This is a genomic window from Roseibium sp. SCP14, assembly GCF_040329475.1.
Taxonomy (GTDB): domain Bacteria; phylum Pseudomonadota; class Alphaproteobacteria; order Rhizobiales; family Stappiaceae; genus Roseibium.
Map to the genome: position 1 here is coordinate 172084 of NZ_JBDZYH010000005.1, position 57671 is coordinate 229754.

Below are 57671 nucleotides of genomic sequence, written 5' to 3' on the forward strand. Positions count from 1 at the left end.
TGAAAACGGGCGAAGCTGGGTGTGCCAGCAGGTCAGGTCGAAGGCAGCATCGATGCTTGCCAACGCACCAAAGCCTTCTCGCCAGGCAGAGTTGGACAACAAATCTTCCTCAAGAATGTCCGGACGCGGAGACGATTTCTGCCACCAGATCTCCTGCCGCACACCGCGAAAGACCGGGTGTCGTGCATGCCGTTCAAGAACGTTCGGAAGGTCAGGCTGGCAAAGATCTGCGTAAGCGACAAAACCCTCGATACGCTCGCCGTTCTGATGTTCGTCGGCAATGGTCTGTATCCAAGCGGTCTCTTCGACCGGATCTTTTGAGTGGTCCATCTCAGCCTGGACGGCCACGAATGTAATATCGGTTCCACCGGTCTCCGTTATCGCATCGTCCAGAAGGTAGGTATCGGGAAGATCTGGAAACGAACCGCGTTTATGCCATGGATAATCAAGCTGTGCGGTATCCCAAAGGTGAATATGAGCGTCGATCCGTTGCATGTTCAATGCCCCATTGCGTCCTGTGTTGGAGAGTAACACAACCAAGGCGTGACGAAGGAGGACTGTCCGGCAGACCTGCCCCAATTTCCCAGGATACCGGCTTCTTCATCTGAAAACCTACGAAGTGCGGTACAGTTCGGGCATTGGTTGCCGAATAGAATCCTGCTCTATTCTCCCCGTGATCCGCTTCAGACTGGCGATCGTGTTTTCAAGCAAAATGGACGAAGCATGTCATACTTGGTCTCCTTTTCCGGTCTTCCCGGCGTCGGAAAGACAACAATTGCCCGCGCTTTGGCGCGCGAAAGACAAGCCGTCTACATTCGCGTGGATTCCATTGAAACCGCCATAAAGGAAAGTGCGTTGCGCCCTGCAACGGTCGAGGACGCGGGCTATCAGGCAGCATTTGCGGTCGCCAGGGACAATCTTGCAATTGGCCTCAACGTGATTGCCGACACCGTGAACCCGGTCGAGATTTCAAGGCGCGCCTGGGCCGAGATCGCGACAACCTGCAACGCTCTTCTTCTTGATGTGGAAGTTGTGTGTTCCGATCCTGTCGAACACAGAAGACGGGTGGAAAACCGGATCAGCGACATAGAAGGCCTTCACCAGCCATCCTGGCAGGACGTGCAGGATCGTCATTACGAAACATGGTCGGAACCCAGATTTGTGCTGGACACCGCCTTGCTGACCCCTGAGGAATGCCTCTCAAGAATTGCCGTTGCTCTTGGAGGAGATAATTCCGCAAGGGGGTGACATGGAATTTCTGATTGGCCAACTGAACCAAAACTTCTCGGTCAGATCCTCATGCGCGGCACGTCGTTCGGGTCGAGGCGGAGTTCTATCAGCAAGGGTTTGTCGCGCGTTTCGATTGCCTTGATTGCCTCTTCAAGGTCATCCGCTGAGTTCACGGCAATCCCCGCACCACCAAGCGAGGTTGCGACGGCAGCGAAGGAGGGCCAGTCGAACATGGAAAGGCCCGGATCCATACGCCGGTCGAGGAACTGGATGTGCTCGGCGCCATAGGCGGAATCATTGCAGACAATGACGATGAGGTCCTGCTTCATGCGCACCGCCGTGTTGAACTCGTTGATGCCACCCATCATGAAGCCGCCATCGCCGGTGAACAGCACCACCGGACGATCCGGCGCGGCGAAAGCTGCCCCTAGCGCTTCCTGCAGGCCGAGGCCGATCGAGCCGAAATTCGCGGTCACGAGAAAACTCTTCGGGTCGGGCGCGGAGATCCGGCACCAGACTTCAGTCATGAAGCGGCCGCCATCGGTCGCCAGTATGCGGTCCTTTGGCAGGACCTGTTCCAGGCGATCCAGCGCATAGACGTAGTTGACGAAACCGTCCCTGGCATCCCCGGCCTTGCCGGGAGGATGATAGGTGAGCGCTTCCATGTCCAGTTCGGCAGTGAACCCACTTGCCGGGATTTCAGCTTCATCCAGCCAGTAGACGATGTTGTCGGCCGTCAGGCCGGCGTCGGCAACCAGCGCCGCATCGGCGTGAAAGTTCTTGCTGACCTCCGTCACCGTATTGTTGACCTGCACCACGCGTTTTCCCTTCATCAGGGCGCGCCTGTCGGTGGTGAAGTGGTGCAGGCTCGTGCCGAAGCAGATGACGCAATCGCTTTTTGCAATCACGTCATAGGCAGCCGGCGTGCTGAGGGTTCCGAAGATATCCATGTTGTAGGCGTGGCCGTTGAACAGCCCCTTGGCCTTGAGCGTTGTCGCCAGGGGCGCTTCCAGCCTGTCGGCCAGCCGGATGAGTTTGTCCCGCGCATCCGTGGCGCCGCCGCCGGCCAGAACAATCGGACGACGCGCGGAAGCAATCATGCCGACCGCAGCATCAAGATCATCGCCTTCCGGAACATAGGCTGGTGCCCCGAATGCGGGAAACACGACCTTTTCATGATCAACTTCCTGCCACATGAAGTCGGCGGGCATGTTCAGAACGACAGGTCTTTTTTCTACCCGGGCGCGGTAAAAGGCATGGGCGACATCATGGGCGGCGGTCTCGGGTGCGCGCAGCTGCTCAAACCCGGCGCCGGTCACTTTGACCAGTTCGCGCTGATCGATGCTCTGAAGGTTCTGCGGGTTCATGACCGGTGTGTCGCCGGCGAGCAGCACCATGGGGATGTGGCCACGCACCCCCTCGGTCAGCGCCGTTACGCAATTTGTCAGCGCCGGTCCGTGCGTGACCGTGGCAACACCCAGCTTGCCTGAGACATGGGAGTAGGCAAGCGCCATCAGTACCGCACTGCCTTCAAAGGAAACCGGCACAAAGGTCGCTCCGCAGGCGCGGACATAGTGATCGACCATGAAGAGATTCGCATCGCCCATCAGGCCGAACATGGTGCCGATGCCCTGGTCCTGGATTGCCTGGGCAATTGACTGGTAGGCGTAGGTCTTCTTGTCCATCCCGGGTCTTCAGACCTCCCTGCTGTTTTTCGTGCCGACCGGTTTCGTGGCTGCTCTTAAATGACTGACTTTGCGCAGCCGTCTATCATCGATGCGACAATAGTTACATTTGTAACCTTCGCAAGCTTAATTCCACTCGAACGATTTTATCAGGGAGATGTCTGTGCGCCACGCACGAACTCGTTCGCGTGTGGTCAGTGGTGTGTCAACCGCGCAGGCGGTGATGCAGGATGATCGGTACGGCCAGGCCCTCTTCGCCCGACAAGTGGCGGGCAAGGAATTTCAGGTCGACAGACGCAATCGCCGCGGCAATCATATTGGGCAAATTCGTCCACACGCCCGAAGCATTGCGACAGAGCTGCTTGGACCTGCGAGAGGGAGCAATGTCATGTTCAGATTTTCAACCGTCTTGTTGCTGGTTCTTCTCGCATCCAGCGTCCAGGCCGCTGACACCTGGAAAGCAGAAAGACTGAAATCGAATGCGGACGTTTATCCCGGCGAAGAACTTCTTTCGACAAACGGCATTGAAACGCTCACCTATTTCAAGGCAGGCACGTCCACCAAGCCCATGATGATATTCGTGCCTGGAGGATTTCATCTTGCGCGCGTCTCCTATGGTTATCCAGGTGGAAACGACCAGGACTTTCTCGCATACTGGCTCGGACAACTGGGATATTCGTTTCTCGGCGCCTCCTATCCGACCGGAAACAAAGTCTATTCAAAGACTTATCCCGGCTTCACGATCCGTGACTGGGGCCGGCAGGTCGCCGCCAGCGCGAAATACTATATCGAACGGGAAGGGCTTTCGAACGACATCATCGTTCTCGGCTGGAGTGCCGGCGGCCAAATCGCTCAGTCCGTCAATGAAGCCGCCCAGGCCGAGGGTCTGAATGTCGAGCTGTTTGTCTCGCTCGCTTCGACCCCGCCGGTCCCGCTGCTGCTTGCGGCGCCGGGAGAAATCAAGGAGCAGTCCGACGGTCTGTCGACCGCGCCGCAACTTTATGAACTCTTCAAGCAATATGTGTGGGCACAGGACGAGATGAACGGCCATGCCATCATACCGTGGAATGTGTTCGAGACCGACATTCTCGGGCCCATCCCGGTGGCCCTGAATGCGATCATGATGGCCTCCAGGTATGAAGACGGCAAATACGTCAAGGACCTGGACTGGTCCATTGCGGATACGGGCGCCCTGAAATTCTCGGACTTTCCGCTTGTCGTGACCATTTCCGGCAACAAGATCCTCGACACCGTTCACGCGGCAACAGACCGGGGGAACTGGGGCATCTATCAGATCCAGCATCTGTTCCGGAACATTGTGGAACCGGCGTTTGACGGAACGGAAGAGATCGACCCGCAGGAATGGCAGGGGCTCATGGATGAAATGTCCTACGCGACCTCAGGTGCCCTCAACGCCCGCGTTCCGGGCAATCACTTCTTCTGGTACGGGCAATTCGGCGCGCGCGAGACGGCGCACCAGATCGATGTGCTCAGATTCCGGGCCGACAACCTGCGCACAAACATGAAAGCGATTATCGACCGGATCAAGAGAAAGTAACGGCCCTCAGGTTTCGTCCTGGGCAGAGTGCGCCTCGCTCAACGCGAGGAAGGACAGAGCCAGGCCCGCGAAAAGCAACAGACCGCAAACGACGAACACTGCGGGAATGCTGAGGCCCGCAGTAATCAGAGCGCTCGAGACGGCAACGCCGATCGTGGAGCCGAGGAGCCTGATGGTCACGATGGTTCCGCTCAACTGACCCTGCTCGGTTTCCGGCGCCGCGTTGACCGCGATACGCCGGGAAGGACCGGCGATGCAAACCATCGCAACGCCCCAGACCAGCAGAGGCGCCGCAAAAAACAAATAGGATTTATAGGGCATCAGGAGCCCGAGGAGGACGGTTGCCAGTGCGGCAAGAAACAGACCGGTCATCACCACGGGACGCGAACCCAGTTTGTCCGCCAGTCTGCCGATTGGCGCGGAGATGAAGGGAAAGGGAATAACGGCGAGCAGCGCAGCCATTCCTGCTTGTGCGGCGGTGTACCCCATCTCGCTTTGCAGAAAGATCGGAAAGAAAACCGCCAATACGATCATCGCGTATTGGCAGATCATGAAAATCAGACAGGCGCTCAGGAACTCCGGAATCCGGAACAGCATGACGTCGATCAGCGGCTGCTTGCGGCGCCGTTCGAACCGGTCCAGGCCATAGAGGCCGATGACACCAATACCGGCGCTCAGCAGAATGACCGCGCTTGCCCAGCCGAGCGAGGCGCCCTGCATGAGCGCGAATACGAGGCCAGTCAACCCGATCAGCAGCAGGACGACACCGATCCCGTCAATTCCCTGCCCGGGTGGACGTTCGGGGGGATCTCGCCAGACGATAAAGGCTATGAAGCCGACAAGTGTCACGATCGGAATGTTGAGCCAGAAGACCCAATTCCACGACAGATAATGGGTTACGACACCTCCAAGCAAAGGGCCGACCGCAAGAAAAATGGTCGCCATGGCGGCATAGATGCCGATGCCCAACCCACGTTTCTCCTTGGGGTAGGCCATGTTGGCGCCAGCCTGGGACAAGGCAAAGATGAACGCCGCGCCGCCGCCCTGAAGCGCCCGCATTGCAATGAGAAATGCGCCGTCTTCAGCGAAACCGGCCAGAAGCGAGGAGACTGCGAAAACCGTACCGCTGACGACAAGAACGGGTTTCAGACCGAAGAGGTCGACACATTTGCCGCCCAACGCCGCCAGGCAGGTGAGCGTCAGGAAGTAGGCATTCACAATCCAATGGGTTGTTCCGGCGGAAAGACCGAGAGACGACCGGATCGACGGCAGGGCAACGCCCAAGATCGTTTCGTCAAGGAGAACGAGACCGGACAGCACGCCCATGGAGCAAATGACCCAGAGCCGTCGACTTTCTTCCGTCAGTTTCAGCATTGTACCTCCCAGGCCCACGAAAACAGAGCCTTGCCGGATCTTGCTCGCTCATTCCAAAGGGGCTGTTCATGCGCGGTGACGCATCTGTTCCCCATCCACGCCGCCCAGAGTCCGGTTGCGTTCGTCGCGCCCGCAGACATCAAACCCGTGAGAATCGGCCACAGGTTCTTTCGATTTCCTCAGGCAGCGGAGACGACCTGAGCGTCGAAAACTCCCAAAAAATCACGCCGTTACACAATTCGCCTGCCTTCAATGCAAGGGTAGCGCGAAAATCCCGACCATAGTAATGCACAAACAAAGAAGCTGTTTCCGTGTCGGGATTTTCCTTAAGCCGCTTGAACTCATATTAGGAATAGCTGTTGGTTGCCGCTTCGCAACCTGATCTCTTCCGGGAACCATCAGCTACGGATGCGCCGAGAAACATCCAACGCATCGGGGAAAAAGCACATCATACCTAACTTCGCTTTCCGGTCGCCCCAGCGATTGAAAGACGGCTATTGTCCTCATCCCGGCACACGGAGCACAGGCCGTCTGCATCCGCGTCGTTCCCATTGAAGTCGGTATCATTGAAATCACTGTCGCCTCAACCGCCTGGCATCCTTCCACGCGAAAAGGCAATGCGGCTGCTGCCAGGTAATGATCTTCATTGGGCGAAAAGACCGTGCCACGCACGAACTCGTTCGCGCGTGGCCGGTTGAGAGTTAGCCGCGCAGGCGGTGATGCAGGATGATCGGAACGGCAAGCTCTTCCTCATCGGACAGGTGCCGATCAAGGAAGGTTTCGATCGACTGCGCGAGGCCATGCAGCTTGCCGGCCTCCCTACGCGCCTGCGCTTCGTCCAGCTGGACCAGCTTGATGGCGCGGTTGGCGGTGCCGGTAAAATTGTCCAATACGACATCGAGCTCCTGGTGATCCTTTTCCAGTATCTCCAGGCCGACATCGAAACGCGGATCGGCAGCCGACAATTCCGGGAAGTAGCTGTGATCTTCCCAATGGTGATGCCCGTGCAGGTTCGCCACCAGCGCATTACCGTAATAGGAGAGCCGCGCGGCAAAATCGTCCGGAGCTCTGGACTTGTCCAGGTAGCGCTCGGTTTCCGAACGCACCAGGTCGCCTAGCCGACGGAACATCTGATGCGCACCGAGCCAATGCCGTGTCTTTTCCCTGAAGCCGGGATGCGCTTCCCAGCTGTCGCGCGGATAGCTTTCCAAAAGGACGCGCATATCCGTGGGCATGTCTTCGGTGCGGAGGTCGAATTTGGTTGTCATCGCCTTCTCCTTTCCGCAGCTATGTCGTGAGCCGATCAACGCGATACCAGCTATGCGCCTGCATTGCCGTTATGCGTCAGACGGTTAGCAAGACCGGACTCGATCACTCAACGCCTGACGCAGGAAGTGTGCCGAGCGATCTGGAGCGCACTTCCTTGAAAGTTACAGCTGGGCAACTGCAACGAGGCGGCAGCGATCACTGTTGAGACTATTTTCTGTCTCTTGCAGCGCGCGCCCTGTTCAGGCTGGTAGAGCCCTTGATCATGCGCCAGCACGGGCACGATTGATCCGCACGCGAAAACGCCGCCAGCCTGATGAGGCCGGCGGCGTTCTTGTCAGTTTCCCAGTTCCTTGAGCCTGATGCGCTTAAGGACGGATTTCCTCAAGTTGAAGCTCCTGCGGATAAGGATCGGCGTCCTCAAGTGGCAATTTGCGCGGATAAGGGTCGCCCTGCTTGTAGGAACCGGCAGCGGTGAACAGGACGTCCGAAGACGAGTTCAACCCGGTTTCCGCAGAATCCTGCAGCACGCCGACAATGAACCCGATGCCGACCACCTGCATGGCTGTCGCGTTGTCGATACCGAAAAGGCTGGCGGCCATCGGGATCAGCAGCAGCGAGCCGCCCGCCACGCCTGATGCCCCGGTGGCAGCAATTGCGGAGATGATGCTCAGGAACAGAGCCGAGAAGAAGTCGACCTCGATCCCCATGGTGTTTACCGCTGCCAGGGTCATGACAGTGATGGTGATAGCCGCGCCGGCCATGTTGATCGTCGCCCCGATCGGGATGGTCACCGAATAGGTTTCCTCGTCCAGGTTCATGCGTCTGCAGAGTTCCATGTTGACGGGGATGTTAGCGGCGGAGCTGCGCATGAAGAACGCGGTGATCCCGGACTCCCTGAGGCAGGTGAACACCAGTGGATACGGATTTTGTCTGATGCGCAGGAAGACGATCAGCGGGTTGACCACGAGAGCCATGACAACCATGCAGCCGATGAGCAGCGCCAGCAGGTTCGCATAGCCGACAAGCGCGCCAAACCCGGTTTCGGCGATGGTTGAGGCGACAATTCCGAAGATGCCGATGGGTGCCAGACGGATGATCACTCCGACGATTTTCGTGATTGCCTTGTCGAGGTCCGACATGAAGGCCTTGGTGGTGTCGTTTGAATGACGAAGGACCAGGCCAAACCCGATCGCCCAGGCAAGAATGCCGATGTAATTCGCCTGGGCGATGGCGTTCACGGGATTGTCCACCATCTTCAGCAGAATGTTCCTCATGACTTCGCCGAGACCACCGGGTGCGTTCATGACTTCAGGGGTTCCCGTCAATTGAAGCGTAACCGGAAACATGAAGCTTGCCGCGACCGCAAGAAGCGCGGCCGAGAACGTGGCGAGGACGTAAAGTGATACAACCGGGCCCATACGAGCCTGACTGCCCTTCTTGTGGTTGGTGATGGCAGCGCACACCAGGATCAACACAAGTATGGGGGCCACTGCTTTCAAGGCGTCCACAAAGAAATCGCCAAGCAAACCCGCCGCTTGACCCGCTTCGGGCCAAACAGCGGCGAGAAGAACGCCGAAAACCAAGCCGACGATGATCTGAGTTACCAGGCTACCTGGTAGGAAGGACTTCATCGCAATCATCCAATCTGATTGTGTTACGTTGCTGGAAACGCGACCGCCTGACCCGGCATGGGACAGGCAGCGCGGCACTCTGTTGGGACTTCAGGCTGATCGCGATCTGCCTGCAATCCGAACACAGAATCCTCAAGAAGAAACGCAACACGGCACTTCTCAGGCGTATTGCACGCGAAGTAGTGATTTCGACTTTGTCGACGAAACGAAGATGATTGTTCGCTGTTGCCGCCCATTCAATTTCAAGACTTGTCGCCTTCCCGAGACCAGGTACATGGGAAGGCAAAATGAACAACGGGTTTCCGTAAGGTTACGTTTTGGCAACCGAACCCTTTTTCAAGACAGACAGGCGTCAGTTCCCCAAGAAAACGTGAAGACGAGCCGGTTCGGTGGGAACCGCTTGCCGCCTGCCCTTGTCATCTGCAGCGCGCTCGGTTTGCAGCCGGGATTTTCTTTATGGGACTGCAGACGTAAGAGAAAAAAGCCTTGAGTTGCAACCAGTGGCTCAACGCGGGTTCATTAGGGGGTGGATGTGTTCGGGCTGTTTTCGCGAAAGAAAAACGTGGTCGATGAGGAGCAGGCAGGCTGGATTGTCGAGCAATCGGCCTGGCTGGACAAGCATATCGGCTTTCCGAACAATCCCGTGCCGCTGATCACGCCGACCGAACATTTTTTCTCTCTGCCGCCTGCAACCGGACACGAGCGTGCGCTGCATATCTTCAACGAAGTCAAACAGCTCATGGGTCTGCAGGCCTGGCCATGTGACCTCGAGGCCCAGGACGAGGACATCGACCCGCGCGTCAACGACATGATGATCGTTCAGAACGCGCCGCAGGCGCCACTTGGCACCTTCGGTGTCGGTGCGCCCGAGCAGCAGCGGATCATCATCACCTACAGCCCGAACAGCCTGGAGAATCCCCACTCCCTGATCGCGACCTTCGCCCACGAACTCAGCCACTATCTGCTGGCCTGCTGCGACCAGCCGCGGCTCTATGACGAAGACCAGGAGGAACCGTTGACCGATCTTCTTGCCATCAAATGCGGCTTCGGCCTTTTCCTCGCCAATTCCAGCTTCACGTTCAGCCAGTATTCGGACGGCATCGCCCAAGGCTGGCGGACATCGGCTCAAGGATATCTGACCGAACGGGAAATCCTGTTCGCCCTGATGCTGTTCATGCGCCAGAACGGGCATGAGTTGGACGCAGCCAAGCCTTTTCTGAAGGCACATCTTTATGGAGTGCTGAAGAAGGCCTGGGGGAGTGGGTGAGTTTGAGGCGGGGTCATCGGGCGGCTGGAATTGGGCCGATAGCCGACTGTCAGAATTCAACGGCAAAGTCATCGAAGCGGACATTCAACTTGACGAGACAGCCGAACGCCTTAGCGGCCCAACTTCAACAGACCCGAAAGGCCGCATGTAGCCCGGACCAGAAACAGGGTGAGGTCCCCACCCCGTCTCGAAAGCCAAGCAGTGAATTGCACAGTCTCAAGGGGCTAAGACACTGCTTAACCCCATCCAAGACTGTAGAAGCCAAAATCACTCAGGGACTGACGGGTATTTCATACCGGCGACTTCCTGCATCAGCCGGATCACCTGGGTGCTATATCCCGCTTCGTTGTCATACCAGACGTAAAGGACGAGGCGGTTGCCATCGACGATCGTGGCCTGGCTGTCGACCACACCGGCATGGGTGGAGCCGACCAGATCGGATGAGACCAATTCGGTCGACGCCGTGTAGTCGATCTGGTCCTGCATCGGGGATTGTACGGAAACTCCCCGCAGGTAGTCGTTCATTTCCGCGTCCGTCGTCTCGCGCTGAAGATTCAGATTCAGGATCGCCATGGAGACATTGGGAACCGGCACCCGAACTGCGTTGCCCGTCAACTTGCCCTTCATTTCAGGCAGGCACTTTGCCACGGCACTTGCCGCGCCTGTGCTCGTCAACACCATGTTCAAGGGTGCGGCGCGACCTCGGCGGTCGCCCTTGTGGTAGTTGTCGATCAGGTTCTGGTCGTTGGTAAAGGCGTGGATGGTTTCCACGTGGCCGTTCTCGATCCCGAACTCGTCGTTGATCACCTTGAGCACGGGCGTGATCGCGTTGGTGGTGCACGAGGCAGCGCTCAGAATGTCGTCGTTCTCGGTAATGTCACCATGGTTCACACCATAGACGACATTCTTGATGTTGCCTTTTCCCGGCGCGGTCAGAATGACCTTCGACGCGCCCGGACATTTCAGATGTTGACCAAGCCCCTCCTCGTCGCGCCAAATCCCTGTATTATCGACCACCAACGCATTTTGAATGCCGTATTTGGTGTAATCCACCTCGGCGGGCGAGTTGGCGTAAATCACCTGAATGTAATTGCCGTTGGCGATAATGGCGTTCTGTTCTTCGTCAACCGTGATCGATCCTCTGAACGCGCCGTGGACGGAGTCCCGTCGCAGCAGGCTGGAGCGCTTCTTGAGATCGCCATCCTTGCCGCCGCGCACGACGATCGCGCGCAGGCGCATTTTGTTCCCGGCGCCGACACGTTCTATCAGCATGCGGGCGAGGAGACGCCCAATGCGCCCGAACCCGTAGAGAACGACGTCTTGCGGTTCCTGCAGAATGGAGGTTTTGCCGGTGTTGATGCTGGCAAGCTGCTTCTCCAGGAAGCTCGAAACATCACCACCCTCTTCCATGTAGCGGTGGCACAGTTTGCCGAGATCGACGCGGGAGGCAGCGAGATCCATCTCGAGCATCGCCTTGACGATTTCGAGACTTTTGGAGACTTCCAGCTCCTGCCCGGTAATCTGCAAGGCATAACGGTGTGCCTTGATGATCTCGATTGCGGAGTTGTTCAGCAGGCGCCGTCCGAAAATCCGGATGTTGATGCCGTAATCCCGGTAGAGATGGCCAACCAGCGGGATCATCTGCTCAGCGGCGGACTGTTGTTCCTTCCAGTTATCGAAGTGATTATCCATAGCCGCCATATCCAACAACTCCCTTATGGTATTTTCAGCGCGATGATTGGCAGGTTTTGGGGTCCTGGCCCCAGCCTGCGCCCGGTGTTTAGCTCTTGTGCAAACGCAATGTCCATAAGCAGTTTGAAGATTAATCGATTGAAATTGGGCGACGTTGCTGGCTGCACCTTTATGTCTCTTTACGTCACATCAAGAGCCTTGCAGAAACTCAGTATTTAACGCAGAGAGACTTGGCCTGATCGGAAGAATGGAGGACCGGTTCCGGCTGATCGCGGACATCATCGGCTGTGGCTGTTGAGGTCCGCAATCGGCCCGGAGCAAATAGCCGTTCAAGTCGCAATACCCGACCGTTTTCCGTCCAACTTGTGAATTGAGTGCATCTGCGATGAGTGGCGGCTTCGAGCCCAAGTTGTGCATTCAACCAGTTCCAGACCGATGTTACAATATTGGTATGAAACCGAAGACGATCCCCGAATTTCACAGCGCTCTCTCACCAGGAGATCGAGCAATTTGTGACGCGCTGCGCATTGTGATCGATAATGGCTTACCAGGTGCTGAAAGCAAGGTATGGCATGGCCATCCGGTCTGGTTCTTGGATGGAAATCCCTTCGTAGGGTACAGCAAGCTAAAGGATTGTATCCGCCTGATGTTTTGGAGTGGTGCAGACTTTGATGAACCGGATCTAAAGCCAGGAACGGGCAAATTCAAAGATGCATCAATCCGCTATGCCGACGTCAAGGAAGTAAATGAAAGAGACCTGAGGCGGTGGCTGACAAAAGGGCTGAACATTCAGTGGGACTATAAGAGAATTTACAAACGCAAGGGACTGCTAGAACGGTTGGTCTGAATAGACTTGACCTATCGAGTCTGAGTGCACTTCATCCACCAAGCCGCCTTGGAAACGCATTGCGGCAATGGCCTGAACTGAGCCTTAAACTACTTGTTCTCGGCGTGCAGCGATTGGCCGCTCCGAAAGTAGGTGATTGGACTACGAGCTGTCTGGATTGCCTGGCATCTCAGCGGCAGGCTGGTCAGTTCAAGGATCCCCCCAACACGGAGTGTTTTTCGCTCATCTTTTGAAACCGGTTAGTTGGTGCTGGTTTTGTGCTAGCGGGTTTCGGCCGACTGGAAAATCGAATGCCTAGCCAAATATGTATATTAATTACTGCAAGCGCTTACGACCGGCTTTTTCAACAATATCGGCCAGGACCGCAGGCCTTGAGATTTGCGGACTAGGTCGCGCTCAGGGTTTTGTCGGCGTAAAAATCACCGCCTGAATTTTCCAGATTTGCTTTTTCCGGACAAGCACAATGATCTGGTTGAAATGAACGTCCTGATCTTCGGATTGCGAATTGCCGGTAAGAATAATCTGGTTACATACAATTGCCATGTCACCAGAACCCGCAAATTCCCAATTTTCGAAACGGTATCCGGGGGTAGGTTCAAAGGCCGCTGCGAATTTTGCAAGCTCATTGTGACCGACGATGCGTTGGGCTCCGGGTGGCATCAAGACCGCATCCTCTGCCCATCTCTCCAGCCATGCGTCGTGTTTTAGAGAAACAAGCTCGTCCGTCCAGCCAATGATCGTTTGCCGGATTTCGTCGTGGTCTGTTGCGGAAAGGTCGTCGATTCCAAGCATTTCGGGCAACCTCCAAAATTGAGACTTGATCACAATGTACACGCGATGTCATTGATCGCCCAAACAAGTTTCAGTTCTGACGACCAGTGCCAGCGCTCGAAACTTCAGACGGACATTCAAAAAAGTGAAGCAAAGTCTGTTTTGTCCACCTTGCCGATCTTGGAAATCCAAAACCGCAGCATCAGATTTCAGGGCGCGTGAAAGACCGTGTAAGTCCGAAATGGCGCGCGAAGCTGACAAACGGCTCATGCCAAGACCAGACCGACAAGACCGGGACCGCGAACCGACGGAAAGCTTTCGGGACAGTTTTTCTCAAAGCGGACGTTCACACGTTGTGACAAAGGTCGGCTTTGAGCTCCATACCTGCCTGTTTGCTGCAAGATGAAGAATGCCAAGTCTTCACTTAGAGCCTGAGCTTAGTAACGCACCAGTTATCGCGAAGAGCGCTCCAACGACAGTCGCCGTGGTGACGTTGCCCAGTCCAAAGGCGGCCAGCAATCCCATTGCGATGAGAGGCGTGAGAAATGCCAGGCTTGAGATTGTTGCCGCCGAGCCGGTGCGCGTCGCATTGTCCCACAACACATTTGCAATCGTAAAAGGCCCGATCCCCATAAGAACAATCGCAAACCATTCTGTTGTTGCCGGCCAGTAGACGGGTTCAAGCATGAAATGCGCGCCCAAAGCACCAACTCCTGAAAGTCCAAGGGATGGCCCGACGACATTCGTTTCGGCTTTCGCAAGGGAGCGACCGACAGAATAGGCTGCAAATGTCAAAGCCCCGCAGGCACCAAGCACCACGCCAGCAATGTCCAAGTTTCCGCCCATCAAGGGAGACAGGGCAATCGCGACACCGACAAACCCGCAAGCAATTCCAAGCGTCTGAAACAAAGAAGGTGAGCGCCGGTGCAGCAGGGATGCCAGCAGCACAAGGAATACCGGCCACAGATAATGGACAACATTGGCTTCTGCTGCTCCGATCCGCGCTATGGCCGCGAGATAAAAGGCGTTGTTGCCCATCAATCCAACAGCGACGAATATCAGCGTCTTGAACGGCACCGATACAAATGCACGAGACTTACCTTGCCGGACAGTCAGCAAAAAAGAGAGCAGAAAGCCGATCAGTGCTGACGCGCCCAACACCAGGAGCGGCGGTGCGGGACGCACCATCGTTGCAAGTGCTGGCCAACTCGCCCACAACACGACGGCTCCAGCGACAAGAGCATATGTCTTTGCAGTTGAACCGCCAGAAGCACTTGAACGCCTTCCTGCTTCAAACCGGTCAAACAACCGAAGGTGAAGGAGACGGGCGTGTTGAGGAAACTTTGCAATAATCATTGCTATCTAACCTGAACAGGTCACCTCGGATGAAGAACTCGCCCCGAGCAAGGGGCAAGCTCATTATCTTGAGAGAATATCGAATAGATTGTTGAGTTCCGCACGCAGGTCTTCTGCATCTTCCAGACCCACATTGATGCGCAGAATTGTCCGCTGATGTTCCGGTTTTCCGAACTTTCTGTTGTTCTTGACGGACATCGGCGCAATCAGACTGCGCGTTCCGCCCCAGCTTGCTCCGATCGCTATGACCTTGAGCTGGTTCAGCCCTTCATCAAGATTGGCTTCCTGACGCTCGCTCAGAACGACACTGAAAACCCCGCTTGCACCTGAAAAATCGCGTTTCCAAAGCGCATGCTGAGGAAAGTCCGGGAGCGCAGGATGCAGCACCAATCCAACATCCTTGCGAGATGCCAGTTCTTCGGCGAGGCTCTGTGCGACGTTCCCCACATGTGCAAGTCGCACAGCCATTGTCGCGATCCCTCGCAAGGCAAGCGCAACTTCATCGGGGCCGACACCTATGCCCAGCATTCGCATTGTCGCACGCAGCTTCTCACGCAGGCCCAGGTCGTTGACGCAAACAGACCCAAGCAGCAGATCGGAATGTCCGCCCACATATTTTGACAGGGCCTGCATCGAAAAATCGATACCCAGGTCCAAAGGTTTCAATTGCAAGGGGGTTGCCCAGGTGTTGTCGGCCCCGGTCAGAATACCATGCTTCTTTCCAAGCGCGGCAATCGCCCGCAAGTCCTGGAGTTCCATGGTCGTTGACCCGGGCGTTTCCGTCCAGATCAGTTTCACCGAAGGATCAAGCAGGTCCTCGACCCCTTCGCCATCAGGCCGGTAGATTTTATGATGGATGCCCCGCGGCTGCAGGTAGTTGACGCAGAAATCAACGACGGGTGGGTACACGTTGTCCGGGATCAAAACCGTATCTCCGGGGAGCAGAACGCTGAGAAAAACGATCGTTGCCCCAGCCTGGCCAGAAGGCACGATAACGGACCGCAAACCGTTTTCCAGTTTTGTAATCTGCGCTTCCAGCGTTCTCGTCGTAGGCGTTCCGTGCAAACCGTAGAAGTAGCTGTCGAGATCCCGCTCACCGCGCGTTGCGTAGGCCTGCGCATCATCAAATACAATTGTCGATGCGCGATGGGTCGGGACCGCCAGACTTGAAAATTCCGATTGGTCAATAATGGGATAGATCGTGCAGTTTGTAGCGTCGCGCATTTGCTTTCCTCTGAAATTTTGCCGACTACAGCAAAATTCCCTCTGGCAAACAATTAATAGTTGAGCATAATTCTATGTGAAAAACTTATATGTTGCGGGCGTAGATCATGAAGTTCAGGCAGCTTGAAGCCTTTCACAATATGATGATTTCAGGATCGACGGTTCGCGCCGCTGAACTCATGCAGATTACGCAGCCTGCCGTCAGCAGAAGCATCGCTGAACTGGAAGCTTCTCTGGGCTTTACTCTTTTTGACCGTGTACGCGGACGCATGGTTCCCACCACAGAAGGTCAGCTGTTTTTCCGCGAGGTTTCAGAAAGCTTCAAGGGCATGGACCGACTGAGATCAGCAGCTGCCGCGATCCGGGATTTCGGCTCGGGGCACCTGAAAGTCGCTTCGCTTTCTGCTCTGGGTGCGGAGGTCGTGCCGAAGGCAATCCAAGACTTCAGGACAAGGAACCCACGCGTCAGGATTACGCTTCAGATCCTGCCTTCGGCACAAGTGCGCAATCAGGTCGTGGATGGAAGTTTCGATATTGGCTTGGCAGCCGACGAAATAGACCGCTCCGGGGTAGACACGACTCATTTTGGAGGATTTTCCGGCGTTATCGCAATGGCGCCCGACCATCCGCTGGCAGAACGAGACACGCTCGGTCCGGAAGACCTCATCGGGCAGCCGATGGTCGGCCTGGCTCCGGAAGATCGGGCGCGCCACAGATTTGATGCCATTCTGAACGAGGCAGGCGTGTCGCCCGAGTATGTCGTGGAGACACCTTCATCAACGACGACTTGCGCATTGGCCCTTTCTGGCGATGCGATAGGTCTTGTCAATCCGCTTGTCGTTGACGGTTTTGTTGCAAGGGGGTTGGAAATACGCCCATTTGCGCCCGCTGTGAACTTTCGCTCATTCCTCTTGTTCCGACCGGATACGCAAAGGTCCAAGCTGGTCAAGGATTTCACCAAAAGTCTGTTCAAGCTCAGGAATTCAATGGTTTGACGGTCGGCGCACGAACATGCAATCCGGCGCGACTGATTGGGAAAATCGACTGTATATGACCTGCTAAAGGCTATTTCTTAAGTTCGCCAACGACTTCAAAATCAGCATTTCTGCGATTTGCTCTGATCGAAAAAACGTCAGCTTTCGGGATCGTGTTGCGAAACAGCGAACGTTCAATTGGCGGGCGCGAAGCGGGCAATGCTGGATAAACTTCCAAAACAACTCAGGACCGCAGTTCTCGCCGAATTCAGTTCCATGTGACGAAGTTAGGATGCAGTGTCGTTTCCCGTGACCCGCTCGAACCAAGGACTGACAACAATGTCTCAAGCACGCCTGCAAAATCGTGTCTTGCCCACGGGAGATATTGTTGCTGCACCCTTTCGCGGAACCCTCACCGGCAATCGTGGGATCTTAAGCTTTGATGGGCATGGTCGCCTCAGTACCAGCCGCTGGAAACACAAGCACTGGATTGTCTGCACTCTGGTCCATCCACGTGGCCGTTATCACGGACCTCAGCCTGCAAGAGGTTGGACACCGCTGTTTTTCCTTGACGAGGCGGTCGCGCTTGCGGCCGGACACAGACCATGTGCCTATTGTCGGCCGGACGCCTACCGCGCCTGGGTCAATGCCTGGACCAGAGCGTACGGGGAAAAAACCGGGCACAAAGAGATGGATGCGGCTTTGCATGCCGCCCGCGTCACGCGCAATCGCACGCAGATCCGTCATCGGGCGTTGCTGCGCGATCTGCCTGACCATGCATTCGTCCTTCACCAGGATCAGGCGCACCTGGTTCTGGGCCGATCACTCCACCCGTTCAAAAACGGAATTTATGGAGCCGGGATCCCGCGAAATCCCCTGGATGATGATCCGGTTACGGTTTTGACCCCTCACCCGACCCTGCGCGTATTGGATGCGGGCTACAAAGTTCGAACTTGCCTTGAGTAGAGCATCTGATCCAAGGCCAATTCTCTAACCCGCTCCGATCATTATGCGCTCTTCACCATTGCTCCCTGTGCTGCGATGAACCGGGTGGCAAAATTACAGGCATTTTCGCGGGTCTGAAGGGGTTCATCGAAGCCGAAAGACAGGCAAGCACCGGCATTGACCGGACGGAGAGCAGACCTCGATCACGAAAATGACTGCAGCCCGCTCACCGTCAGATCTTAATGTTTCAAAAAAAACGCTTTAGCTTGATTTGTCCTGATCCAGCCGAAATCCGAGCTTGACGCCGACCTGGTAATGACCGACCGAACCGTCCTTGTTTACGTGACCGCGGATTTCCGTCACTTCGAACCAGTCGAGATTGCGGATGCTCTTGTTGGCTGCGCTGATTGCGTTTCGGATCGCCTGGTCGATCGAGTCGGGCGAAGAGCCGTAAATTTCGGTAACCGGATAGATGTGGTCCATTATTCTCTCCCTTGCGCGTCCAAGCTTCATTCCCGTCTTCTGGTCAGGCCAGCGGGACAAACGCGCGATTGCCCCGTTACGGAACTCGACGATTGCGCTTTCTGCTTGTTGCAGCTGCACTTATTGATGGTGACACATGGAAGAGAGGTTGTCAGTCTTGACTGCAGTTATCTTGCCGGGGAACAGATACAGCAGCCGGAAGGGCTTAGACCTTCGACAGGTAACGGCGGCCGGCAAGCCCTTCCGTCAGTTCACCGAAGGGTTGGACCAGGAAGATGCCTTGAACGGCGTGACGAGAGCCCGTTTGACATGGTCAAGACGATCTTGTCCATAGAACGGATCTCCATCAACGATGTAGGTGGGTGAACCGAACACTTCGCGATCACGTGCCCAATCGGTGTTTTCTTGCAGTTTGTTCTGGATCTCTTTCGATGCCGCGCTCTCCAGTAACAAATTGGCATCGTGTCCAAGTTCTGTCGCGATTTCCATCAGCGTTGAACTGTCAGAGAGATCGGCATCGTTGCACCAATGTGCCTCAAGCAGACCATGCGCCATGGCATCAGCAAGCGCACCGGTTTCGCCGAGCGCGATGATCATGCCGGAGGCAAGACTGTAGTCCGCATCATGATGTATCGGGCGTTGGCGCATGATGGGAACAGAGCGAAACTCGGACCATCTTTCGATCTCCCGCCCGAAAAAATAGTCGACATGTTTCTGGGTACGCATTCGAAACGGAAGACCGCCCTGTGCTTCGATGACCGGTGACAGGAGAACCGGTTTGTGAACCAGTGTTGCACTGTGATCCGCACAGATTTGCATCAATTCTCTGGAACCCAGATACGCAAAAGCGGAGTGAGCGGAATAGACGTATTCGATGACAGGCATACAGTTTCTTCAAATGCGTTGATGGTTCGTCAGACGACGGGAAAGAGACAGCCACTTTGATTGCCGCTGCAAATTTTGCAAGCTCAAGACAAACGGGATGTGTCTCAATCGTTGGGAAAGGCATCACTCTATCGTAATCGTCAGTTGCCCCTTTCCGTTTGTTCCCGGTTCACCGTCATAGAAGACCTCAATGCGGTGATCGCCGGTTTCATAGAGTTGCCCGCGATAGTCATTTCCCGCCTGGGAGCTTTCATAAAGGATGCCGCCATCCGGAACGTAGATCATGTAAAAGAGGAAGGGGCTCTCTGTATCCAGCCTGACATTCAGGAACTGGCCATCCCTGGCATTGAGCAGGTAGTTCATTGCCTCGCCGGACTTCAGGCTGAACTCTGCGATTGCTCCCGAAGTGCCAGGTGCAAAGTTGAGGCGCTCCGTTACTTCTGTCGACGGCCCGGCGACAGGTCTCCCGGCGGAGGTATCGGTCTCCTGCGGTCTGTCACCATTCTCAACGCCGGCGTCGACCGGGCTGAGTTCACCGACCGTGCCATCGGAATAGCCAATGCACCGCCAGACCTTGCCACCCCGGTCCTTCAGCATGACCAGCGTACCGGCTTCGGAAAACTCTGAGCTCAAGACAGTACCGGCCTTTGCGTTTGGGCCACCTTCGGCCCTCAGTCGGTCGATACAGGCATCAACGGCTTCCTGAACGGCGGCATTGCCTGGCGTGCTCATCATCAGGCAACTGGCGACGAGCGCGGCTGCGCTGGTCCTGGTTTTCACGGTGCACTTCCTCCCCTTTTCCTGCCAGCAAAGACAGAGGCTGAAACCGAATATGGACACATCTTGCAATCGGCACGTCTGGATTGAAAGACTTTTGACACCCGCCTTGGGGATCAAGACCTCAAAAGCTGCTTCGACCAAGGTCTAACGACCATGATCGCCCTGCTTGACGCACATCAACGCCGTTTGCCCATCCACCTCCTAACGTCCTGTTGCAACACGTCAAAAACGCGAGGAGTGACGAGATGGCAGTCACCGATTGGGAAGCATTCATAGCCCAGACCGATGGGCGGATGGCAGAAGTCCGCAAGGGCGCACCGGACGCGGCGAAAGGATTTGGCATGCTGGCGGCCGGCGCCATGAAGGCCGGCGCCATCGATGCCAAGACAAAGGAACTGATCGCGCTTGCCATCGGCATCACAGCTCGCTGCGACGGCTGCCTCGCCTATCACGCCCGCGCTGCTGCCAAGCTGGGCGCGACCCGTCAGGAAATACTCGAAGTAGTCGGTGTCGCCATGTATATGGGCGGCGGCCCCTCCATGATCTACGGTGCCGAAGCGCTCGCCGCATTCGACGGATTGTCGGAAGGCGCCTAGCAGATTTTCGTGAAGTAGCGCTGCCGTTCGGGTAAGCTTCGTCAGCCATTCCATGCTCTTGGAGGTTGTCGGCATGATCAAGCTTGTCATGTGCCTTACCCGGCGCGCGGATCTTTCCCGGGAACAGTTTCTCGACTATTGGCAAAATAGCCACGGCCCGTTTTTCATGAAAAACGCGTCGACCATGCGTGCCAAACGGTATCTGCAGGACCAGACACTTACCTCACCGATAAACGACGCATTCCGGCAGTCCCGCAAGATGATGGCCGAGTTCGACGGCATCGCGGAAGTGTGGTTCGAGTCCGAAGACGACCTGATGGACGCAATGAGTACGGCAGAAGGTCAGGAGTTGGCAGAAGCGCTGCTGAAAGACGAAGGCAATTTCGTCGATCATGAAAAGTCCTGTGCTTTTCTGGTGCGCGAGCAAGCGTTCTAAGAATCTCAGCCTGTCTTTGAAAGTGGCATTCTCATCAACTGACGGAACCTGCCTGATCCGCAGACACGGCTTCAAGCGACCCGCTCGGTGAGCGCGCTCATACCTGACCTGGTGTTTTCAGGGTCAGGTCAGCTTTGCCGGTAGCCCATGGCGTCGCCTATCGGAAAAATCCACGAGACTGCAAAAATCCCCAGTCAGTTTTTCCCATTGTCCTGCGCGCAAATTTTCTCCACTCGTAGTGGCTGATTGTTTCTCAGGCAACTTCTTGACGTTTCACATCTTTTCGGAAGTCGACCTGTCGCCGTGGGTCTCGCCTCATCCGACAAGTCACAAATTCGCTCCCGGTTTTGCTGCGACCCTGTCAAATCCGCTCCGCCTCCTGTCCGTACTGAACCGCGTTGGGGGACGTCATCGGAGGGTAACTCATGCCTGCGAATACAATTCTGGACATAGCACTCAGTAATCCGGACCTGGACGGAGACGAAAACGGCGATTTCAATATTCTCGGAGCAGCTCTTTCGCTCTTTCCCGACCTTGTCGACGCGGCGGGCAATGCCGAAGCGGATCTGACCGTTTTTGCACCAACCGATCAGGCGTTCCTGAACTTGGCAAATGCACTTAATCCGGCTGTGGGAGACAATGAAGAGCTTGCCATCACAACTCTGGTGGGCGTGTCTGCGCTTCTGTCACCGGCCAGCGACCCGACAGCGTTTCTCAAAACGGTTTTGACTTATCATATCGTCGGTGAATCCCTTACCGGCGAAGAAGTCGTTGCTGCCAACAAGATCGAAACTCTCTCAGGCGATACGATCAAGCCAAACGGCCTGACCTTGCGCGACAAGGATCCCGATTTCGCTGACCCGAATGTCACCAATCCGGAAGCTGCGGCAAACGGCATCGAGGCCGACAACGGCATCATCCACGTTCTCGACAACGTGCTCCTGCCGTATGACATCACGATTTCCGATGGTGGGCTGGTGTTTGCCGGCCGTGGCCAGGACATTGTGGTCGGCTCCGATTCCTTCGACTTCATTTTCCTGGGTCGGGGCGATGACATCGCCAATGGTCTTGGCGGTCATGACGTCATCCATGGCGGTCGCGGCAACGACCTGATCAAGGGCGGCGAAGGCTGGGATCTCCTGAAAGGCGGCAGGGGTCACGATATCCTTGAGGGCGACGGCGGCAATGATGCCCTGCATGGCGGCCGCGGCAAGGATGTTCTCGATGGCGGAGAGGACAACGACTACCTGAACGGCGGCAGGGGTGCCGACATGCTGGAAGGTGCGGAAGGCAACGATTATCTCGTTGGTGGGCGCGGACGCGACTGCTTCATCTTCAATCCCTTCCGTGAAGGCGAAGGTAACGATGTGGTCGCCGACTTCAATCCGAACCGGGACAAGCTGGTTCTCGATCTCAGGGATGGCGATCCTGAGCTGCTTGCAATCATCGCGATGGAAGGTGAGGAAGGCCTTCAGTTTACCGACTTCCTCACCTTCGACACCGATCCGGAAACCGATGGTGTGCAAGCTGCGGTCACTCTTGGTGCCTCCGACGATGGCGACCTGCTGATCACCCATCCGACCGGCACCATTGAACTCAACGGAATTCCGTCCGATGTCGATCCGGCTGCCCTCCTGCCTGCAATCGAGCTGCTTACCAGTGAGGGGTTGTTTACCGCCTGAGCCTCTTGCTTCTGACAAGACACCGGCTTGTGTTTGCCCGAGCCGGGCCGGTGTCCTTGCCCGTCGTTTCCTGAATTCTTCCTTGAGCAGCCTTCCCTTTTCAAACCGGCGCGATCGACCGCGCGGGTATGACGCATCCCGATCAATCGTGTCCACGTTCAAAGGACGTTACCATCCAGAATCGGCAAGTGTTTCAACCTTGCCGGATCGGCATGGCGCGACGGGAGATCCAATCATGAGCCGGATATCAGGCAGGCAGACCGATCCACTCAGATTTGCCGCAGGGTTCGCGATCGTTTTCGGAATCCTGACTATCCTGTCCGGAGGAATTGCACTTTTTTCCAATCAGGGCACCCGCGAATTGTTCGGCAATGTCGTGCAATTTGTACTCTGGTTCAATTTCCTCTCAGGATTTGCCTATGTCGTTACCGGTTGGGGCCTCTGGAAAAAAAGGGCCTGGGCCGTTCAGGCATCGGTGCTGATTTTCGCACTCATCCTTGGCGTCTTCACATATTTCGGACTGCATATTCTGAATGGTGCGGCATTCGAGGCGCGTACTGTCGCGGCAATGACATTCAGGGCAGCTTGCTGGTTGATCATCAGCCTGACCGCAATCAGGTCGATCCCGAAGAGACGCTAGAACGCCGGTTGAAAACAAAGAGCATTGTCAAGGCTCAGACACGAAGGCAAACGCGTTCGAAACGGATGTCTGCCGTTCAACGCCTTAATATCACCCGAATAGACTGTCCTTCATTCATTCAATTGTGATTGGCGTTTCCGGCAATTTCAAAGTGAAACTCGGCGTCGCCAGATTTCGACAGGAGGAATGAATGTTCAAGACCGCTTTCAAGATGCTTCTCGCCACTTTCGCTGTTTCCTCCTTGCTCGGCGTTGCACATGCCGCAGACAACCAGCTGGTCAAGGTCTCGAGCCCGCACTCGGTCGGCCAGACGGTCGACAACCTGGTGGCGGCCGTTGAAAACGCAGGAGCCAAGGTCTTTGCCCGTATCGATCATGCCAAGGGCGGAAAGAGCGTCGATATGGACATTCCGGCCAACGAAGTCGTCATCTTCGGCAATCCGCAACTGGGCACCCCGGTCATTCGGGACGCTCCGACAGCCGGTCTAGACCTGCCCATCCGGGTCGCGGTGATTGAAACCGGTGATGGAACGGTAATCGTCTACCGGGCGCCTGCGGCACTCGCGGCCGAACACGGCCTGCCGGCAGACCATCCGAGCATCACCAAGATGACCGGCGCCCTGAACAAACTGACGGCGAAGGCTGCGCAATAAGTTCAAGAAGGCAGAGGCAATCCAGAGGTCGGCGGCGCTGCCGGGTGTCGCACTTTGCTACGGCAGATCGTGCGGCAGACGCCACCTTCCCTTTGACTTACTCGTTCAAGACGGACTCAAAGCCCTCAAAGTTCGGGTGACCGGCATACATCGCCTTGTTGCCACCGGCATTTTTGTGCGCCTGCCGGAAATGTTCCGATTTGGTCCAGTTCACGAAGTCATCCTGACTGTTCCAAACGGTATGCGTTGCGTAGAGCGTCGTGCCGGTTTCCTCGTCAAACGAACCTTTCAGAAGATTGAACGTCTGAAATCCCGGGACCTTGTCCAGCTTGGAGTCACGCTCGCGCCAGACAGTTTCGAACGCGTCCTCATGTCCTTTGAGGATCTTGAACCGGTTCATCGCAATGAACATTATTTCCTCCATCTGCGTGCAGAAACGGAACAGCAACGCAGCCGTAATCAGATTTCATTCAACCTTTGAGCACAGCCCTCGAGGCTTTTCGATCAAAGACAATACGTGGAAAGAAGCGTAGCCCGCCAACTCCCGGGTCGCCATGCGACACGTTTCACATTTAAGTGGAATAGATTACTCAACTTGTAAAGATTGCGTTTGCTCCGCACCTGTCCGTACTGTCGGAGAAGACTTGGTGACGGAATTCGGCCGCAACCGGCCTGAAGACCGGGCAACCGTATCGTGTCTGCCTTTGTGAGTGCCGCTTTTCATGCATTATAGTGTCTTGCAGCCCATGAGCGGCTTGCAACGGCGCGTATTTCAATCTGGAAAGGACACTGAATTGGCTGAGAAAATTTCCACCAAACAGGCATTTCTGGAAAAGATAGCAGGCAGGAAGCACGTGAATGGCAGTGCCTGGGTCATCGTTTCCGCCGACGGAACAGTTGAGGGTGTCGGTCCCAAGGGCGGCCCCATTTCAGGAGATTGGTCCTGGGAGGGTGACTATTATTGCCGCACCATCGTTTTCGACGGTGAACCGATGCTGAAGGACTACCAGGCCGTAACACTCGACGGAAACACAGTCACCTACACCCGTGACAAGGGAACCGGCGTGTCGATGAGCTGGACGTTGAGCTGACGCTATTTCTTCACGATTGTGGTGCCGCGCATAACCAGCTCCACACCGCACACCTGGACCTGCTGTGGCAGGTCCGGGTTTTCCAATCGCTTCATCAACAGATCCAGCGTCACCTCGCACAGATCCTTGCGGCTTTGATCGAGCGTGGTCATGTCGTAGGACTTCCACGAAGCCTGAACAATATCGTCATACCCGACCACCTGCAGGTCTTCCGGAACGCGAATTCCAAAGGTGTGTCTTAGTCCGTCCAGGACACCCAGTGCGAGATAATCCGCGCTGCAAAAAATGCCGTCGATCTCGGTCCTGTACTCATTGACAACCTGTGCCGCTTCCAGTCCGCCAGCGTAGCTTTGTGTTCCCTTTGCGATCCGGATCACCGGCACCCCGCCGTCATTGGCGGCCTGTTCGAATGCAAGCGCACGGCCGTTTACCGAATAGGAAGACCGTTCGGGCGTAACGACGGCAAGTCTCCGGCAACCGCAGGCAACCAGATGCTCGAAGGCCAGACGGCCTCCCGTGTCGAAATCCGTCAGAACCCGGTCAACAGGTGCACCCGGATCGCGCTTGTTGACCACCACCAGCGGCACCCCGTTCTGCAGACACTCCATACAGATTTCCTCTGGCGGAGTGTCGGAGGTGACAATGACACCCGCAACGCTGTACTGCAGAAGCGACCCGATCAGATCACCAACATCCGTGGAAGGATCTCCTCTCAAAAGGATGGGCCGGAACCCGCGTTCCAGCAATCCCTGAGACAGGAGATCGATCTGCTCGCCCCGGAAGGGATTGTCGAGATCTGCGGCGACGACACCCACCAGGTCGGACTTCTGCTTGTGGAGTGACCGGGCAAGCACGTTGACGCGGTACCCGAGTTCGCGCGCGGCCTTGATCACCTTTTCGCGGGTTTCTTCCGAAACGCTGGCACCGTCGGTAAACGTACGGGACACGGCCGAGCGGGAAACACCGGCGCGTTTGGCAACATCGAAAGAGTTGACCTGCTTTTTAGACTCCGGAACCTGTCTGGTATCAGAGGCATCATCCGACATGCTTTTACTCTTTTGTTGGCAGCGCCTTCAAAGTGAAATTCGAAGACACGCTTGTGAGCGGCCGGTTCCGAAAACGATTAGACGAACCAGGCGTTGTTTGTTCCGCAGTTTTCCTTTTGAGACAGCAACCTTTGAACCAGGAACGGCTCGTTGACGTTGAGAACGTCCGGCTGAAGCTGAAAAAGTCTGTCAAATACTTCCGGGTCAGAACCCATGTAGGCTACCATGGTCTTGCGTCCGGCCTTTCGAACTGCCTCGAGATCTGCGGCGTTCGCGTTCCTGACATTGAATTCTATGATGTCTGCGCCAAACGCATTCAGGCAATCCTCCAGGTTTTCATAGTCTTCAGGACGCGCCATGAGACGTGCATCCGGAAAATTTTCCCGTATTTCTAGCAGCGATTTCTGATTGAACGACCAGAAAAACACATCTTCAGGTGACAACTTGTGGAAGACTGCCTGAGCGACATCAACGGGGTCGGCCTGCTTTATCTCCACATAGAGCTTTCCTTGCCAGGACCTTGCCTGATCCAGGGCCTCGGCAAGCTCGGGCACTTTCTCGTCCTGGAAGAAAGATGAGAACCAGCTCCCTGCATCGAGCTTTGCGATCTCACGCGAGGTTTGGTCAGCAAGAGGTCCTTCGCCCGTCGTTGTCCGGTCCAGCGTCACATCATGATGAACGACCACCTGTCCGTCGGCTGTCTCCCGAACATCGATTTCAACATAGTCAAAGCCGCCACCCCAGGCGGCCTGAGCCGCGGCTGACGTGTTTTCCGGCGCGACTTTGCACGCGCCTCTGTGGCAGACGATTTCCGGACGCTTCAACCCGGCGAACTTGTATCGGGCAATCATCTCCGGTTGGTCTGAGCAGATACCGAGCACGGGCATTTTCATCAGCGCGTCAACGACATCCTTGCGCTCCTCGTGCCAGATGACCACCGGCAAACCGCGCCTTTCGGCATTGCCGAAAAAGGTGTCGTCCAGCAGCCGGTCAGGGCGGTCCCCTGCCCGTTCCCAGCACGGATGAACGATCTCAGCTCCGCATTGATCTGCAATCGGGAAAGGGTCCAAACCGAGACCGACGAGAATGGAAACGGGATAGGGACAGCCTTTTTCCAGAAGTTCAGCGCAGTAGGCCGGAGTGTTTGCCCCGACGATGACACGTTCAATCCGGTTGGCGATCAGTTCCGCGATCGCCAGCGATGCTGCTTCTGACTCTTTTGCATCCAGGTAGATGCCTGCGCCTAAATTCGACGCAAGGGCGGCGATCTCGGAGAATAATGGCGCCGGTCGACCCACGGCATCCGTCAATTCGATCAACCTGGCCGCTGTCACCTCGCTCAGGGCGAGATCCACACCGCAGGTCTTTTTCAGATCAGCATCGTGGAACGCAACCGGTATGCCGTCCGCGGTCAAACGGACATCGACTTCCCACATATCCGCACCGAGCTCGTGCGCGCGTTCGAACGCCTCCAACGTGTTGTCGTAGGCATAGGCGCTCGCGCCGCGATGGGCGATCGAAAGCGGTGGTCCGCTATGGGCCTTGAACCAGGTTCGGTCCGGTTGAAAAGAAGTCATCTCAGTCCCTGCTCAAAGCCGGTTTCCGTCCGGACCGAAGGCCAGGATCTTGTCCTCGGCAATTCCCCAGGACACTTCATCACCAAGCTTGAAGCCACCACCATGAGACTGGATGGAGCGGAGCACTGCCCCGTTTTCAAGCGTGACGTCGTAAAGTTCCTCGCGGCCCTGCGTCTCAACGAAGCTGATCTTGCCCGTCACTTTCAGCCCATTGTCCGGCTGGAAGAATTCCGGGCGGATACCAAACCGCACGTTCGTGCCATGCCCCGGCATGCTGATGCCCGCGGGCACCGGCAACGTGACTTCGGAATCAGCCAGTTTCAATCCGCCATCTGTTGCAATCCCATCCAGGAAAGCGATCGGCGGATTGCCCAGGAACCCCGCCACGAAATCCGAAGCCGGGTTCTCATACATCTGGTTCGGCGTGGACAACTGCACGATCTTGCCCTTGTTCATGATCGCGATGCGGTCGCACATGGACATGGCTTCCACCTGGTCATGGGTCACCAGAATGGCGGTGATACCTGTCTGAAGCTGAATCCGGCGGATTTCTGAACGCATTTCCAGGCGCAGCTTGGCGTCCAGGTTGGCCAGCGGCTCATCCAGCAGAAGAATGTCGGGTTCACGAACCAGCGCACGGGCCAGGGCAACGCGCTGCTGCTGCCCGCCGGAAAGCTGTGCCGGCCGGCGTTCAAGAAGTTCACCGATATGCACAAGCGCGGCAATGTCCTGAACTTTCTTGTCGATCTCCGCCTTGCTTTCCTTGCGCACCTTCAGCGGGAAGGCAATGTTCTCGTAGACATTCATATGCGGGTAGAGCGCATAGTTCTGGAACACCACGCCGACATTCCTGTTCTGCGAGGAAACGCGGGTTACGTCCCGTTCTCCGAACAGCATGCGGCCGCCATTCATCCGGTGGATGCCGCACACGGCAAAGAGCGTGGTCGACTTGCCGCAGCCGGACGGACCGAGGAGCGCCAGCATCTCACCGCTATCAAGCTCCAGGTTCATGTCCTTGATGACAGTGACGTCGCCGAAGGTCTTGGTGAAGTTTTCAATGGAAATACGCATCAGCCCTTCGTGCCTCCGCCATAGATGTTCATGAGTTTCTTGTTGAAGATCAGATAGATGACAATCACGGGCATCGCGTAGAAGACACCCACGGTCTTGAACATGTTGAAGTCCGGCTTGACGTCATCGACGATCAGGTTCTGCAGGTAGACACCGAGCACCTGGGCATTCGCCCCGGGTGCCAGAACCTGCGGCAGAATGAATTCGCTCCAGCCTGACAGGAAAGCAAAGATGCCGAGTGCGGTCAGGCCGGGCTGAACCTGCGGCAGGACCAGCTTGTGCCACACCGTGAAGCGGCTGGCGCCGTCCTGAAGACCCGCCATTTCAATTTCCCACGGTACGGTGTCGTAGAAGCCCTTCATGATCCAGATGCCAAAGGGCAGTTCCAGCGCCGCCTTGACCATGATCACCCCGATCAGCGTGTCATAAAGACCTATCATCTGCAGGATGAGGAAGATCGCGATGATCAGGGTGATTGTCGGGAACGCATGCAGGACAATGAGACCTGCGAGAAACAGCCCGCGGAACGGCATGTTCAGGCGAGAGAGCGCATAGCCGGAAGTCAGCGAGACCGACAGCACCACCACCGTGGAAACAGTGGCGAAGATGAAGGTGTTGAGCGTTACCCACCAGATCGAGGTTCGGCCTGCCTCCGGCGCTTCCCAAAGGAACCGCCAGTGTTCGAACGTGACCCCGTTCGGAACCAGTGATCCCGGCGGGCTGACGGTAACCGTGTCCACGACTAGGTAGACATACATGATGACCAGTGGCATCGAGGTCAGGCCGAGTGCCAGCAGGATCGGCCAGGTCTTGAAATTCTTTGTCACTTCAGCCTCCTATTGCTCGATACGCGGTTTGCCGATCATGGTCTTGAAATCGAAGAGGCGCAGATAGAGCACCGACGCCAGTATGCCGATGATCACCAGCACCACGGCAAGCGATGCGCCATAGCCGTATTCCAGGTTACCGCCGTAGTTGTTCAACGCGATCTTGAAGGAATAGAGCGCCCACACATTGGTTGCGCTGCCCGGCCCGCCATCTGTCGACAGGTAGATGTACTCAAATGAGGTCAGCAACGAGAGCGTCTGGTAAGCAGTGGTGAACAGGATCGGCCAGCGCAGTTGCGGCAGGATGATGTACCACACCTGCTGCCAGCGACTGGCACCATCCACCTCGCTTGCGTAAAGCATCGAAGTCGGGATTGCCCTGATCGCGCTTGAGAAAAGGATCATACCCATTGAAGCACCGACGAAACCGTTGATCAGGACGACGACCACCCAGGCGTGATAGGCGGTGTCCAACATCAGATTGTGTGTTGGGACGCCGAAGAAACTCAGCAACGTGGACAGGAAGCCGGTATCCCAGGTCATCCACTTCCACATCAGGACGTAAAGAACCGGCGGCAGGATGCGTGGCAGGAACCAGATCGTGCGGAATGTCGCCGCCTGTCCCGAGGGTAGATAAAACGTGGCGATGGCCAGGAACAGACCGAAACCAATATTGAACGCCAATGTGAAGCCGACATAGACGGCCGAGTTGGCCGCGGCCCGATAGGTCGACGGCAGCGACGCCATGCGGGAATAGTTGTCCGTCGTCCAGACCCATCCCGTATAGGCTTCACGGGTTACTTCCTGCGTCTGTTCGGGCGTCAGATCGAGACCGAGATCGCCAAGTCTGGACAGAAACAGGCTTTCGCTGTCGAAGCGGATGTTCAGGATGGAACTCTTGAAGAGGTCGGCGGCCTTTTTCAGTTCCCGTGTCGATCTGGGCCGGGATTTCAGCTTTTTCAGCGCCCGCTCCAGATCCCTGCGGCCGTCAAAGGTCTTGCCGGAAAGGGAAGCGGCAATCTCCTTGGCGAATTTCGCACCGTATTTCTCTTCGACCGCGGCCAGGCCGGCATCGTTGATCTGGTAGATGTCGCTCTCAAGTCGCTCGATCGTTTCTGCAGGAAGACCGTCTTCCTTCAGTCGCAGGATCGTGTCCTGTGAGATTTCATAGGCTCCCCCTGTAATCCCGGTCGAAGTGCTCATGGAGGTGAAGGAAAACACCCCGGTCAAAAGCACCGGAACCAGGAAAAACAGAACAGAGAGGAGGATCGCCGGAGCCATGAAGCTCAGGCCGAACAAGTCTGCACGCCGCATTGTCTGCCCCTGACATAAAGGACGGCCGGACAGCTACCTGGGAGTAAACGCTGCCCGGCCGGCGGGAGTTGGATTAGCGAACGATCAGGTCGTCGCCGAGAGTGGCTTTCATTTCAACTTCCACTTCATCGACGGCCTCGGCCGGTGTCTTGGTTCCGGTCCACGCCGTTTCCAGCCCCTTGAACATCAATTCGGAAAACTGACCGTATTTCAGATGGTTCGGCTGTGCATTCGCGTGACCCAGCAGACGTTCGGTAGCTTCTGCCGCCCACTGGTCGTTTGCATAGAGTTCGATGTTGGACTGCTCCTTGGCGATGCCAAGGTGAGCCGACTTGATCGCGTGCAGGGAGTTGATCCGTGGCTCGGAAGCGATCTTGAGCAGCTGTGCTGCGATCTCGATGTCTTCCTCGTCGTCCTGGTTGGTCAGCAGGTAGGTCAACGGATGCGTGATGGTGTTGGCTCGGCCGTTTTCGTTGCCGGCGGGGATCAGCGTGAACTGAATGTTGCCGAAGAAGTCCTCAAGACCTTCCTTGCCGGTATAGCGGGCATAGTGCCAGGTGCCGCCGTGCCACAGAGCCGCCTTGCCGGAAGCAACTTCGGAATACCACTGTGACCATTCGGTACCGATATGGTTCTTACGGGTCACACCAGCTTCAACAGCGTCCGCGAAGAACTGGTAGAAATCGGTCATGGCCTGCTTGTCGAGAACCAGTTTCCCGGTTTCCTTGTCCATCAGCTCGCCGCCGAAGGACTGGTAGAATTGCGCAAAGTCCGGACCGTTGGAAACGCGCGGATAGAAGCCATAGCCTTCTTCCACGGCGCCTGCTTCAACAGCCTTCTTGGCGTCTTCCAGAACGTTGGCAAGCGTATATTCGCCTGCTTCAACTTTTGCCGGCAGCGCGTCGATTTCATCGTCGGTGTAGCCGATCTTCTTCATGGTGTCTCTCCAGAAGAAGAACGGACGGCTTTCAGCGTCCTGCGGCAGACCGACAACCTGACCGTTGTAGGAAGTGATCTCGACGAGGTTGTCGTAGAGGTTGTTCAGCGGCCACGCATCCATGTCGACATAATCTTCGACCGGAACGATCAGGCCGGCCTTGCTCCACGGGGCAATATCCAGGTGACTGGTGACGACAATGTTCGGCGCGGTGCCGGCTTCGGCTGCCAGGGTCACGGCCTGCTTGAACTCCTCCCAACCGGCGAAGTCGCGCTTGCCTTCAACGGTAATGTTCAGCTCTTCGCCGTTGATGGCGTATTCGCGTTCCAGCATGTCTGCGGCCATCTCGATCGCTTCGATACGATAGGCATCGCTGTCGTTGGAACCACCGGCCCAAACGGTGATTGTCAGGTCTTTTGCAATGGCTTCACCGGCAACTGTTGCCGCAGTGAGAGCCAGAACGGCAGCCGCTGTGGACTGGCGCAATTTGGAAACAAGAGTGGTCATCTATCTCACCTGCTTTTTGTTGTACGCTGCCCTCTGGAAGGAGTAGCTAACGTACCAAAGAGTGTTGCACACGTGTGCAATCGATTCAATAGAGATTGGATATTACGGCTATATGACATTTCTCTGGATATTTTGAACAACCATTTAGCAGGCTAATTTCTCAATAGGTTCAAGATGTTATTCAAAAAGAAAAAATCGGGCGCGCACGTGTGCAAAAAACAACCAGACTTTTACAAAAACCTTCCATTTCCACTTTGAGACGTGGACAAACCGCCTCTGCCAAGTACCTCGGTCAGGGCACAGTTTGATGAATGCCGTGGCTCGGCAGCACGTCCCAACACATTCAAAATAAGCTGCGTGTCATGAAGACCTGCCGGCTGCCGGCGCATCGCTGAAATCGGCCTTTCGACTGCGGGACTGCAAGCGTGGTATCCGGTCTCTCCTTTCAAATCGCCCCCCCCGGTTTGATTGCAGACCACGAACATATCTCGTCACCCGCGCGCCAAATACAGTGCTGCATGAGAGAATTCCCTTACAATCCTCATGACTTAGGCTAACCTTGAAAAAGTCATCACTGTTTCGATACAGGGGAAACTCCACCGTTTCCGGCTTCGATTATTTGCAGAATCCAGTCACGTCAGGCTTTTTCCAAGGCAGCAGCAACAAGTGCACGAGGTTGAATGCGATGCATTGGCTCCGCTCTCAGATTACCGGACTTTCCATACCATGCCTGATGCTGGGTCTTTTTTTCTTTGCAGCTTCGCTGACGCCATCACTCATTCCTCGCGGACCCGTCGTGCAAGGTGTTCTTGGAGGGATCGTCATTGCACTGGGATATCTTCTGGGAAGAATTTTCTCCCTGATCTGGCAGGCTGCGGATCTGCCGCGGCTGAACAAAAGGCTGAGATTCGTCTTCAACGCGCTTTTGGCAGCCGCAGTACTGACCCTCGCTGCCTGGACCTTCTCCTCAAATCTCGAGTGGCAAAATGCGCTGCGGGCCAAGATGCAACTGGAGCCTGTCGAAACCCAACATCTTGCGATTATTCTGGCAACAGCCGCACTCACATTTGCGGTAGCGTTCCTGATCGGAGCACTCATCGCAACACTTTTCCGTTGGATCCGCTCCCGCTTCTATCGCTTCATGCCGGCTCGGCGCGCCAATGTGCTAGGGGTCGTTGCCGTCGTCCTGATCCTGTTTGTCGTCACCCGCGACGGAATCTTCGACCGCGCCGTCACCGCGCTCGATGAGAGCTATGAAGCAGCACAGAAGCTTTTTGACGACGCCCCTCCGCGACCGACCAGACAGAACCAGGCAGGTTCCGCCGCTTCGCTGATCGACTGGGCCGCGATGGGGCAGCCCGGCCGGGACTTTGTGCTGTCCGGACCGGATGCCAATGCGATTTCCGCATTCACAGGCAAACCTGCAATGGATCCGATTCGGGTCTATGTCGGCCGCGCAAACGGAGAAACACCAAAAGAACGCGCCGAACTTGCATTGGCTGAACTCAAGCGACTCAATGCATTTGAACGCGAGGTGCTGATCGTCACCAGCCCAACCGGCACCGGCTGGATGGACCCAGGCTCGCATGACCCCGTCGAGTACATGCACGATGGAAACATAGCCACCGTCAGCGCGCAGTACTCTTACCTGCAGTCGCCGCTGGCCTTGATTCTTGAGACCCGCACCGGACTTGACCAGGCCACCGCGCTGCTGGAAGTCGTGCACAGATATTGGAAAACACTACCGGAGGATAGCCGTCCCAGGCTCTATGCGCACGGCCTCAGCCTCGGCGCCTGGTCCTCCATGTATGCAACCAATCTGTTTCGCCTTGTTGATGATCCGATTGACGGAGCATTCTGGGCCGGTCCACCATTTCCTTCGGATTTGTGGCAATACGTTCAAAACGCCCGTCAACCGGGCAGTCCCTGGGTCCTGCCGACGATCGAAGATGGCTCACTTGTCCGCTATGCGTCTCATTTCGCCGACGCATCTCATGCTGAAGCGGACTGGAGCAGGATGCGGATTGTTTTCCTGCAATACTCAAGTGATCCGATTGTTTTTTACGATCCGTTCTCCGTTTGGCGCGCACCGCCCTGGATGAACGACCCTCCGGCCGAAGACGTTTCGGAACACCTGACCTTCATCCCGATTGTCACCCAATTCCAGCTCGCCCTGGACATGGCCCTGTCATTCGGCGCGCCTCCGGGACACGGCCATGCGTATTTTGCCCAGGACTATATCTCTCCATGGGTGCAAGTCACCGCCCCTGAAGGTTGGACGGCCGAGGACACGGAACGCTTGAAGACCCATTGTGACCTGGGTTTCCAGAACGGCTGCTCCAACGATTGAGGAAGGCATTTGATACTTCACAACAACGCGCCGGATGCAGACGCTGATCCAGGTGTCTTGAAACGGAAGGCTGCGATTTTTTCTTGAGTGTCGGTTGAAGCGACCGGGATGGGCTTAATCCGTAAGGCCTTCCGCCCGTAGATCCTTCTCATAGCCAAGTTGTGTGAGGTCTTGCGTCAAGGCCAGGCAATCACGGACCACAGGCAGCACAGAAGATACGCGCTACAGAGGCATCAAGCGATCAATCGGTTTTGGGGAAATCTCTTCAAGAGAAGGAATGGTGGAGCCAAGGGGAATCGAACCCCTGACCTCTTCGCTGCCAGCGAAGCGCTCTCCCAGCTGAGCTATGGCCCCATCTTCCATGCGACCGGATTGGGTTTCCGGCGCTGATGGAGGCGGAACATAAGCATACCGCCTCACAAGATCAAGCAGAAAATGACAGGAATTTTTCCACTCGTTGTGGAAAAGGTCAGGCAGGGATTTTTCCCTGCCCGATCAGTATCTTAACTGTCGCTGTCGTCTTCGATTTCGACGCGGATACCCGGAACGGAGTCCTCGTCTTCGTCATCTTCATCAAGGAAGACATCATCATCGGAGCTGTCGTCGTCGACATCGACGTCGTCACCTTCGATATCCGGCACATCATCGCCGCCCTCTGCTTCGGCGTCCGCCTCTTCCAGGGTCACGATTTCCGGAGCTGCTGCGTCCGCGTCATCATCATCGTCGTCGTCAGAGGTTTCTTCCGGCTTCGCGGCTTTGGCCGCGCGGGAAACCATGACGGCTTCGAAGATGGTGCCGCATTTCGGGCATGTGATCGGATCACGGTTGAGATCGTAGTATTTAGCGCCGCAGCTCGGGCACAGCCGCTTGGTGCCAAGTTCAGGTTTTGCCACTGTGCTCACCCTCGTTTATTAACTGGCTGACTTGAAATTGTGGGCCGCCCCATAACCCCAAGCGTTGCCGCTGTCAAAGATAAATCGGATCAAATTCGTCGTTCGCCCCATTGTTCTGCATGTTGCGAACCAAATTTCAAGCGTTGGAGTGGATGACGAAGCTGCATCCACATGATAGGACGAGACACCTTTTTGAAAACACCCAAGTTGCGGACATTGAAAATGTCACACGATTCTGCGCCCTCTCCCCTGACTTCGAGCATGGGCAGCCCTCTGACCGGCACCATCCGCGTGCCCGGTGACAAATCCATTTCCCACAGATCGTTGATGTTCGGCGCCCTGGCCGTGGGCCGGACAACCGTGAAAGGCCTTCTCGAATCTGAAGATGTTCTGGCCACGGCCGACGCGATGCGCGCCGTCGGCGCCACGATCGAAAAACACGAAGACGGAACCTATACCGTGGACGGCATCGGTCTCGGCAGCCTGCTGGAGCCGGAGCATGTCATCGATTTCGGCAATGCCGGCACCGGTGTCCGCCTGACCATGGGGATCTTCGGCAGCCACAACATTGCCGCCACCTTCGTCGGCGACGGTTCCCTGTCGAAACGACCGATGGGCCGCGTTCTCAACCCATTGCGCGAAATGGGTACCAACGTCATCGCCCGTGAGGGCGACCGCCTGCCCGCCTCAATCCGTGGAGCCGAGCAGGCTCTGCCGATCACTTACCGGGTCCCCATGCCGTCGGCTCAGGTAAAATCCGCCGTGCTTCTTGCCGGCCTCAACGCTCCGGGAGAAACAACGGTTATCGAACCCATCCCGACGCGCGATCATACCGAGAAGATGCTCAAGGGCTTTGGCGCCGACATCTCGGTCAGCCTGAACGAAGCCGGTGAACGCGTGATCAGGCTGAAAGGCCAACCGGAACTGAAACCTCAGGACATTGACGTTCCGGGCGATCCGTCTTCTGCCGGGTTCCCTCTTGTGGCCGCGCTGATTGTACCGGGCTCCGACGTCACGATCGAAAATGTTCTACTCAATGAGCATCGTACGGGTCTGATCACCACGCTGATCGAGATGGGCGGCGATATCGAGATCGTGAACAGGCGCGAAACCGGAGGCGAGGAGGTCGGCGACCTTCGGGTGAAGGCCAGCCAGCTGAAGGGCATCACGGTTCCGGCCGAGCGCGCACCATCCATGATCGACGAATATCCGGTGCTTGCCGTTGCCGCTGCTTTTGCTGAAGGCGATACGTTCATGCCCGGTCTTGATGAACTGCGCGTCAAGGAATCCGATCGTCTGGCGGCTGTTGCCCGGGGACTGGAAGCCAACGGCATTCCATGTGTGGAAACCGAAGACACGCTGACCGTAACGGGCGGCGCCAACAACATTGGCGGCGGCACGGTGACCACCCATCTCGATCACCGCATTGCCATGTCCTTCCTGGTTCTCGGCATGGCCGGCCACAAGCCGGTGACGGTGGACGATGGCGCGGTGATTGCCACGAGCTTCCCGACATTCACATCGCTGTTCGAAGGGCTTGGCGCGACATTTTCCGCAAGCGCCAGTGAGGCCGCATGATCGTAGCAATTGATGGACCGGCAGCATCCGGCAAAGGAACTCTCGCACGCCGGTTGGCAGATCATTTCGGCCTGCGTCACCTGGATACGGGGCTGACCTACCGCGCAGTTGCTGCCGCCCTTCTGGCAAAGGGCTTGCCGCTTGGCGACGAAGCCGTCGCGATCGAGATCGCACAGAACCTCGATCTGGCACAGATGGACAAGTCCGTCTTGTCTGCTCACGAGATCGGCGAAGCAGCATCCCGGATCGCGGTCCTTGGCGGCTTGCGTGAGGAGCTGGTCAACCTGCAACGCCGGTTTGCCGAAACGCCCCCGGGGGCAGTTCTCGACGGGCGTGACATCGGCACAGTTGTGTGCCCGAACGCCACCGTAAAACTGTTCGTGACCGCGTCCGCGGAGGCGCGTGCGCGCCGCAGAACCGATGAAATGATCTCCAAGGGGGTCGACGCTGTTTATGAATCGGTTCTTGACGATCTGAAGCGTCGCGATGAACGGGACAGCCAGCGAACCGTTGCCCCGATGAAACAAGCAGACGATGCGGTCTTGCTAGATACGACAGAAATGGATATAGAGACCGCGTTCCAGGCGGCTGTGGATATCGTGTCCCGCGCCAGGGATGCCTAAACAGAACGTGGGGCTCGCCATGAGGTGTGCCCCTGTCTGTGCATCCGGAACATTTGGGCCTTAAGGGCCCGCAGTTCTTGATAGAACAAAAGTAATTCGGCAGGACGCGGCTTTTTTGCGTCCTGTGACGAGACCGGATTTTCCGTCTCCCGCCCCCGCCGGCCCGCTCAGAAGAGCGGCAGGATCTGCGGAAACCGCGATCCCGGGAAACGGACAGTCCGGAATGCAACACCAACCCGCCGGCGGTGCGCCAACAGGCGCTAGGAGAATAAATGACTGATTTCAATCCCTCTACCGAGGACTTTGCAGCTCTTCTGGAAGAATCCTTCGTCCAGAACGACCTCTATGAAGGCGCTGTTGTCAAAGGCACCGTTGTTGCCATCGAAAAAGACCTGGCCGTCATCGACGTAGGCCTGAAGGTTGAAGGCCGCGTGCCGCTGAAGGAATTCGGCGCAAAAGGCCGCGACGGCGAAATGGGTGTCGGCACCGAAGTTGAGGTTTACCTGGAGCGCGTTGAAAACGCACTCGGTGAAGCCGTTCTGTCGCGCGAAAAAGCTCGCCGCGAAGAAAGCTGGGTTCGCCTGGAAGCTGCTTTCGAAGCCAACGAAAAAGTCAACGGCCAGATCTTCAACCAGGTCAAGGGTGGTTTCACCGTCGATCTGGATGGCGCTGTTGCCTTCCTGCCGCGCTCCCAGGTGGACATCCGCCCGGTTCGCGACGTGACCCCGCTGATGCACACGCCTCAGCCGTTCCAGATCCTGAAAATGGACAAGCGCCGCGGCAACATCGTTGTTTCCCGTCGTGTTGTTCTGGAAGAAACCCGTGCGGAGCAGCGCTCCGAACTGGTCCAGAGCCTGGAAGAAGGTCATACCGTGGAAGGTGTGGTCAAGAACATCACCGACTACGGTGCATTCGTCGACCTCGGCGGCATCGATGGTCTGCTGCACGTCACCGATATTGCGTGGCGCCGCATCAACCATCCGTCGGAAGTTCTCACCATTGGCCAGACCGTCAAGGTTCAGATCATTCGCGTCAACCAGGACACGCACCGCATCAGCCTCGGCATGAAGCAGCTTGAAACCGATCCGTGGGATGGCATCGAAGCCAAGTACCCGATCGAAGCCAAGTTCACCGGCCGCGTGACCAACATCACCGACTACGGTGCATTTGTTGAACTGGAGCCGGGCATCGAAGGCCTGATCCACGTTTCTGAAATGTCCTGGACCAAGAAGAACGTCCATCCGGGCAAGATCGTTTCCACTTCTCAGGAAGTCGAAGTGATGATCCTGGAAGTCGATCCGGTCAAGCGCCGCATTTCCCTGGGCCTCAAGCAGACCCTGCAGAACCCGTGGGATGCATTCGCAGAGCAGTTCCCGGTCGGCACCAACGTCGAAGGCGAAGTCAAGAACAAGACCGAATTCGGCCTGTTCATCGGCCTCGACGGCGACGTGGACGGCATGGTTCACCTCTCCGACCTCGACTGGAACCGTCCGGGCGAACAGGTCATCGAAGAGTACAAGAAGGGCGACATGGTCAAGGCCGTCGTTCTGGATGTTGACGTTGAGAAAGAGCGCATCTCTCTCGGCATCAAACAGCTTACCGGCGACCCGATGGAGACAGGTGCAGGCGGCGAAATCCGCAAGAACTCTGTCGTGACCTGTGAAGTCATCGAAGTCAAAGACAGCGGCCTGGACGTCAAGATCGCAGACAGCGACCTGACCGCCTTCGTCCGTCGTGCAGACCTGTCCCGCGACCGCGAAGATCAGCGCCCGGAAAAATACTCCGTCGGCGACAAGTTCGATGCACGCATCACCCAGTTCGACAAGAAGACCCGTCGGGTTTCCGCGTCCATCAAGGCTCTGGAAATCGCAGAAGAGAAGGAAGCTGTCGCTCAGTACGGCTCTTCCGACTCCGGCGCATCTCTCGGCGACATTCTTGGTGCCGCTCTGAAGCAGCAGTCCGAAGACTAAGATTTCTGTCTCTCACCCAGAGAGCGGAAAAGAAAAGCCCGGCAGCGATGCCGGGCTTTTTGTTTGGTTGCCGACCGGACTTTGCAATTCGCGATATTGACCTTCCATTTTCAGTTCAGCATCTCCTGATTCAAGCGGCAGCGTGCTAAGTTGCGCATTTATGCCGTTCCGGAGTTTCCCGATGCGTCTGATTTTCCTCGTTTTATTGCCACTTCTCGCTGCGAACTCAGTTTTCGCGGACATCACTCGCTCCAGCGAAGCCTGGAAGGTGAAACCGAATTTCGAAAAGAGCGACAAGGCGCGTGAGTCGATCAGCGGAGCGGCCTGCATTCCAGACCTCGGCCAATGTCTGGCGGTGAACGATGAAAAGAAATACGCGCAGTTTTTCAGGATTGAAGAGCGGCGTCTTGAACCCGGCCGTCTGATCAGGCTGCTGCCGGGAAAAATGGACGGCAAGAAAACCAAGGAAATCGATGCCGAGGGCGCCGTCTATGTTCCGCCCCAAAGTTCGGGCGAACCCGGCGCCTACTTCGTCACCGGCTCGCACGGTCTTTCCAGAAGTGGTGAATTTCAACAGTCCCGTTTTGTACTGTTTCGCTTTCCGGTCGACGCGGAAACCGGAACCCCCACTTTCAAGTTCGACGACAAGAAAGTTGCTCCGGAGATTTCCCGAACGACATTCCTGCAGGAGACTATAAGAAACACGGAGCCTCTGAGCGCCTTTGCTGAAAAGACGCTGGATCGGAACGGCGTGACAATCGAAGGGCTTTCGGCCATGGGAGAGGACCTGCTCTTTGGTCTGCGAAGCCCGTGCCTGTCGGAACACGCGCTGGTCATGCGGGTTCCAATCGATGAGCTCTTCAAGAGCACGGCCCCCTCGGGAAAGATCGACAAGGTGAAACTGGGGGACAATGTAGGCATACGGGACCTGACGGCCGTCCAGGACGGGTTTCTCATCCTGTCCGGCCGAAGCGACGACCGCCGGGGTGACGAGAAACTGACCTGCGGTGAAAACAGAAAACCCCCTTCCCCGTTTCCGGCAGTCTGGTTCTGGAGCGGCAATGAAGAGGACCCTGCAAAGCCTCTAGGCCAACTTCCCGGTATTGATGCAAATGACAGTGCGGAGACCTTGCTCGTTCTGGAGGAAACTGAAGCGGCCTATCGCATCCTGATCCTGCTGGACGGCAAAAAGAACGGTGCACCCGTGGAGTTTCTGGTCGAGAAATAGGTCTCAACATTCCCCGGAGGCATCTTGAACACTTTTGCGTAAGACGCACCAAGGGAACAGAAATCGTGTTTTCCGGGCTTGCAACCGGATCGGTTTTCAAATGTATCGGATAGACGTCCTAAAAATCTTTCCGAACGGTACTTCCCAATGTCAGCCTTTGAGCTGTGCCGGATTGCAGGCACTGTCTTTATCGCCGTTACTCTGATCGTGATTGGCGACACATGCGGAAAGCTTCTGACGGCCGGCGGTGTAAATCCGTTCCTTGTGGCTTTTTCGCGGTTCGTGATCGGGGCGTTGGCCTTGTGGCCGCTGGCGCGGATCAGGTTCCACGAACTGGCAGCCTACAAGGACTGGCGGGTGATCCTGCGCGCTGTCTTCATCACCTGTGCCATCTGCTCCATTCTGACGGCGCTCAAGACGGAACCGATCGCAAACGTCTTCGGCGCCTTTTTCGTTGGACCGCTCATCTCGTTTGTCCTGGCAATCATTTTCCTTTCCGAGCGCCCATCGCGGACGCAATCAGTGTTGCTTGCTCTTGGCTTTCTGGGTGTGCTGCTGGTGGTCAAGCCCGGGTTCGGGGCGTCAACCGGTATTTTCTTCGCCGTGCTGGCCGGCGTCTGCTACGGTTGCTATCTCTTCATGACCAAACTGCTGGCCGGTGCCATGCGGCCGAGTCTGCTGCTGATGTCCCAGCTGCTGATCGGCTCGATCCTGCTTACCCCGTTTGGACTGAGCGCCGACATGCCGGAGCAAAGCACCGGCCTTTGGCTGCTGATTGTCCTCAGCGCTCTCGGGTCTGCTGCAGGCAACTATGTTCTGGTGGTCGCCAACAAGATGGCCGACGCCAGCCTTGTTGCCCCCCTTGTCTACAGCAAGCTCATTTCCGCGACAGTGCTCGGCATTCTGGTGTTTGGCGACTGGCCGGACAGTATCGCGTTGCTGGGCCTCACTCTGATCATCTTTTCAGGACTCGGGTCGCTGGCAGCAACACGAGGGATGCCCGCCCGCTACGCGTGATGTGGCTGAAGTAATATCAGCCGCCTTAATCAAGCAGACTTAATGCCATAGTTGGCGACCGCGCCGAGCACTTCGTCGATCTCGCCTTTCGACAGGATGTGCGGCTCGCCCAGGGAGCGGCTGAGGATGAAGGCGCGCGCGAGGACTTCCAGCTCTTCCATGCGCCAGAGCGCCTTTTCCAGATTTTCGCCGACAACAACCGCGCCATGACTGGCCATCAGGCAACCATGCCGGTCGGCCATCGCACCTGTGACATTGTCAGCCAGTTCGTCGCTGCCGAACAGCGCATAGCCTGCCAAAGGAACAGTATCCCCACCGAACAGAGCGATCATGTAGTGGCACGCCGGGATTTCCATCCGATTGATGGACAGCGCCGTGCAATGAACCGGGTGCGCGTGGACAACGGCATGCATGTCCGGTTTGCTGCGAAGAAGCGCCAGATGGAACTGCCATTCGGTTGAAGGTGGATACGGGCCTTCAGCCTCCCCGTCTCCGTCGATTGGCAGCGATGCCAGCATGTCCGGCGTCATCGTGTCATAGGGAACGCCTGAGGGAGTGATTATCATCCTGCTTCCGGCGCGCGCAGATACATTGCCGGAGGTGCCCTGGTTGATACCGCGCCGGTTCATCTCCTTGCAGGTATCGATGATCGCCTGCCGGAGTTCCGGTGTGTCCTTGTAAGGTGCTTTAAGCATCGTCTTTCGCCAGATTAAGAATGGCTGCGGCCGTATCCGAACAGGTAGCGACGTGGGTCGCATAACCACCGCGAATAGCTGCAAGCATGGGTTCGGCCCTGTGTGGCCCCGAGCCAACCAACAGGCCCATTTCCTTGTTGCGCATCTGATCCAGGGTGACCGCAATCATACGATCTTCGATTTCCCGGTCGAGACCGTTGCCCTCATGATCGATCAGGCGACCACAGATGACACCTATGGCACCTTTCCGGGTACACTCCTCAATGTCGCCGCGGTCAAGCAAACCGGTGTGAACAACGTGACTTTCGCTCTGACAGGTACCACAGGCGAAGATGGTCTTGTTGCAATCGGCCACCGCCTGCAGCTGCATCTGGATAACCGGCTCCTGTTTCAATTGCTCGACCAAGCCCCTGTCGGACAGAAGCAAAGGAACATGCAGATTGACGCAATGTGCGCCGTAGCGGCGGGCAAGCGTCGCAGAGCAGGTTTCCGCGGCAAAGCCCAGGGCTGCCGGACGCGACCCGACCAGCTGCACGACCGTCAGGTCTTCCATGGTGATACGCGGAGCCGCCTCGGCAACCCTGTAGACCGTTTCCCCCCAGGCAACACCCAGGCGGTCCCCAGGCTCAAGCAGGTTCGGGAGCCAGTCTGCAACGACACGCGTCACGCGGTCCAGAGACTGGTCCGGGCCACCCGGCGAAGAGGGAATAACAACTGCGTCCTGAAGATCAAAACGATCCACCAGACCACGGGCGAGTTCCTGGTTTCGGAAGACATCGCTGTCGAGCGAAATGCGGACATAGTCCCGCTTGCGGGCTTCAGCCAGATAGTTGACGACCGTGGCGCGCGAAATTCCGAGCCTCTCGGCGATCTCGTTCTGGTTCATGCCTTCCTGATAGTAACACCAGGTCACTTCAAGAATGGCGTCCTCCTGAGACCGAGAGCGCGCAGCAACACCGCGCGCTCCGCTCCTGGTTTCCGTTGACCTTGCCTTGGCAGGAGCGGGGCTCATGCGCTCTTGGCAACCTGGGCAAGATCCGGAAACAGTTCAGCCAATCCTTCCGGGCTCGCCGTGCACACGCCACGTTCCGTGATCAAGCCGGTCACCAGATGGTTCGGCGTCACATCAAAGGCAGGATTGCCACCCGGCGTGCCTTGCGGCGTGACCTGAACCTGACCAATGGCATGGTCGTCCGTCAGCCCCTGAATGTGGGTCACTTCACGCTCGTTGCGTTCCTCGATCGGGATTTCGGCGACACCGTCATCCACCGTCCAATCAATGGTCGGTGACGGCAGCGCAACGTAGAAAGGCACGTTGTTGGCCTTTGCCGCCAGAGCCTTCAGGTAGGTGCCGATCTTGTTGCAGACATCACCACGGCGCGTTGTGCGGTCCGTGCCGGTGATGACCATGTCGACCAGGCAGTGCTGCATCAGATGACCACCGGCATTATCGGTGATGTAGGTGTGCGGGATACCGTGGCTGCCGAGCTCCCAGGAGGTCAGGGCTCCCTGGTTCCGCGGACGTGTTTCGTCGACCCAGATATGGATCGGAATGCCTTCATCATGAGCCTGGTACATCGGGCTCGTTGCCGTTCCCCAGTCAACCGTTGCAATCCAACCGGCATTGCAGTGGGTGAGGATTCGAACCGGCTCGCCATCCGGTTTGCCTGCAGCGATCTTGCGGATGATGTCCAATCCGTTCTGCCCGATGCGGTAGTTGATATCGACGTCTTCGTCGGAAATCTCATGCGCGAGTTTCAGGGCAGCGGCGCCACGCTCCCCAACCGGCAGCGGCTTCAGGAAATTGCGGCATCTGTTGAGTGCCCAGCGCAGATTGATCGCTGTTGGACGTGTTTTGTCCAGATACTCCCAGGCCTTGTCCAGGTTGTCATCGGATGGGTCGAGTTTGGCAGCCAACGCCATGCCATAAGCTGCTGTCGCGCCGATCAGAGGTGCACCGCGCACACGCATCTCGACAATGGCATCGGCAAAGTCCTGCAGCGTATCAACCTGCTGGATGCGGAACTCATGGGGCAGCCAGCGCTGATCGATGATCTGCAGGGCGCCCTTGTCCTCGTCCCACCAAAGCGAGCGATAATGGGTTCCGTCGACCTTCATATGATGTCCTTCTTGTTGAATTGGCGCGCGAGCGTGAGCAGTTCATCGATGGATGTTGTCGTCCTGGCATTCAGGACCAGTTCCGCCCCCATCAAAAGATTGCGCGCTTCCAGGCGGGCCTTGAGGTCCTTGTCCTCGATCTCTTCGAAATCGGCGTTATGCGCAAGCGATAATGTGCGCCGGTGCATCTCAATTCCGCAGAAACCAAGCGCATCGGCCCAGATTTCGTCCAGCAGATCCGCACAAGCGTCACCCGAGTGATGCCCCTGGCTTTCGAAAAGCGCAACGGGATAGAGCATCCCCGTCCGTTCCGTCTTCCAAAGGTGGGTGAATTCTTCATCGAAGGCCTTCACAGTATCCGCAACAACCGAAAGTATCCACTCCCGGTAATCTTCAAGCGCGGCATCGTGACGATGGGCTTCCTGGCTGAAATACGCCATGAAGAAGTTCGCAAGCAGCATGCCGAGATCGAACCCCATCGGGCCATATTGCACGAATTCGGGATCGATCACCCGGCTGTCCGTATCGGTCGACATGATCGAACCGCTGTGCAGGTCGCCGTGCACCATTGTCTCTGTGTTCGAGGCGAATTTCATCAGCAGGCGTTGGGCTTTCGCCTTCAGCTCCGGGTTGGAACGCAGTTCCGCAACCACCGGATCGAGCCCATCGGTATGATGGTTCATGTCCGCTTCATGGTAAGGGTCTGTGAAAACCAGTGCTTCGGTGATCGCCGGAATTTCCACGTTTCCGGAAAAGAGCCCGACATCCTTTTTCTTGTCGGCACTTTTCATCGACAGCTCGGACCCTCTGAAGGCCGTTCGAGCACAAAATTTACCCAGGAATTCGCCCAGCCCGGCGACCTTTTCACCGTCGATCAGCTTACGGCGCAGGATCTTGTGAGGCGCAAGAAACTCCATGACGATCAGCGCCTGCTCCTCGTCAAAATGGTAGATTTCCGGAACCGCTCCCGGATCCCGTTCTGCCTGGCGAACCAGGGCGTGATTTTCAAAGAAGGCCCGATAAAGCGGCAGCGGCCAGCTGTCGCCGACGAGCCGGACATAGGGCAGCGCCTGCTTGACGATCACCGTACCTTCAGGACCTTCGACGATGAAAACCAGGTTCAGGTTGCCGTCGCCGACTTCCTGAACCTTCCAGGTAGACGGATCTCCTCCAACACGGTCGGCCACTGCATCAATGACCGATAGCCGGGTGCCGAGCTCCTCCGGAGTCAAAGGCTGATACTGGTTTGGCGTATCCATGATCGCAATCATTCCTCTTATTTCCGCCCCGATAATGATCAAGATTATTCAAAAGTCAACTGAGTTGACAAATGACTATTTTGCATGTTGTAACAATACCCAACGGGAGAGGAGCTCGTAATTTTTTGGGAGGAACGGTGCAAAACGTCACCTGCAAACTTCGTGGACTGGAGAAGTCCTTCGGGCAGAATCATGTCCTGAAGGGAATTGATCTGGATCTGCGGGCCGGCGAAGTCACGGCACTGATGGGAGCAAATGGCGCGGGCAAGTCCACGCTTGTGAAGGTGCTCTGCGGCTATCACTTTGCCGATGCCGGAAATATCGAGCTGGGCGGTCACCCCTTTGCGCCGATTGACGCAGCAGACGCCATCTCCAAAGGCGTGGTCACGGTCCATCAGTCCATCGACGATGGTGTCATTCCGGATCTCGACGTGGCCACGAACCTGACGCTGGACCGGCTGACAGAACCTGGTGTCGGCCTGTTCGTCAACGACAGGAAACTGCGTCAGCAAGCACGGCAGGTCGCCGAAAGCATGGGCCTGACCATGGACGTGCGAACCCGCGTTGCCGACCTGGATGTGGCAGATCGTCAGATGATCGCCATTGCACGCGCAATGGCCAGGTCACCAAAGCTGCTCATTCTCGACGAACCGACTTCATCGCTGTCGGCCTCCGAGGCAGAGCGTCTCTTCACCCTGATCGACCGTTTGCGCGCCGAGGGCGTCGCGATCCTTTACATCTCACACCGCATGTCCGACATCCGCCGTGTCGCCGACCGGATCGTTTCCATGCGCGATGGCGCGATATCCGGCATCTTTGAGAGCGAGCCGCTCGATTATGTCGGTGCGGTCAACGCCATGCTCGGTCACCAGATGACAGAGGTGGATATTGATCCGGTTTCCGGTGGCGAAGTCGTTCTGAACATCGACAATCTGAAGCTGTTCGAAGACAGCAGGGAAATCAATTTCACCGCCAGGGAAGGTGAAGTGGTTGCCTTCACCGGCCTGCTTGGAAGTGGCAAGACGCGGCTTGCGGAGATCATATTCGGCCTCGCCGCTCCGGAGGGCGGAAGGCTTCAACTCGACGGGCAGGACTACCTGCCGAAAGAAGCAGCGGACGCGGTTTCCAAGGGTGTCTTCATGTCGCCGAAGGATCGTAGCGTCAATGCGGTCGTGCAGGATTTCGACATCGCCAACAACATGACCCTGCCATTCCTGAAGGCCTTCAGCCGGTTTTCCTTCCTGAGCGACAGGGCCCAGCGCAAGGCGAGCGACGAGATGATCGGCAAGATCGGGGTCGTGTGCCAGACCAATTCCGACGGCATCGACACGCTGTCGGGTGGCAACCAGCAAAAGGTCATGATCGGACGCTGGCTGCTTAAGGCCTCGCGTGTCCTGCTTCTGGACGAGCCGTTTCAGGGCGTGGACATCGGCGCGAGGCGCGATATCGGCCGTTATATCCGCCGGACGGCCAATGGCCGCACGACACTGGTCTTTGTTGCCGAGATTGATGAAGCCCTGGAAATCGCGGACCGGATCGTCGTTTTGAACGAAGCGGCCATTGCCGGTGAATACTTGAACAAGAATGTCGACCTGAACAGCCTGGTTGCGGACGTGTCCGGCCCCGGTGAGCGGCTGGCTCTCGCAGGATGAATTTGGAAAGATGAACAAGAACGCACTCGATTTTGCCATTCGATATGGCTTCCTGGTCCTGCTCGGCGGCCTCGCCCTGTTTTTCTCGCTTTACGCAAGCGGATTTGCCAGCCCGCGCTCGGCTGTCTTCGTTCTGCAATCCGTCGCAATCACCGGCATCCTGGCGCTTGGTGTCACCTGCACGCTGGTTGTCGGCGGTTTCGATCTGTCCATCGGCTCCGTGGCCACATCGGCCCTGATGCTGTCCGCCTATACGATGGTGATCATGGAGCAGTCGGCGTTCGTCGCCGTTGCCCTGTGCTTGCTGATGGGCGCCGCCGTCGGACTGGTCAACGGTCTGCTCATCGTCAAGATGCGCGTTCCGGACCTTCTTGCGACCCTTGGCATGATGTTCCTTCTGATCGGTCTTCAGCGCATTCCAACACAAGGAAACTCGATTGCGACCGGCATGAGCCTGCCCGACGGATCGGTGGCCGAAGGAACATTTTCCGCAGCCTTTCTCTGGCTCGGGCGGCATCGTTTCGACCTGTTTCTGGATCGCCTGTTGCCGGTTCCCGTTGTCGTTTTCCTCTTGATCGCCCTCTTGATCTGGCTGTTCCTCGGTTACACAAGACATGGCCGCCTGATGTACGCGATCGGTTCCAACGAGCGCGCGGCCGAATTGGTCGGCACCAACGTTCACCGCTACAAGATCGTCGCTTACATGATCTCCGGAATGCTGGCCTCTGTGGGGGGGATCCTGCTGGCCGCGCGTCTGGGTCGCGGCGATATCGCATCCGGAAACAATCTGTTGCTCGACAGCGTCGCCGCTGCACTTATCGGCTTCGCTGTTCTGGGGGCCGCGCGCCCCAATGCCTTCGGAACGGCCGCGGGCGCCCTGTTTGTCGGCATTCTTCTTCAGGGTCTTACCATGATGAATGCCCCCTACTACATGCAGGATTTTGTCAAAGGCGCCGTCCTGGTCGCCGCTCTGGTTTTCACATTCTACCTGTCCTCGCGCCGCGGCGGCAGGAGAACAGCGTGACGCCGCCAAGGCGCCCGTTCATATTGGGAGGAAGCAATATGCTCAGACGTGAATTTATGAAGTTGGCCGTCGTGGCCGGAATTGGTTTCACGGGGGGCAGCGCCCTTGCTGCCGACATGCCCGCCCCGTTCGACAAGCCGGAAGACGTGAAGATCGCCCTGGTGCGTTACCTGTCCACCGGTGACTTCTTTCAGTCCTACCTGTCAGGCGTTGAAAAGCAGGCCGAGGCGCTCGGCGTCGACCTGCGTGTCTTCGACAGCCGCCAGGATGCCGCGCTTCAGGCGGACATGGTTGATCAGGCGATTGCCCTCGGCGTCGATGGCATCGTCATTCAGCACGGTCTGACGGAATCCATGAAACCGGCCGCGCAGAGGGCGGTCGACGCCGGCATCAAGGTCGTTGCCTTTGACGTCAACGTGGAAAACGACGCCATCCCGCAGGTCGAGCAATCCGACTACATGCTTGGCAAGCTGGCCCTTGAACAGGCCATCAAGGACAATGGCGACACGTTTACCGCTGGTTATGTCTATGTGCCGGGCATCGCACCGCTTGACCGGCGCGACGTGGCCTGGAAGGAAGTGAAGAAAGACAATCCGGGTATCAAGGAAGCGGCCATGTTCGGCACGCTGGACAACCCGATTGCCAATTCCGTCGCCAACCAGGCGCGGTCCGTCCTGCAGGCGAACCCCACCATCAACGTTGTGTTTGCGCCCTATGACGAATTCGCCAAGGGCGTGAAAATCGCCGTTGACGAGGCCGGACTCAACCAGGACATCAAGATCTATTCCGCTGACGTTTCAACTGCCGATATCTCCGCGATGCGTGAGCCGGATTCTGCCTGGGCAGCAACGGTTGCCACCAACCCGGCGGTTGTCGGCGAAGTCAGCGTTCGTACCCTTGCCCTCATGCTGGCGGGTGAAGACCCCGGCAAGCAGGTCATCGTTCCGCCGACCCTGATCACCCAGGCATTCCTCAACGAACAGGACGTCAAGAACATGGAAGATCTCGGCGAAAAGATGCCCCAGTTCCAGCATGCGGACGTTTCCGTCGCCGAATGGATCCCGTTGCCGAAACGCTAAGGCGCCCCAGCTCAACCCTTCCAAACCCGGCACATCGTTGCCGGGTTTGTTTTTTGGCGCTTACCGGCCGAACTTTACTTTTGCCCGTCACCCTTTAAGTTGAAGACCTTACGACGAGCACCCGCCCCATCTTTGCGGCCTCAGAATCCACCCCAGACAGAATTGCGACACCCATCATGACCGAAGCCAAGAGTGGCGACACGGTACGTCTTCATTACAAGGGCACGCTGGATGACGGCTCAGTTTTCGACAGCTCGGAAGGACGGGAGCCGCTGGAGTTCACCGTCGGGTCCGGCCAGATCATCCCGGGTCTCGACAAAGCCATTCCCGGAATGAAGATCGGCGACGAAAAGACTGTCCGGGTGGAAGCGGCAGAGGCTTACGGACCGCACAACCCGGCCGCAAAGCAAGCCGTTCCACGGTCGAACATTCCCGAAAACGTTCCGCTGGAAGTCGGCCTCCAGTTGCAGGCGCAGACAGAAAACGGTCAGATGATGTCCGTGACCGTCGTTGAGATTTCCGACGATGAGGTCACCCTGGACGCCAACCACCCGTTGGCGGGGAAAGACCTGACCTTCGAAATCCAGCTGACCGGCATCAACTGATTTTCCGAACCTTCGGCTCGCACTGACAGCAGCCTGGTTACGACAGCCAGAAGCCCGCCTCTCGGCGGGCTTCCAGCGCGTGGATCATTCAAAGTGGAAAAGACGATCCCGACGCGCGTGTCAGATTTCCGGTGCCCTTGATGCCTGATCGAAGCCGTTGTCCTCACCGGTTCGTTTTTTTCCCTGACGCAGCGCAAACCACACCGCTCCCAGGATAAGCAGAACGTTGATGCCGATCAGCACCGCAGAGACGGGGCGGTCCAGAAATATCCAGTGTCCGTCATGGGAAATCAGAAGCGAACGCCGGTAGTTGTTTTCCAGCAGCGGGCCGAGGATCGCTCCGATGACGACAGGCGCCAAAGGATAATCGGCCACCCGGAAGAGAATTCCGATCACCCCGAATGCGAACATGACCCACAGATCGAATACGGAGGCCTGAAGAGCGAAAGTACCGATTGCACACATGAGCAGCACTACGGGAATGAGATGCGATTTACGGATGCGCAGAACGTACACAAATAGAGGCGTGGTCAGTATCCCGGCGACGAGCAGCATGAGATTCGAAGCAAGGTAGACGAGAAAGACACCTCCAACGATTTCCGGCTGTTGCTCGAACAAAGTCGGCCCCGGGAACAGTCCAAGTATTAGAAGGGCACCGATCAGAACAGCGGACGACGCATCACCCGGAATTCCAAGCGCGAGCGATGGAACAAGCGTGCCGCCAACCGTTGCGTTGTTGGCGCTTTCCGTGGCGACCACCCCGCCTTCTTCTCCTTCCCCGTATTTTTCATCCGGTCCGGCGGTCGCCTTGGCAGCGGCATAGGCGGTGAAGGAACTGATCACGCCGCCGGCGCCCGGCAAGGATCCGAAGAACGCCCCGATGGCACTCGATCTCAGAAGATTGGTCCAGTGCTTGAGCGTCAGCAGGACGGATGAGAAATTTGCCCTGACCACCGGAATATCCGGTTTGCGTGTCAAACCCGACCCCATGATCTGGAATGCCATTTCAGAAACGGCGAACAACCCGACCACGACAGCCACAATGTGAAAACCGTTGAGCATGTGATGGGAGCCGAACGTGAAACGATATCCGGTTGAGAATTCATCTGTTCCGATTGTTGCCAGAAGCAACCCGAAGCACCCGGCCAGCAACCCCTTGATCAGCGACCCGCCCGAGATCACGATGATTGCCGTCAGGCCGGTGATTGCCAGAGCGGTGTATTCGGGCGGAGCGAAGCCGCTGGCAAACCTGGCCAGAAGCGGTGCGAAGAATATCAGCACGATGCCGCCGAAGAGTCCGCCCAGAGCGCTCGCGGTGATCGCGATCCCGATCGCATCCGCCGCCCGGCCCTTTTGCGCCATCGGGTAACCGTCAAACAATGTTGCCGCTGCAAGCGGTGTGCCCGGAATGCGCAGCAGTATTGCCGAAATCGAGCCACCGCAGGACCCGCCGACGAAGATGGCGATCAGAAATCCCATGGCCGCGATTGGCGGCTGACCGATTGCGACCGGTAGCATCAGGATGATGCCCATCAGCGGTCCCAGGCCCGGGAGAGCCCCGACCAGCAGACCGAACAGGAGACCTGCCAGTGTCAATCCGAGGGCAAGCGGGGTGAGAAACAGACCGAACCCGGTGCTGAGAGAATCAATCAACATGTGCTTACCACGGGATGTTCAGATGCCAGATGCCGCCAGGCAGGACGATCTTGAGAAAAACCTCGAACAGGAACGCAAGCCCGAAGGAAATCCCGATGCCGTAGATCAGCACCGGCACCGGCCGCCGGTATCCGCAGATCCAGAGCAATGCCATGAGCATTGGCGGCGTCGACAGCTGATAGCCGAGCGTTCCCAGCGCCAGCAGATAGCAGGCAAAGACTGCAAGCAGCGCAACGGGTCTTGCGAGTTGCGCCATTGACACGCGCTGACCTGGAACCTTTTGCCGCCAGACACTGACTGCCGCCAGAACCAGAAACCCAGACATCAGGATTGCCACCGCCTTCGGATAGGCCGCCGCGTTGTCATAGGGTGAGCCGGAAGCGATTCCCTGCTCCGTCATTGACGTGGAGATTTGCTGAAACACCACGCCGATGACGCAGGCGAAGATCAGGAGAACCAGCCATTCCGCATGTTTCCTGGTCATGATCTTCGCCCTCCTCCAGAAGGTTTACTGCCGAACTTTCGCAAGTTCTTCTTCTTCCCATTTGAGAGCATTGCCCATGGCCCCGAGCTGATCGGCGACCGGACCGACGACTTCCTCATACTGGTCATGGTCCCAATCGAGAGGAACGAAGCCTACACGGATGATTGCTTCGCGAACATCCTCGCGTTTCATCGCAGCTGCCATTGCGCTGCGAAGCGCTTCGGTTTCCGCATCCGGAGTATCGGGATGAACGAGCCACCAGGTCCAGCCCATCGGAGCCAGGCCGGAAAGGCCAAGGTCGATGTCGAGATCCGTGATGCTGGGTGCACCATCGTACGACGCCTTGGCGCCGGGCAGTTCGGACAGGACCAGCAGGATGTCGAACCCTTCCTTGTCCTGCAGATAGGCACCGACATTCACGAAGGCGAAGTCCAGGACACCGGATTTCAGGTCCTTGCGTGCGTCGCCGTCCGTTTTATAGGGAATGTTCTGGGCGACGACGCCGTAGGACTGGAGCACCTTTGCGATCACCATGTGCGGCAGATTGTTGCGAGACCCGGACGAATAGCGGAGCTTTCCGGGATTGGCCTTGCCCCATTCCATCATTTCTTCAAAGCTGCTCCAGCGTGTTTCACCGACACGGCTGCCGATGGAAAAGGCGTTCGATACCGCGGCATGGAGCGGTTTGAAGTCCTTGTAGGTCCATTCGGCGTTGCCCAGCACAGGTTGAAGAACCAGCGGTGCGACGTAACCATCGATGACCGTATATCCGTCCGCAGGCCTGCTCATCGCCGTTTTGAACGCCTTGGTCCCGGCTGCGCCCGGTGTCGAAATGACGGTCATCGCAACACCAAGTTCCTCTCCCATGGCCTTGGCGATGATCTGGCTCATCGACATCGCAGTTCCGGCGGACCAGGGAAACACGTTTTCAACCGTGCGCTCCGGAAATTCGGCTTTTGCTGCGCTGACGCCAAGCACAGAGGCGATTGCAACACCTGCAATCATTATCCTCTTGAACATTTCAATTCCCTCCCGTTGATACCGGTCAACCCTCACTGACCGAATGTTTGCTGCGTTAGTTGCGACCGGTCATACACGCGCGATAGGTCTCCAACCCATAGTGCGAATAGATTTCCTCCGGTGCGTTGTGCTTGAGAAGATGAGCGACGATCGCCTCGCACAATCGCGAAACGACGGCATCATCATTGATCGGATCGAGTTGGCCTGGATCGTTCTCAAGGTCGAACAGGCAGGAGCCGTCATGCCAATTGGCGACACAGGCCTGTCCGGTTTCTCCAATGTCGGGATCAAGCGTGATCTTCAGAAGCGGAGATCCCTTTGTGAAATCGAAGGGTTGCGCAAGTTCCGCCGAGCGCATCTCGTCATCGCTGAACAGGTTCTCAAGATGAGACGGCATGACCGTGTAGGCTGGCAACGCCTGACCGTCCGGATCCTCTGGAAAACGATAGTAGCTGTACCGCCCATCCGTTACACAGATCGGACCAGCAAACATGCCGAGGATCGCGGTATCCCGCTCCGGTGCCGTTCCCTTCAGAACCGGCAAAACGGAATGGGAGGTGACTTCTTCAGGAATGTCGATGCCATAGAAATCCAGAAGCGTGGGCATCAGATCGGTGGTTTGCGTCAGCCCGTCTATGGATCGTCCTGCCGCCTCTGCCATCGAAGGATGCCAGATCATCAGCGGAATATGTGAGATCTCCTCGTAGTAGGGCATCTTGTTCTTGGCCCACCACTCATGCTCGCCCAGCAGAAAACCGTGATCGGTTGTCAGGACGAGCGCCGTTGTCTGCCAGGCATCTTCGCGGTCGAGCCAATCAAGCAGCTTGCCGAAATACTCGTCGCACATCGCAACCAGCGCTGCGTAATTGGCACGGATCTCCGCGACCTCTTCTTCGGAGTTGGTGACTTTCTCATAAATCGGCCAGTCCAGGATCTTGCCCTTGTAGCCGGTGGCAAACGCCTCCTTGAACCTTTGCGGAGCCGTGAAGGGTTCATGGGGATCGAAACACTCCAGCTGAAGGAACCAATTGTCCGCTGCCCGATTGAGTTCCAGAAACTCGAGCGCACTCTGGAAACACTTTGCGGTCGGATAATCCCGCTCTTCTTCCATGAAGATCGTATTGGTGGCGTGGCGAAGCCTTCGCCAGGTTGTCTGATCCGTGTTGCGCCGGGTGATTGTGTCCCCTTCGTCCAGCCCGCTCATCGGATAGTGGCGCTCGTCGAACATTTCACGCAATCGGGCGACCGGAGGCTGGGTCAGCACCTTGATCGCGTCATATTCCTGCCCGCGGATGAAGTCCCAGCTGTCAAAGGCATTCACATAGCCGGAACCGCCATTCTCGAAGTAATGAAGGTGGTCCGAGACGATATGTGTGTAGACGCCATTTTCGCTCAGGATGGATGCAAAACTGTTGTCGAACGGCTCCAGCGGGCCCCATGGCCGATGCATGAAGTTCAACCGACCGGTGTGCATGTCCCTGCGCGCGGGCATGCAGGGCAGGGACCCGGCGTAGTGCTTTGTAAATGTTGCCGCTTTTTGAGCGAACCGATCGAAATTCGGGGTGGGAACGGCCGTACCGCCATACGCACCGATAGCGCTGCGGTTCAGCGAGTCAAATAGCACGAAGATAGTGCGCATCAGGTTTTTGCTTCCTCCCTACCCGGTTACTGCTTGCATACTCTAGGGATCTCGTCGAAATTCGAAAAATGAAAATTTTGGACGTCAGCCATAGAGAAATGGAATGGATAGAAATCTCGCGACGCTTTTGATGATTGCCAAGACAGGCAACATGACCACTGCGGCGGAAAAACTGTTCATCACGCAGCCGACTCTCACCAAGAGACTTCAACAGCTCGAGCAAATGTACGGTGCCAAGCTGGTCGAGAGACTGCCGCGCGGAGCAAAACTGACACCCATGGGCGAAGAACTGCTCCCTTTCGCGCGTCGGATTGAGCAGTCCTACCTGCAGGCGAACGAAGCCCTCAACGCCTTCAAGGACGGACACCTCGACGAAATCAGGGTGGGCGCCGGCCCCTTGTTTCACTTACGATATCTGGGAAAGGCCTTCGCAGTTCTGCATGAGGAGTTCCCCGACACCCGCATCAGACTGACAGCAGACGTCAACTCACGGAACCTGCCGAAAATCCGCCAGGGGCTTCAGGACGTCATGTTCGGAACAACGGAAAACCTCGACCCGGATGACGAAGTTCGCTTCATGCCGCTCACAATCGTGGAACAGGGCGTCCTTGTCAGCGCCGATCACCCGCTTGCGCACGCCGACACTGTCGGAGCGCAGGATCTTCAGGATGTCAGTTGGATCGTTTACAGCGACACGCCGGAGAACGAGGAAATGGCGAATGCCTATTTTGCGCTTCAAGGGCTGAAACCGCCGAACATGGTTCTGCAGACAAGTTCCTTTGCGCTTGGCTTGCAGATGCTGGAAAGCAGCCGGAGCGCCATGACGGTGCCCGCCCAACTGGAGCCGACGCTCGACCGAACCCGTTACAAGGTGCTGAAACCTGATCCACCCATCAGCCGGAAACCGGCAGGCGCCTTTTTTCGAAGTTCGACCATTGCATTTCCCGTAGTCGCTCGCCTGATCGAAATCGTGCAGGAACAGATTGGCTGAAACCGGCGACGCGGAAAGCGCTCAGAACCAAATACGGACCAGCTATTGCGCAGCTGCCGGTTCCGCAGACGCATCGACATCCTTGACCAGCGTTTCTTCCATGAACACCAGGAAGATGATCAATCCCACCGCGGCCGTTCCCGCAAGGCTCATGAAACCGACCGTGTAATTGGTGAACTGCACGATATATTCGGCAACGATGTTGCTGAGGGACGCTCCGATACCGATCAGCATCGCCAGAACACCTTGCGCAAGATTGAACCGGCCGGTTCCATTGGTGATGTCGGCCAGAACCAGCAGAAACACCATGGCAAAAATACCATTTGCGACACCGTCCAGAGCCTGGATCGCGACAAGTGCCACCGGATTTTCAAAATAGGCGAACAGAAACCCGCGAAACGGCAGCACTGCAAACGCGATCAGAAACAACGGCTTCCGCCCCCAGACATCCGCCTTTTTGCCGCAGAATACAGCCATTGCGATCATGACCAGTTGCGCTGCGATGACACAGGCGGCGGTAAAGGCGATTCCATGTTCAACGTCACTGTTGGACGACAGTTTCTGACTGACGAGCGGCAGCATCGCCGCATTGGCCGAGTGGAACAGGAAGATGCAGATCGCAAAAACAAGCAGCCGCCTGTCCTCGAACAGGCTCAGGATCCCTTCCGGATTTCCCGATCCTTTCTTTTCCTCGGCAAGTCCACCACGGGCAAGGTCATGATCGATCGCATTCCTGTCGATCAGCAGGGCACAGAAGATCATGCCGCAGGCCATTGCGGCAACCAACCAGAAAACGCCCAAGGCCGACCAGGTGAGTGCAAGAATGGCCGCCAGGATGGCCGCAATCATGTTACCGGCATGGTTCCAGGCCTGATTGGCGCTGGTCTGTTTGGTGAAATAGGCATGCCCGACAAGGCCAAGGGTCACCGCTGCGATCAATGGTCCGAGGAAAGCAGACGCTGACCCGATCAGGATCTGTGCCGTGTAAACGGCCGCCGCATCATTGAAAGCCAGTATGCCGAGCGTGCTCACCGCTATGGCAATCGCACACCCGATCAAAAGAGTGCGTTTCCAGGTTACCGCATCAACGATGGCACCGGCCGGCGACTGCATAACCACGGTTGCGATACTTCCCGCGGCAAGCGCAATCCCGATCGAACCTGGCGACCAGTGCTGCAGGGAAAGTAGGTAAATTGCGAGATAGGGGCCAATTCCGCCAACAACGTCACCAGCAAAGAAGTTCACTCCGAGCAACGGTTTGTTCAGCTGCATGACATCTTTCCCACGCCTGATTGAAGACCTGATGCAATTCTCGCAGACTACAAATAAAAAATATATTTACCCATTTTCATGCACCTTAAAATGGAATACCGATGCATTCCATAAGGAATTACGAGAATCAATTAAATGCCTTTAAGTTTAATTGTATCTATATTTGTGTTC

Annotated in this window: 53 protein-coding genes and 1 tRNA gene (1 of these 54 running past the window's edge); 23 read left to right on the forward strand and 31 right to left on the reverse strand. The window is 56.8% G+C overall.

Annotation, left to right across the window (positions count from 1 at the left end; genetic code table 11):
• On the reverse strand, positions 1-495 hold the 5' portion of the coding sequence (locus tag ABLQ08_RS20935; RefSeq protein ID WP_352945883.1) for an amidohydrolase family protein. 387 nt of this gene lie to the left of the window's left edge; only the first 495 of its 882 coding nucleotides appear in the window; its start codon is at positions 493-495; the stop codon falls past the left edge of the window.
• Positions 496-723: 228 nt separating this feature from the next.
• On the opposite strand from ABLQ08_RS20935, the gene ABLQ08_RS20940 reads away from it, so the two are divergent.
• Entirely contained in the window at positions 724-1248 is a 525-nt protein-coding gene (locus ABLQ08_RS20940; protein ID WP_352945885.1) for an AAA family ATPase, read from the forward strand.
• 41 nt (positions 1249-1289) lie between these two features.
• Here the strand turns inward: ABLQ08_RS20940 and ABLQ08_RS20945 are convergent, their stop codons facing one another.
• Positions 1290-2915, reverse strand: a complete 1626-nt coding sequence (locus ABLQ08_RS20945) for a thiamine pyrophosphate-binding protein (protein WP_352945887.1) — start codon at positions 2913-2915, stop codon at positions 1290-1292.
• Between the two features lie 388 nt (positions 2916-3303).
• Between ABLQ08_RS20945 and ABLQ08_RS20950 the strand changes: the two genes are divergently transcribed.
• Positions 3304-4473, forward strand: coding sequence for an alpha/beta hydrolase (locus ABLQ08_RS20950; RefSeq protein WP_352945889.1), 1170 nt, complete (start codon positions 3304-3306; stop codon positions 4471-4473).
• A 6-nt stretch (positions 4474-4479) separates the two neighbouring features.
• Here the strand turns inward: ABLQ08_RS20950 and ABLQ08_RS20955 are convergent, their stop codons facing one another.
• The 3 genes from ABLQ08_RS20955 to sstT form a co-directional block, all read right to left on the reverse strand.
• On the reverse strand, positions 4480-5847 hold the full coding sequence (locus ABLQ08_RS20955; protein ID WP_352945891.1) for an MFS transporter: 1368 nt from the start codon (positions 5845-5847) through the stop codon (positions 4480-4482).
• Positions 5848-6548: 701 nt separating this feature from the next.
• The gene (locus ABLQ08_RS20960; protein ID WP_352945893.1) at positions 6549-7115 is read right to left on the reverse strand and encodes a hemerythrin domain-containing protein; all 567 of its coding nucleotides are present in this window, start codon (positions 7113-7115) and stop codon (positions 6549-6551) included.
• Positions 7116-7481: 366 nt separating this feature from the next.
• Positions 7482-8747: a serine/threonine transporter SstT gene (gene sstT / locus ABLQ08_RS20965; protein WP_352945895.1), complete on the reverse strand. Its 1266-nt coding sequence runs from the start codon at positions 8745-8747 to the stop codon at positions 7482-7484.
• 532 nt (positions 8748-9279) lie between these two features.
• On the opposite strand from sstT, the gene ABLQ08_RS20970 reads away from it, so the two are divergent.
• A complete protein-coding gene (locus ABLQ08_RS20970; RefSeq protein WP_352945897.1) occupies positions 9280-10014 on the forward strand; it encodes a hypothetical protein in 735 nt (244 codons plus the stop codon).
• A 267-nt stretch (positions 10015-10281) separates the two neighbouring features.
• Here the strand turns inward: ABLQ08_RS20970 and ABLQ08_RS20975 are convergent, their stop codons facing one another.
• On the reverse strand, positions 10282-11715 hold the full coding sequence (locus ABLQ08_RS20975; protein ID WP_352945899.1) for a glyceraldehyde-3-phosphate dehydrogenase: 1434 nt from the start codon (positions 11713-11715) through the stop codon (positions 10282-10284).
• A gap of 442 nt (positions 11716-12157) precedes the next feature.
• Between ABLQ08_RS20975 and ABLQ08_RS20980 the strand changes: the two genes are divergently transcribed.
• Positions 12158-12553 (forward strand): DUF1801 domain-containing protein, encoded by a 396-nt coding sequence (locus ABLQ08_RS20980; RefSeq protein ID WP_352945901.1) that lies wholly within the window; start codon positions 12158-12160, stop codon positions 12551-12553.
• A gap of 396 nt (positions 12554-12949) precedes the next feature.
• On the opposite strand, the gene ABLQ08_RS20985 is transcribed toward ABLQ08_RS20980, so the two are convergent.
• The 3 genes from ABLQ08_RS20985 to ABLQ08_RS20995 form a co-directional block, all read right to left on the reverse strand.
• A complete protein-coding gene (locus tag ABLQ08_RS20985) occupies positions 12950-13345 on the reverse strand; it encodes a YybH family protein (protein ID WP_352945902.1) in 396 nt (131 codons plus the stop codon).
• A gap of 399 nt (positions 13346-13744) precedes the next feature.
• On the reverse strand, positions 13745-14680 hold the full coding sequence (locus tag ABLQ08_RS20990) for a DMT family transporter (protein ID WP_352945904.1): 936 nt from the start codon (positions 14678-14680) through the stop codon (positions 13745-13747).
• Positions 14681-14743: 63 nt separating this feature from the next.
• Positions 14744-15904, reverse strand: a complete 1161-nt coding sequence (locus ABLQ08_RS20995; protein WP_352945907.1) for a trans-sulfuration enzyme family protein — start codon at positions 15902-15904, stop codon at positions 14744-14746.
• Positions 15905-16011: 107 nt separating this feature from the next.
• Here ABLQ08_RS20995 and ABLQ08_RS21000 point away from each other — a divergent pair, with 107 nt between their 5' ends.
• The gene (locus tag ABLQ08_RS21000) at positions 16012-16899 is read left to right on the forward strand and encodes a LysR substrate-binding domain-containing protein (protein ID WP_352945910.1); all 888 of its coding nucleotides are present in this window, start codon (positions 16012-16014) and stop codon (positions 16897-16899) included.
• 318 nt (positions 16900-17217) lie between these two features.
• Entirely contained in the window at positions 17218-17844 is a 627-nt protein-coding gene (locus tag ABLQ08_RS21005; RefSeq protein ID WP_352945913.1) for a hypothetical protein, read from the forward strand.
• Positions 17845-18084: 240 nt separating this feature from the next.
• On the opposite strand, the gene ABLQ08_RS21010 is transcribed toward ABLQ08_RS21005, so the two are convergent.
• The 3 genes from ABLQ08_RS21010 to ABLQ08_RS21020 form a co-directional block, all read right to left on the reverse strand.
• The gene (locus tag ABLQ08_RS21010) at positions 18085-18309 is read right to left on the reverse strand and encodes a dodecin (RefSeq protein WP_352946841.1); all 225 of its coding nucleotides are present in this window, start codon (positions 18307-18309) and stop codon (positions 18085-18087) included.
• Positions 18310-18552: 243 nt separating this feature from the next.
• On the reverse strand, positions 18553-19191 hold the full coding sequence (locus ABLQ08_RS21015; protein ID WP_352945916.1) for a 2-hydroxychromene-2-carboxylate isomerase: 639 nt from the start codon (positions 19189-19191) through the stop codon (positions 18553-18555).
• A 123-nt stretch (positions 19192-19314) separates the two neighbouring features.
• The gene (locus ABLQ08_RS21020) at positions 19315-19971 is read right to left on the reverse strand and encodes a hypothetical protein (protein ID WP_352945919.1); all 657 of its coding nucleotides are present in this window, start codon (positions 19969-19971) and stop codon (positions 19315-19317) included.
• 245 nt (positions 19972-20216) lie between these two features.
• Here ABLQ08_RS21020 and ABLQ08_RS21025 point away from each other — a divergent pair, with 245 nt between their 5' ends.
• From ABLQ08_RS21025 to ABLQ08_RS21045, 5 genes are all read left to right on the forward strand, one after another.
• Positions 20217-20567: a carboxymuconolactone decarboxylase family protein gene (locus tag ABLQ08_RS21025; protein ID WP_352945922.1), complete on the forward strand. Its 351-nt coding sequence runs from the start codon at positions 20217-20219 to the stop codon at positions 20565-20567.
• A 73-nt stretch (positions 20568-20640) separates the two neighbouring features.
• Entirely contained in the window at positions 20641-21003 is a 363-nt protein-coding gene (locus ABLQ08_RS21030) for an EthD domain-containing protein (RefSeq protein ID WP_352945925.1), read from the forward strand.
• Positions 21004-21428: 425 nt separating this feature from the next.
• A complete protein-coding gene (locus tag ABLQ08_RS21035; RefSeq protein WP_352945928.1) occupies positions 21429-22685 on the forward strand; it encodes a fasciclin domain-containing protein in 1257 nt (418 codons plus the stop codon).
• A gap of 235 nt (positions 22686-22920) precedes the next feature.
• Positions 22921-23325, forward strand: a complete 405-nt coding sequence (locus ABLQ08_RS21040) for a hypothetical protein (protein ID WP_352945930.1) — start codon at positions 22921-22923, stop codon at positions 23323-23325.
• A 190-nt stretch (positions 23326-23515) separates the two neighbouring features.
• Positions 23516-23977 (forward strand): DUF302 domain-containing protein, encoded by a 462-nt coding sequence (locus ABLQ08_RS21045; RefSeq protein WP_352945933.1) that lies wholly within the window; start codon positions 23516-23518, stop codon positions 23975-23977.
• A 97-nt stretch (positions 23978-24074) separates the two neighbouring features.
• Here the strand turns inward: ABLQ08_RS21045 and ABLQ08_RS21050 are convergent, their stop codons facing one another.
• Entirely contained in the window at positions 24075-24389 is a 315-nt protein-coding gene (locus ABLQ08_RS21050) for an antibiotic biosynthesis monooxygenase family protein (protein ID WP_352945936.1), read from the reverse strand.
• Positions 24390-24771: 382 nt separating this feature from the next.
• Between ABLQ08_RS21050 and ABLQ08_RS21055 the strand changes: the two genes are divergently transcribed.
• Entirely contained in the window at positions 24772-25068 is a 297-nt protein-coding gene (locus ABLQ08_RS21055) for a hypothetical protein (protein ID WP_352945938.1), read from the forward strand.
• 2 nt (positions 25069-25070) lie between these two features.
• On the opposite strand, the gene ABLQ08_RS21060 is transcribed toward ABLQ08_RS21055, so the two are convergent.
• The 6 genes from ABLQ08_RS21060 to ABLQ08_RS21085 form a co-directional block, all read right to left on the reverse strand.
• Positions 25071-26114 (reverse strand): LacI family DNA-binding transcriptional regulator, encoded by a 1044-nt coding sequence (locus ABLQ08_RS21060; RefSeq protein ID WP_352945941.1) that lies wholly within the window; start codon positions 26112-26114, stop codon positions 25071-25073.
• Positions 26115-26191: 77 nt separating this feature from the next.
• Positions 26192-27691, reverse strand: coding sequence for a glycerophosphodiester phosphodiesterase (locus ABLQ08_RS21065; RefSeq protein ID WP_352945944.1), 1500 nt, complete (start codon positions 27689-27691; stop codon positions 26192-26194).
• Positions 27692-27703: 12 nt separating this feature from the next.
• Positions 27704-28762: an ABC transporter ATP-binding protein gene (locus ABLQ08_RS21070; protein ID WP_352945947.1), complete on the reverse strand. Its 1059-nt coding sequence runs from the start codon at positions 28760-28762 to the stop codon at positions 27704-27706.
• A complete protein-coding gene (locus ABLQ08_RS21075) occupies positions 28762-29535 on the reverse strand; it encodes a carbohydrate ABC transporter permease (RefSeq protein WP_352946844.1) in 774 nt (257 codons plus the stop codon). The genes ABLQ08_RS21070 and ABLQ08_RS21075 overlap by 1 nt, the downstream gene beginning before the upstream one ends.
• 63 nt (positions 29536-29598) lie before the next feature.
• Entirely contained in the window at positions 29599-30903 is a 1305-nt protein-coding gene (locus ABLQ08_RS21080; RefSeq protein WP_352945950.1) for a carbohydrate ABC transporter permease, read from the reverse strand.
• Between the two features lie 73 nt (positions 30904-30976).
• Complete coding sequence (locus ABLQ08_RS21085; protein ID WP_352945953.1) at positions 30977-32347, reverse strand: ABC transporter substrate-binding protein; 1371 nt, start codon at positions 32345-32347, stop codon at positions 30977-30979.
• A 685-nt stretch (positions 32348-33032) separates the two neighbouring features.
• On the opposite strand from ABLQ08_RS21085, the gene ABLQ08_RS21090 reads away from it, so the two are divergent.
• Positions 33033-34697 (forward strand): alpha/beta hydrolase, encoded by a 1665-nt coding sequence (locus tag ABLQ08_RS21090; RefSeq protein WP_352945956.1) that lies wholly within the window; start codon positions 33033-33035, stop codon positions 34695-34697.
• Positions 34698-34975: 278 nt separating this feature from the next.
• Here ABLQ08_RS21090 and ABLQ08_RS21095 read toward each other — a convergent pair.
• A tRNA-Ala gene (locus ABLQ08_RS21095) sits at positions 34976-35051 on the reverse strand.
• A 149-nt stretch (positions 35052-35200) separates the two neighbouring features.
• On the reverse strand, positions 35201-35590 hold the full coding sequence (locus ABLQ08_RS21100) for a TIGR02300 family protein (protein ID WP_352945959.1): 390 nt from the start codon (positions 35588-35590) through the stop codon (positions 35201-35203).
• A 222-nt stretch (positions 35591-35812) separates the two neighbouring features.
• Here ABLQ08_RS21100 and aroA point away from each other — a divergent pair, with 222 nt between their 5' ends.
• From aroA to rpsA, 3 genes are all read left to right on the forward strand, one after another.
• The gene (gene aroA, locus ABLQ08_RS21105; RefSeq protein WP_352945962.1) at positions 35813-37168 is read left to right on the forward strand and encodes a 3-phosphoshikimate 1-carboxyvinyltransferase; all 1356 of its coding nucleotides are present in this window, start codon (positions 35813-35815) and stop codon (positions 37166-37168) included.
• Positions 37165-37791 carry a (d)CMP kinase gene (cmk, locus tag ABLQ08_RS21110; protein ID WP_352945965.1) on the forward strand — a complete coding sequence of 209 codons (627 nt, stop codon included), beginning with the start codon at positions 37165-37167 and terminating at the stop codon, positions 37789-37791. The genes aroA and cmk overlap by 4 nt, the downstream gene beginning before the upstream one ends.
• Before the next feature lie 272 nt (positions 37792-38063).
• On the forward strand, positions 38064-39761 hold the full coding sequence (gene rpsA, locus ABLQ08_RS21115) for a 30S ribosomal protein S1 (protein WP_352945968.1): 1698 nt from the start codon (positions 38064-38066) through the stop codon (positions 39759-39761).
• 12 nt (positions 39762-39773) lie between these two features.
• Here the strand turns inward: rpsA and ABLQ08_RS21120 are convergent, their stop codons facing one another.
• The gene (locus ABLQ08_RS21120) at positions 39774-40004 is read right to left on the reverse strand and encodes a hypothetical protein (RefSeq protein ID WP_352945971.1); all 231 of its coding nucleotides are present in this window, start codon (positions 40002-40004) and stop codon (positions 39774-39776) included.
• 25 nt (positions 40005-40029) lie between these two features.
• Between ABLQ08_RS21120 and ABLQ08_RS21125 the strand changes: the two genes are divergently transcribed.
• Together ABLQ08_RS21125 and ABLQ08_RS21130 are read left to right on the forward strand one after the other, a co-directional pair.
• Complete coding sequence (locus tag ABLQ08_RS21125) at positions 40030-40989, forward strand: DUF3616 domain-containing protein (protein ID WP_352945974.1); 960 nt, start codon at positions 40030-40032, stop codon at positions 40987-40989.
• Positions 40990-41136: 147 nt separating this feature from the next.
• A complete protein-coding gene (locus ABLQ08_RS21130; RefSeq protein ID WP_352945977.1) occupies positions 41137-42006 on the forward strand; it encodes a DMT family transporter in 870 nt (289 codons plus the stop codon).
• A 29-nt stretch (positions 42007-42035) separates the two neighbouring features.
• On the opposite strand, the gene ABLQ08_RS21135 is transcribed toward ABLQ08_RS21130, so the two are convergent.
• The 4 genes from ABLQ08_RS21135 to mtnK are packed head-to-tail and all read right to left on the reverse strand — an operon-like array spanning position 42036 to position 46090.
• Positions 42036-42701: a class II aldolase/adducin family protein gene (locus ABLQ08_RS21135; RefSeq protein WP_352945980.1), complete on the reverse strand. Its 666-nt coding sequence runs from the start codon at positions 42699-42701 to the stop codon at positions 42036-42038.
• Entirely contained in the window at positions 42694-43713 is a 1020-nt protein-coding gene (locus tag ABLQ08_RS21140; protein WP_352945983.1) for a sugar-binding transcriptional regulator, read from the reverse strand. Before ABLQ08_RS21140 ends, ABLQ08_RS21135 begins: the two co-directional genes overlap by 8 nt.
• The gene (gene mtnA / locus ABLQ08_RS21145; RefSeq protein WP_352945986.1) at positions 43710-44819 is read right to left on the reverse strand and encodes an S-methyl-5-thioribose-1-phosphate isomerase; all 1110 of its coding nucleotides are present in this window, start codon (positions 44817-44819) and stop codon (positions 43710-43712) included. The genes ABLQ08_RS21140 and mtnA overlap by 4 nt, the downstream gene beginning before the upstream one ends.
• A complete protein-coding gene (mtnK, locus tag ABLQ08_RS21150; RefSeq protein ID WP_352945989.1) occupies positions 44816-46090 on the reverse strand; it encodes an S-methyl-5-thioribose kinase in 1275 nt (424 codons plus the stop codon). The genes mtnA and mtnK overlap by 4 nt, the downstream gene beginning before the upstream one ends.
• Before the next feature lie 125 nt (positions 46091-46215).
• Here mtnK and ABLQ08_RS21155 point away from each other — a divergent pair, with 125 nt between their 5' ends.
• The 4 genes from ABLQ08_RS21155 to ABLQ08_RS21170 all read left to right on the forward strand — a co-directional run bounded on the left by ABLQ08_RS21155 (position 46216) and on the right by ABLQ08_RS21170 (position 50438).
• Complete coding sequence (locus ABLQ08_RS21155; protein ID WP_352945992.1) at positions 46216-47730, forward strand: sugar ABC transporter ATP-binding protein; 1515 nt, start codon at positions 46216-46218, stop codon at positions 47728-47730.
• A gap of 10 nt (positions 47731-47740) precedes the next feature.
• Entirely contained in the window at positions 47741-48754 is a 1014-nt protein-coding gene (locus ABLQ08_RS21160; RefSeq protein ID WP_352945995.1) for an ABC transporter permease, read from the forward strand.
• A 56-nt stretch (positions 48755-48810) separates the two neighbouring features.
• Complete coding sequence (locus ABLQ08_RS21165) at positions 48811-49833, forward strand: substrate-binding domain-containing protein (RefSeq protein WP_352946846.1); 1023 nt, start codon at positions 48811-48813, stop codon at positions 49831-49833.
• Between the two features lie 176 nt (positions 49834-50009).
• On the forward strand, positions 50010-50438 hold the full coding sequence (locus ABLQ08_RS21170; RefSeq protein WP_352945998.1) for an FKBP-type peptidyl-prolyl cis-trans isomerase: 429 nt from the start codon (positions 50010-50012) through the stop codon (positions 50436-50438).
• A 120-nt stretch (positions 50439-50558) separates the two neighbouring features.
• Here ABLQ08_RS21170 and ABLQ08_RS21175 read toward each other — a convergent pair whose 3' ends face one another.
• The 4 genes from ABLQ08_RS21175 to ABLQ08_RS21190 are packed head-to-tail and all read right to left on the reverse strand — an operon-like array spanning position 50559 to position 55237.
• Positions 50559-52094: a tripartite tricarboxylate transporter permease gene (locus ABLQ08_RS21175; RefSeq protein ID WP_352946001.1), complete on the reverse strand. Its 1536-nt coding sequence runs from the start codon at positions 52092-52094 to the stop codon at positions 50559-50561.
• 4 nt (positions 52095-52098) lie between these two features.
• Positions 52099-52578, reverse strand: a complete 480-nt coding sequence (locus ABLQ08_RS21180; RefSeq protein ID WP_352946003.1) for a tripartite tricarboxylate transporter TctB family protein — start codon at positions 52576-52578, stop codon at positions 52099-52101.
• 24 nt (positions 52579-52602) lie between these two features.
• Positions 52603-53598, reverse strand: coding sequence for a Bug family tripartite tricarboxylate transporter substrate binding protein (locus ABLQ08_RS21185; RefSeq protein ID WP_352946006.1), 996 nt, complete (start codon positions 53596-53598; stop codon positions 52603-52605).
• 55 nt (positions 53599-53653) lie between these two features.
• Positions 53654-55237, reverse strand: a complete 1584-nt coding sequence (locus tag ABLQ08_RS21190; RefSeq protein WP_352946008.1) for a sulfatase — start codon at positions 55235-55237, stop codon at positions 53654-53656.
• 103 nt (positions 55238-55340) lie between these two features.
• Between ABLQ08_RS21190 and ABLQ08_RS21195 the strand changes: the two genes are divergently transcribed.
• Positions 55341-56228, forward strand: coding sequence for a LysR family transcriptional regulator (locus ABLQ08_RS21195; RefSeq protein WP_352946011.1), 888 nt, complete (start codon positions 55341-55343; stop codon positions 56226-56228).
• A gap of 42 nt (positions 56229-56270) precedes the next feature.
• Here the strand turns inward: ABLQ08_RS21195 and ABLQ08_RS21200 are convergent, their stop codons facing one another.
• Complete coding sequence (locus ABLQ08_RS21200) at positions 56271-57500, reverse strand: MFS transporter (RefSeq protein ID WP_352946014.1); 1230 nt, start codon at positions 57498-57500, stop codon at positions 56271-56273.
• Positions 57501-57671 lie beyond the last annotated feature (171 nt).

Bases quoted from the DNA above. Each gene is read 5' to 3' on its own strand.
- ABLQ08_RS20940 (WP_352945885.1), top strand. From the start codon at position 724: ATGTCATACTTGGTCTCCTTTTCCGGTCTTCCCGGCGTCGGAAAGACA.
- ABLQ08_RS20945 (WP_352945887.1), bottom strand. From the start codon at position 2,915: ATGGACAAGAAGACCTACGCCTACCAGTCAATTGCCCAGGCAATCCAG.
- ABLQ08_RS20950 (WP_352945889.1), top strand. From the start codon at position 3,304: ATGTTCAGATTTTCAACCGTCTTGTTGCTGGTTCTTCTCGCATCCAGC.
- ABLQ08_RS20955 (WP_352945891.1), bottom strand. From the start codon at position 5,847: ATGCTGAAACTGACGGAAGAAAGTCGACGGCTCTGGGTCATTTGCTCC.
- ABLQ08_RS20960 (WP_352945893.1), bottom strand. From the start codon at position 7,115: ATGACAACCAAATTCGACCTCCGCACCGAAGACATGCCCACGGATATG.
- sstT (WP_352945895.1), bottom strand. From the start codon at position 8,747: ATGAAGTCCTTCCTACCAGGTAGCCTGGTAACTCAGATCATCGTCGGC.
- ABLQ08_RS20975 (WP_352945899.1), bottom strand. From the start codon at position 11,715: ATGGCGGCTATGGATAATCACTTCGATAACTGGAAGGAACAACAGTCC.
- ABLQ08_RS20980 (WP_352945901.1), top strand. From the start codon at position 12,158: ATGAAACCGAAGACGATCCCCGAATTTCACAGCGCTCTCTCACCAGGA.
- ABLQ08_RS20985 (WP_352945902.1), bottom strand. From the start codon at position 13,345: ATGCTTGGAATCGACGACCTTTCCGCAACAGACCACGACGAAATCCGG.
- ABLQ08_RS20990 (WP_352945904.1), bottom strand. From the start codon at position 14,680: ATGATTATTGCAAAGTTTCCTCAACACGCCCGTCTCCTTCACCTTCGG.
- ABLQ08_RS20995 (WP_352945907.1), bottom strand. From the start codon at position 15,904: ATGCGCGACGCTACAAACTGCACGATCTATCCCATTATTGACCAATCG.
- ABLQ08_RS21000 (WP_352945910.1), top strand. From the start codon at position 16,012: ATGAAGTTCAGGCAGCTTGAAGCCTTTCACAATATGATGATTTCAGGA.
- ABLQ08_RS21005 (WP_352945913.1), top strand. From the start codon at position 17,218: ATGTCTCAAGCACGCCTGCAAAATCGTGTCTTGCCCACGGGAGATATT.
- ABLQ08_RS21015 (WP_352945916.1), bottom strand. From the start codon at position 19,191: ATGCCTGTCATCGAATACGTCTATTCCGCTCACTCCGCTTTTGCGTAT.
- ABLQ08_RS21025 (WP_352945922.1), top strand. From the start codon at position 20,217: ATGGCAGTCACCGATTGGGAAGCATTCATAGCCCAGACCGATGGGCGG.
- ABLQ08_RS21030 (WP_352945925.1), top strand. From the start codon at position 20,641: ATGATCAAGCTTGTCATGTGCCTTACCCGGCGCGCGGATCTTTCCCGG.
- ABLQ08_RS21035 (WP_352945928.1), top strand. From the start codon at position 21,429: ATGCCTGCGAATACAATTCTGGACATAGCACTCAGTAATCCGGACCTG.
- ABLQ08_RS21040 (WP_352945930.1), top strand. From the start codon at position 22,921: ATGAGCCGGATATCAGGCAGGCAGACCGATCCACTCAGATTTGCCGCA.
- ABLQ08_RS21045 (WP_352945933.1), top strand. From the start codon at position 23,516: ATGTTCAAGACCGCTTTCAAGATGCTTCTCGCCACTTTCGCTGTTTCC.
- ABLQ08_RS21050 (WP_352945936.1), bottom strand. From the start codon at position 24,389: ATGTTCATTGCGATGAACCGGTTCAAGATCCTCAAAGGACATGAGGAC.
- ABLQ08_RS21060 (WP_352945941.1), bottom strand. From the start codon at position 26,114: ATGTCGGATGATGCCTCTGATACCAGACAGGTTCCGGAGTCTAAAAAG.
- ABLQ08_RS21065 (WP_352945944.1), bottom strand. From the start codon at position 27,691: ATGACTTCTTTTCAACCGGACCGAACCTGGTTCAAGGCCCATAGCGGA.
- ABLQ08_RS21070 (WP_352945947.1), bottom strand. From the start codon at position 28,762: ATGCGTATTTCCATTGAAAACTTCACCAAGACCTTCGGCGACGTCACT.
- ABLQ08_RS21075 (WP_352946844.1), bottom strand. From the start codon at position 29,535: ATGCCACTGGTCATCATGTATGTCTACCTAGTCGTGGACACGGTTACC.
- ABLQ08_RS21080 (WP_352945950.1), bottom strand. From the start codon at position 30,903: ATGCGGCGTGCAGACTTGTTCGGCCTGAGCTTCATGGCTCCGGCGATC.
- ABLQ08_RS21085 (WP_352945953.1), bottom strand. From the start codon at position 32,347: ATGACCACTCTTGTTTCCAAATTGCGCCAGTCCACAGCGGCTGCCGTT.
- ABLQ08_RS21090 (WP_352945956.1), top strand. From the start codon at position 33,033: ATGCATTGGCTCCGCTCTCAGATTACCGGACTTTCCATACCATGCCTG.
- aroA (WP_352945962.1), top strand. From the start codon at position 35,813: ATGTCACACGATTCTGCGCCCTCTCCCCTGACTTCGAGCATGGGCAGC.
- cmk (WP_352945965.1), top strand. From the start codon at position 37,165: ATGATCGTAGCAATTGATGGACCGGCAGCATCCGGCAAAGGAACTCTC.
- rpsA (WP_352945968.1), top strand. From the start codon at position 38,064: ATGACTGATTTCAATCCCTCTACCGAGGACTTTGCAGCTCTTCTGGAA.
- ABLQ08_RS21120 (WP_352945971.1), bottom strand. From the start codon at position 40,004: ATGTCCGCGAAAACTGAGTTCGCAGCGAGAAGTGGCAATAAAACGAGG.
- ABLQ08_RS21130 (WP_352945977.1), top strand. From the start codon at position 41,137: ATGTCAGCCTTTGAGCTGTGCCGGATTGCAGGCACTGTCTTTATCGCC.
- ABLQ08_RS21135 (WP_352945980.1), bottom strand. From the start codon at position 42,701: ATGCTTAAAGCACCTTACAAGGACACACCGGAACTCCGGCAGGCGATC.
- ABLQ08_RS21140 (WP_352945983.1), bottom strand. From the start codon at position 43,713: ATGAGCCCCGCTCCTGCCAAGGCAAGGTCAACGGAAACCAGGAGCGGA.
- mtnA (WP_352945986.1), bottom strand. From the start codon at position 44,819: ATGAAGGTCGACGGAACCCATTATCGCTCGCTTTGGTGGGACGAGGAC.
- mtnK (WP_352945989.1), bottom strand. From the start codon at position 46,090: ATGATTGCGATCATGGATACGCCAAACCAGTATCAGCCTTTGACTCCG.
- ABLQ08_RS21160 (WP_352945995.1), top strand. From the start codon at position 47,741: ATGAACAAGAACGCACTCGATTTTGCCATTCGATATGGCTTCCTGGTC.
- ABLQ08_RS21165 (WP_352946846.1), top strand. From the start codon at position 48,811: ATGAAGTTGGCCGTCGTGGCCGGAATTGGTTTCACGGGGGGCAGCGCC.
- ABLQ08_RS21170 (WP_352945998.1), top strand. From the start codon at position 50,010: ATGACCGAAGCCAAGAGTGGCGACACGGTACGTCTTCATTACAAGGGC.
- ABLQ08_RS21175 (WP_352946001.1), bottom strand. From the start codon at position 52,094: ATGTTGATTGATTCTCTCAGCACCGGGTTCGGTCTGTTTCTCACCCCG.
- ABLQ08_RS21180 (WP_352946003.1), bottom strand. From the start codon at position 52,578: ATGACCAGGAAACATGCGGAATGGCTGGTTCTCCTGATCTTCGCCTGC.
- ABLQ08_RS21185 (WP_352946006.1), bottom strand. From the start codon at position 53,598: ATGTTCAAGAGGATAATGATTGCAGGTGTTGCAATCGCCTCTGTGCTT.
- ABLQ08_RS21190 (WP_352946008.1), bottom strand. From the start codon at position 55,237: ATGCGCACTATCTTCGTGCTATTTGACTCGCTGAACCGCAGCGCTATC.
- ABLQ08_RS21195 (WP_352946011.1), top strand. From the start codon at position 55,341: ATGGATAGAAATCTCGCGACGCTTTTGATGATTGCCAAGACAGGCAAC.
- ABLQ08_RS21200 (WP_352946014.1), bottom strand. From the start codon at position 57,500: ATGCAGCTGAACAAACCGTTGCTCGGAGTGAACTTCTTTGCTGGTGAC.